Below are 55,783 nucleotides of genomic sequence, written 5' to 3'. Positions count from 1 at the left end.
GGCCTTGGCCCTGCGCATCGACCGCTCGTTCGGCCTCGCCCGACAGGTGGTGAGCGAACTCGACCGCGACGCCCTCGGGCGCGGCCGGCGCATCACCCGGCCCCTGGCGCTGGCCGTGCTCGCCCGCCTCGGCCTCGATGCCACCGACGACGAGGCCGACGATTAGAGGCTGCGGACCGGAAACTGTCATCGAACCGTCAAGAACCGCGCCTTCCCGCATGCTAGGAAGCCGCCCCTCAGCTTTCAGGAGACAGACACTTGGCGGACATGGAATCGGACGCGACCGCACCGGAGACCGGACCCGCCGAGGCCGAGACCACACGTGCGGTGGCCCGTCCCCGGGCCACACGGTCCGCGCCGAAACGCGTCGCTCAGGAAAAGCCCGCGATCGGTGCGGACGGGCCCGCGGCCCTTGCGGCGGAGGCCGGGCCGGACGTCGATCTGCCCCTGGTGGAGGCGCCCCTTCCCGAGCCGGCGCCCGACTTGCCCGCCGCCGCGGACGTCCGCGGTACCGTGCGCGAGGCCGGCCTCGCGCTGCGCCACTCGCCCGAGCGCTTCGTCAACCGCGAGCTGTCCTGGCTCCAGTTCAACCGAAGGGTTCTGGAGGAGGCCTCGAACCCCAACCACCCGCTGCTCGAACAGCTGCGCTTCCTCTCGATCTCGGCCAACAACCTCGACGAGTTCTTCATGGTGCGCGTCGCCGGCCTGCACGATCAGGTCCGCGCCGGCCTCGTCGCGCCCTCGCAGGACGGCCTGAGCCCGGCCGAGCAGCTCGCGCGCGTCGGTTCGGACGTGTCGCGCCTGGCGCTCGACCAGCAGCAGCGCTGGCGCGAGTTGCGCGGTGAACTCCTCGGCGTCGGCATCGAACTCGTCGAGCCCGCCGGCCTCACGCCGGAGCACAAGGCCTGGCTGGAGGAGTACTTCCTCAGCCACGTCTTCCCGGTGCTGACGCCGCTCGCCATCGATCCGGCCCATCCGTTCCCGTTCATCCCGAACCTCGGGTCGACCGTCGCCCTGATGCTCATGCGTCCGCGGGACGGGCGGGTGCTGCGCGCCCTCATCCGCCTGCCGGCCCTGGTCGACCGCTTCGTGCGCCTGCCCGATGCGGACGGGGACGCCACGGCGCGGTTCATCGCCATCGAGCAGGTCATCGTCCTGTTCACCGGGCGCCTGTTCCCGGGCTACTCCCTGCGCGGCCACGGGGCGTTCCGGGTGATCCGCGATTCCGATCTCGAGATCGAGGAGGAGGCCGAGGACCTCGTCCTGCATTTCGAGACGGCCCTGAAGCAGCGCCGCCGCGGCATTGTCATCCGCCTCGAGGTCGAGGCCGGCATGTCGGAGGATCTGCGCGCGTTCGTCGCCGACGAACTCGAGATCGGCCCCGATGCGGTCTTCATGGTCGAGGGCATGCTGGCGCTCAACGAACTGTCGCAGATCGTCGGGATCGACCGGCCGGAGCTCAAGTTCAAGGCCTACAATCCGCGCTTCCCCGAGCGCATCCGCGAGAGCGGCGGCGACGTGTTCGCGGCCATCCGGCAGAAGGACTTCACCGTCCACCACCCCTACGAGTCGTTCGACGCGGTGGTGCAGTTCCTGGCGCAAGCCGCCCGCGACCCCAACGTGGTCGCGATCAAGCAGACCCTCTACCGTACCTCCTCGAACTCGCCCATCGTGGCGGCGCTGGCGGAGGCCGCCGAACTCGGCAAGTCGGTCACCGCCCTCGTCGAGCTCAAGGCCCGCTTCGACGAGGAGGCGAACATCCGCTGGGCGCGCAACCTCGAGAAGGCCGGCGCGCAGGTGGTGTTCGGCTTCGTCGAGCTGAAAACCCACGCCAAGCTGTCGATGGTGGTCCGGCGCGAGGGCGACAAGCTCGTGAGCTACTGCCACGTCGGCACCGGCAACTATCACCCGATCACGGCGCGCATCTACACCGACCTGTCGTTCTTCACCGCCGATCCGGTGGTGGCCCGCGACGTGTCGCGCATCTTCAACTACATCACCGGCTACGCCGAGCCCGCGGGCCTCGAGCGCATGGCGGTCTCACCCCTGACCCTGAAGCCCCGCCTCCTCGAGAACATCGAGCAGGAGATCGCCCACGCCAAGGCCGGGCGCCCGGCGGCGATCTGGATCAAGTGCAACTCCCTGGTCGATCAGCAGATCATCGACGCCCTGTACGACGCCAGCGCGGCGGGCGTGCAGATCGATTGCGTGGTCCGCGGCATCTGCTGCCTCCGGCCGGGCATCCCCGGCCTGTCGGAGACCATCCGGGTGAAATCCATCGTCGGGCGCTTCCTGGAGCACGGGCGCATCTACTGCTTCGGCAACGGCGTCGGGCTGCCTCACCCCAAGGCGACGGTGTACATCTCCTCGGCCGATCTCATGAGCCGCAACCTCGATCGCCGGGTCGAGGCGCTCCTGCCCATCACCAATCCCACGGTGCATCAGCAGGTGCTCGATCAGATCATGCTGGCTAACCTCCTCGACAACCGCCAGAGCTGGCGTGTACTGGCGTCTGGCGCGAGTGAGCGGATCCAGCCGGCGGAGGGCGAGGAACCGTTCAACGCCCATAAATATTTCATGACGAATCCGAGCCTGTCCGGGCGCGGCAAATCGTCGAAGAAATCGAGCCCGCGCGCCCTGAGCCGCCGTGCCCAGCGCGCCTGAGCGCCTTGCCGAAGGAACATGCATGGGCCTCCACCATGCCGGCCCACCCCGCGGCGAGTCCGGGGCCGACGCGTCGCCGGCCTCGATGCACCGCGAGCCCGTGGCCATCATCGACATCGGCTCGAACTCCGTGCGGCTCGTCGCCTATGACGGGCTGACGCGGGCGCCGACGCCCCTCTACAACGAGAAGGTCCTGTGCGGGCTCGGCCGCAACGTGCTCACCACCGGTCGCCTCAACGAGGAGGCCGTCCGGCGTGCCCTGATCGCCCTCGCGCGGTTCCGGGTGCTGTGCGAGACCATGCGGGTCGCCCGGGTCTTCGTGCTCGCCACGGCCGCCGCCCGGGACGCGCAGAACGGCGCCGAGTTCCTCGCGGCCGCGCAGGCCGCCTGCGGCCACCCCATCGAGCTCCTGTCGGGGCGGCGCGAGGCCGAGCTGTCGGCGCTTGGCGTCGTATCGAGCTTCCACGCGCCGGACGGCGTGGTCGGCGATCTCGGCGGCGGTTCCCTCGAACTCGTGGACGTGCGCGGCGCCACCGTGGGCACGGGCGTGACCATGCCGCTCGGCGGACTGGCCCTTCAGGACCTCTCGGGCAATTCGCCCAAGAAGGCCATCAAGATCGTGCGCGAGCACCTGAAGAAGGCCGCCCCCCAACTCGAGACCCTGCGCGGACGCAGCTTCTACGCCGTCGGCGGCACCTGGCGGGCCCTGGCCCGCCTGCATCAGGCCGCGCGGGGCTACCCGCTCCACGTCATGCACGGCTACAGCGTCGAGCCCTCGGACGAACTCAACTTCCTCGAAGTGGTGGAGCGCACGGACGCGGCCCTGCTGCAGGACGTCGAGAGCGTCTCCGAGGCCCGCCGGCCACTGCTCGCCTACGGGGCGGTGGTGCTGGAGGAAATCCTCCGGGTCGGGCGCCCGCGCGAACTTGCGGTCTCGGCCGCGGGCGTGCGCGAGGGCCTGCTCTACGAGCAGCTCGACCGGGACGCGCGGCTGGCCGATCCGCTCCTGGTGGCGGCCGCCGAACTCAATGCCCTGCGGGCCCGCTCGCCGGGGCATGCCACGGATCTCATCGCCTGGACCGACCGCTTCATCGCCTCCCTCGACGCGCCCGAGACGGCGGACGAGCGCCGTCTGCGGCACGCCGCCTGCCTGCTCTCGGATATCGGCTGGCGGGCGCACCCGGACTATCGCGGCGAGCAGAGCGTCAACGTGATCACCCACGCGGCCTTCGTCGGCATCGACCATCCCGGTCGGGCCTATCTGGCGCTCGCCGTATACTTCCGCCACGAGGGCGTCGCGCCGGAAAAGGCGAGCCCGATGCTGCGCAACCTCGCCGGGGCCCGCCTGTTCGATCGGGCCCGCCTGCTCGGCGCCCTCCTGCGCCTCGCCTTCCCGCTGACGGCCGGAATGACGGGCAGCCTCGGCAATCTTCCCGTCGCCGTCGTGGAGGGGCGCGTCACCCTGACCATGCCGCCCGATTGCGAGACCCTGGCGGGTGACCGCATCCTCAACCGCGTCCGCGGCGTCGGCCGCGTCATCGGCCTCGACGGCCGCATCGTGATCGCCTGAGTCCGGATCGAGACCCCATGCAAGCCCTCCAGCTCTTCGGCGACCGCGACCTGCGCGTGAGCGAGATCGAGGCCCCGGCTCTCCCCGGCCCCGGCGAGGTCCGGATCCGCGTCCGGGCGGTCGGCCTCAATTTCATCGACGTGTGGGGCTTTCGCGGCATGGCCTTCGCCAAGCGCAAGCTGCCCCTCACCGTGGGCGCCGAAGCTTCGGGCGAGATCGCCTGCGTCGGCGAGGGCGTCGAGGGCCTGGCCGAGGGCGACCGCGTGGCCCTCTACGGCGCCCAGACCTGCGGCCAGTGCAAGGCCTGCCGGGAGGGCCGCGACAATCTCTGCGAGAACGTCGCCGGCGTGATGGGCTTCCACATCGATGGGTTCGCCCGCGAGTTCGTGACCATGCCGGCCCGTCTCGTGGTCCGGGTGCCGGACGGGGTCGGCTTTACCGATGCCGCCTGCGCGCCCATCGCCTTCGGCACCGTGCAGCACATGCTGTTCGACAACGCGAAGCTGGAGCCCGGCGAAAGCATCCTGGTCCATGCCGGCGGCTCCGGCATCGGCACGGCGGCGATCAAGATGGCCAAGGCCATCGGCTGCACGGTGTTCACCACGGTCGGCGACGACGCCAAGGGGGAGAAGGCCAAGGCGCTCGGCGCCGACCACGTCATCAACTACCGCGACGAACGCTTCGAGGGCGAGGTCCGCCGGCTGACGAAGCGCAAGGGCGTCGACGTGGTGTTCGAGCATGTCGGGCCCGACACCTGGAACGGCTCGCTCCTGTGCCTCAAGCGCGGCGGGCGCCTCGTCACCTGCGGGTCGACCTCGGGCGTCTCCACCACCATGAACCTGATGCAGCTGTTCCAGCAGCAATACCGCATCACCGGCTCGTTCGGCTGCTCCATGGCCAACATCCGCCAGTCGCTCGCCAAGATGGCCGAGGGCCTCACCCCCGTGGTGGATACGATCCTGCCGCTCGCCGATTTCGCCCAGGGGCTGGAGCGCCTCGAATCCCGCAAGGTGTTCGGCAAGATTCTCGTCACCCTGTGACGGAGCGTCTCGCCGGGACCGCCCGGCTGTTGGACGCAGACCGGGTGCACCCCCGCGAGAAAATGATCTAAGCGGGGAGGGTGAGCGTCGCCGTGAGCGCTCGTCCGCACGGAAATCGCCTTGCTCCGCCTCGCTCTGGTCCTGAAACGCCACCTGCCGCGCCTTGCCGGGCTGGCGATGATCCCCCTGATCCGGACCCTGTTCTGGCTGGCGCGCCGGCTCGGCACCGACCGGGCGAGCCGGATCGGCGGGCGCTTGGTCCGGACCGTCGGCCCGTTCCTGCCGGCCCATCGGACCGCCATGGCCAACCTCGCGGCCGCGTTCCCCGACCTCGATCCGGCCGCCCGGCGGGCGCTGGCGGCGGAGGCTTGGGACAATCTCGGCCGAACGGGCGCCGAATACGCCCACCTCCACACCCTGTTCGATGCCGACGACACCGATCCGTCGAGCCAGCGCATGCAGGTCTCGGGCGAGGGCCATTTCGCGGACCTGCGCGACGACGGGAAGCCGGGGCTGATCTTCTCGGCGCACCTCGCCAACTGGGAATTGCCGGCGATCTGCGCGGCCCGCTACGGCCTCGACGCCACGGCGATCTTCCGGCCGCCCAACGACGCGGCCTCCGCGCGGCTCGTGCAGGAGGTGCGCCGCCAGACCATGGGCGGCCTGGCGGCGGCCGGGCAGGGCGCCGTCTTCGCCATGCAGGGCGTGGTGGAGCGCGGCGGACACCTCGGCCAGCTCATCGACCAGCATTTCACCCGGGGCGTCGTGGTCGAGTTCTTCGGCCGCCCCGTCCTCGTCAACCCCCTGCTCGGCAAGCTCGCCCGACACTACGAATGCCCGGTCCACGGCGTGCGCGTGGTGCGGCAGGAGGGCGCGCGCTTCGCCCTCGAACTCACCCCACCCCTCGACCTGCCGCGCGACGCCAAGGGCGAGATCGACGTCCAGGGCGCCATGCAGGCCATGACCCGGGTGGTCGAGGACTGGATCCGCGAGAATCCCGGACAATGGCTCTGGATGCACCGGCGCTGGCGCCCGGCCATGCTGCCGAAGCCGAAGGCGCCGGCGACATCCGCCACCGAGGCGGCTGCGCCCGCCACCTGATCCGGGTTCGAAGGGCCAAGCCCTTCGCGGGTCCAGGGCAGCGCCCTGGGTTCTTCGTCGGGCTCCGCCCGACACCCGCCGATGGGCGGGCCCTTCGGAATCCCGGAACTGCGCTCAGTCGATCCACTCGCCGGCGCGCATCACCGGGATCGCCCGGCCCTCTGCCGTGAGGCCATCGACGTCGACCGCGGCCGAACCGATCATCCAGTCGATGTGGATCAGGCTGCGGTTGGCCCCGCGCGCCACCAGATCCGCCTCGCTGAAATCCGCGCCGCCGTTGAGGAAGCACTTGCTGTAGGCTTGGCCGAGCGCGATGTGGCTCGCGGCATTCTCGTCGTAGAGGGTGTTGTAGAACAGCAGCCCCGAGGCCGAGATCGCCGAGGAGGCCGGCACCAGGGCGACCTCGCCGAGTTGGCGCGCACCCGCGTCGGTCTCCAGGACCTTGGCGAGCACCGCGCCACCCGTGCGCGCCTCGGCCTCGACGATGCGGCCCGCCTCGAACCGCACCCGGATGCCGTCGATGAGGGTGCCCTGATAGGACAGGGGCTTGGTGCTCGTGACGAACCCGTCGACCCGATCCTTGTGGGGTGTGGTGAACACCTCCTCGGTGGGGATGTTGGCGTTGCAGGTGATGCCGCTGCGCGAGACCGAGGCGCCGCCGCACCATTCGTGGTCGTCGGCGAGCCCCACCGTGAGGTCCGTGCCCGGCCCCTGGAAGCGCAGGGCCGCGAAGCGATGGGTGTTGAGGGTGCCCATGCGGGCGTGGAGCGCGGCGTTGTGCGCCTCCCAGGCGCCGATGGGGTCCGGCCCGTCGACCCGCGAGGCTGCGAAGATCGCGTCCCACAGGCGGGCCACGGCTGCGTCCTCGGGGAGATCGGGGAACACCGTGCGGGCCCACGGCACGGTGGCGGCCGAGACGATGGTCCAGTTCGTGGCGAAGTTGGCGATGAGTTCGAGGGCCGGCACGTAGGCCTGCGAGCGGGCGCGGTTGGCGCGCGACACCCGCGCCGTGTCCTGGCCGGCGAGCAGCGCGGGGTCGTCACCCGCCACGGCGAGGCGCGCGGCGCCGTTTCGGTAGGCTTCCGCCATGCCGGAATAGAGCCATCCGGCGGCCGTGTCGAAGGCCTCCTCCGGGGCGTAGGCGAAGCGCGCCAGGGTGGCGGCGTCGTCGGAGTAGAACGTGGTGACCAAGGAGGCGCCGGCCTTGTACGCCTCGACCGTGATCGCCCGCACGAGGGCGACGGTCTCCAGGGGCGCCGTGATCACGAGTTCCTGGCCGGGCCGCAGCCCGAGGCCGACCTTGACGGCCACTTCCGCGAGGCGTTCCAGGCGTGTGGCATGGGCGGATGGAGCCGAGCCCGCTCCGCCGGCCTGACCGTGCGTATCCATCCCTTGATCTCCCTCGAACCTGCTGTGAGCGTTCGCTCAAGATCAGGTCCCGGGAGATCAGGTCAAGCGGCGCGCGACCAAGTGATCTCGCCGAGGTTCTCGCGGAAGGCAAAGCGCAGGAGGTGATCGGAGACCACGTTCTCGAGGCGGGTCAGGGCCGCGGGATCGGGCGTCGCCACCCGCATCAGGAGGGCGTCGGCCTCGGCCTCGAAGGTGCAGACCCGATCCTCGCCGAACGGCACGCGGCCGGCGTCATCGGTGGCCTCGACGGGGAACTTGTGGCTCCAGTGCCGACAGAGCTGCTTCAGGTAGCGGCTCGCCTCGGCCGTGGGGACTCTCGCCTGAGAGGTCGGCATCGTCGGATCTCCATCGCTGCCCCAGAGGGGCGGGGTCGCGCCACGGCGCAATCGAATCTTCGGGGCGGAATCTTCGGACCGATTGAAGGGGGTGACGGTTAAGGCGGGGTAACCTGCCGCACCGCACTGTCCGAAAAACCGCCGTCTCCTCACATCCTTGGGGCCATTGACGCCGATTCTATGGCGCGGCGCGAAACGCAGTCTGAACGGGATTGGTGCGTTGCACAATGACAATCCGGCAATGCGCGTTCGGGTTCCGGCAAAAGAGCGCGTGGACTCCCCGGCTCAAGGGAGGGCGGCCGGCCCGCCGCCCCCGGGCTCCGCGTGCGCGCCCGGTGGAGCCTGCTCCGGGACCACCTTGCCGGGGTTCAGGATTCCGTGCGGATCGAGGGCCGTCTTGAGGCGGCGCATGAGGTCGAGGGCGACGGGGTCGCCGTAGCGGGCGAGTTCGTCGCGCTTGATCAGACCGACGCCGTGTTCGGCGGCGATGGAACCGCCGAGGCTCTCCACCACGTCGTGGACGATGCGGTTGAAGCGCCCCCATTGGTCGAGGAACGCCGCCCGGTCCATGCCGATGGGCTGGCTCAGGTTGAAGTGGATGTTGCCGTCGCCGAAATGGCCGAAGGCGCAGACGCGCAGGCCCGGCATCGCCGCTTCGCAGGCCCGGGTCGCCCGATCGAGGAACGCGGGAAGCGCCGTCAGCGGTACCGAGACGTCGTGCTTGATCGAGCCGCCCTCGCGCCGCTGCACCTCCGACAGGTTCTCGCGCAGGGTCCACAGGGCCTGGTTCTGGGCCTCGCTGGCGCCCAGGGTCGCATCCTCCACGAGGCCGGCCTCGATGGCCTCGCCGAGCGCCATTTCGAGGACTTCCGTGGCCGGCGCGTCGGGCCGGGTCGAGGAGAATTCGATGAGCGCGTAGGTGCCGTGCCGGCCCGCCAGGGGGGGCGTCGCGCCCGGCGTATGGCGCAGGACGATCTCCAGCCCGAAGGGCGGGATCACCTCGAAGGCGGTGAGGTCGCGCCCCGCCCGGGTGCGCAGGTGGGCGAACAGGGCGAGCGCGGCGGCCGGATCGGCGAGGCCGACGAAACCGACGCCCCGGCTCACGGGCTTGGGAAACAGCTTCAGGACGGCGGCGGTGATGATGCCCAGCGTCCCCTCCGAGCCGACGAAGAGGTGCTTCAGGTCGTAGCCGGCGTTGTCCTTCCGCAAACCCTTGAGTCCGTTCCAGATCCGGCCGTCCGCCAGCACCACTTCGAGCCCGAGGACGAGGTCGCGGGCGTTGCCGTAGGCCAGCACCGCCGTGCCGCCGGCGTTGGTCGAGAGATTGCCGCCGATGCGGCACGAGCCCTCCGAGGCCAGCGACAGGGGGAACAGCATTCCGGCCGCCTCCGCCGCCGCCTGGACGTCCGCCAGGGTGACGCCGGCCTCGACGGTGATGGTGGCGTTGGTGGGATCGACGGCCCGCACCCGGGCGAGGCGGGCCAGCGACAGGACGATCCCGCCCTGGGGCACGCCCCCGCCGACGAGGCCGGTGTTGCCGCCCTGAGCCACCACGGGCACTCCGGCGGCGGCGCATCGTTCCACCACGAAGGCCGCCTCGGCCGCGTCGGCTGGGCGCGCCACCGCGAGGGCTCGGCCGCGGTGCAGCCCGCGCGTCTCGACGAGGTAGGGCTCGAGATCCTCGGACGCGGTGAGCACGTGCGCCGCGCCGAGACGGCCGGTCAGGGCGGCCAGCAAGTCGCGGCTCAGGACGTCCTGAATGGGCGAGTTTTGGGCGGGCGAGTTTTGGGCGGGCAAGTCGGGAGAAGGAGGCACGGGAGGATCTCGCGGGGCGATCGTCGAAGGCGCGCGTCGCCGGGATGGCGTGGCCGTGCGCTCCCCCTATGATAGGGGGCGCGCGGCCTCTGTGCAGGGCGGGGGGCCGCGCGTCCGATCCCCGGGAGACCTCAACGATGCTGTCCGTGATCCCCAACCCGCCGCGTATCGCGCTGCCCATCGTCGGCAGCGCGGACCTGTTTCCCGTCCGGCGCGTCTACTGCGTCGGGCGCAACTATGCGGCCCATGCCCGTGAGATGGGCAAGGACCCCGAGCGCGAGCCGCCGTTCTTCTTCATGAAGCCCGCCGACGCCCTGCAGATCGTGGCCGGCCCGCACGCGGTGGAGCACCCCTATCCGCCCCGCACGGAGAATTATCATTTCGAAGTCGAGATGGTGGTGGCCCTGTCCACCGGGGGCGCCGACATCGCCGTCGCATCCGCCCTCGACCACGTCTACGGCTACGCGGTCGGGCTCGACATGACCCGGCGCGATGTCCAGGACGAGGCCAAGCGCCTCGCGCGGCCATGGGACCTCGCCAAGGCGGCCGATGCCTCCGGGCCCATCGGCCCGCTCCATCCCGTCTCGGCCATCGGGCATCCGGACCACGGCGCCATCACCCTCGACGTCGACGGCACCGAGCGCCAGCGCGGTGACCTGTCGGAGATGCTGTGGTCCGTCTCGGAGCAGATCGCCTACCTGTCGGCCTACTTCACCCTGCAGCCGGGCGACCTCATCTTCACCGGGACGCCCTCCGGCGTCGGGGCGGTGACGCGGGGCCAGACCCTGCGCGCGGCCATCGACGGCCTCGGTGCGATCGAACTGCGCGTGGTGTGAGGATGCCCTCGACGCTGGGGCTTCTGGACCGGCCGCTGCTGCGCCGCCTGTTCCATCTGGGCGCCCTGGCCACGCGCGGGATGACGCTCGGGGTACGCGGCGCGGCCATCGACGGGCAGGGCCGCGTCTGCCTCGTACGCCACACCTATGTGGCCGGGTGGCACCTGCCAGGCGGCGGGGTCGAGGTGGGGGAGAATGCTGTCGCGGCGATGATCCGCGAGTTCCGCGAGGAGGCCGGGATCGTGGTCGATCCGGGGGAGACCCTTCGGCTGCACGGGTTCTACCACCACGCGACGGGAGCGGGCCGCGATCACGTCGCCCTCTACCTCGCCCCGGCCTTCACCGTGCCGGCCGCCAAGCGTCCCGATCGGGAGATCGCCGAAAGTGGGTTCTTCCGCCTCGATGCGCTCCCCGAGGCGACGACGTCCGCCACCCGCGCGCGCCTGCGCGAGATCCGCGAAGGCCTGCCGCCGGCGGCGCAGTGGTGAGGTGCGATCGCCCCGGGGCCCGCTGAATTCCACGAAACGCGCCGGCTACGGGAATCGGCCGGACGGCCCTTGCAACGCTCGGCGGAATGGTGTTTAGAGACGCCGTCCGGGGCCGCCGGCGGTTCTTTCCACCAGCGGCGCGGTTGTGAGCGGGTGTAGCTCAGGGGTAGAGCACAACCTTGCCAAGGTTGGGGTCGAGGGTTCGAATCCCTTCGCCCGCTCCAATTCGACCGAGACGACGCGACGCCGCGGCCCACCCAGGCCTGGTGGCTTCGTGAAGAAGACGATCCCGATCGCCAGCCCCGTGCCGGCATCGTGGCGTGAGCGGGTGTAGCTCAGGGGTAGAGCACAACCTTGCCAAGGTTGGGGTCGAGGGTTCGAATCCCTTCGCCCGCTCCAATTTAAATTTACCAAAGTTTCGGCGCAGTCAGGACGGTCCTTCGGGGCCGTTTTTGCGTTTCAGGGCCATGGCTGCGACTCGCCGGTCGCCCCGCCCCGCCCGAAGGGTCGATCCCGACGGCAACGGCGAAGCACCGCGAACAATTCTCGGAACCGCACGTTGGGACCGGCGATGACCTGTGATGGCGTGTCGGCGGGCAGGATGTGCCCGCTCGCGTGCAATCCGGTTCATCGCCTCCATCCCTCGGCCGCCGGGTCGAGCCGACATCCCACCGCGCACCACCCCGGCCGTTCCAATCCGAATCGCCGTCTTCAGATCCTCGGGAGTTCATCTTGGCCGTTACACCCACACGCACGCCCATCGCATCGTCAGCCGCCATCGAGCCGCGCAGCCCGCTCCCGCTGCATCAGGTCTCCTGGGGCGCGATCTTCGCCGGCGCGGTCATCGCCCTCGTGGCACAGATGATCCTCAACATGGTCGGCCTCGGCATCGGCCTCGCGACCCTGAACCCCACGGGCAACGACACGCCCACCGCCGCCAGCCTGTCGACGGGCGCCGGGATCTGGTGGGTCGCCTCGGGCATCGTTGCCTCGCTCATCGGCGGCTTCCTCGCCGGACGCCTGTCGGGCAAGCCCTCGGCCGGCACCAGCGGCTACCACGGCCTCGTGTCGTGGGCGGTGACCACCCTGGTCATCGTCTACCTGCTCACGTCGGCGGTCGGCGGCCTCATCGGCGGCGCGTTCGGCGGCCTCACCAGCGTCCTCGGCGGCGCGGGTTCGGCCATCGGCGGTGCCACCCAGACGGCGGCCCAGGCTGCGGCCCCCTCGCTCACCAAGCTGACCAACCCCCTCGACGGCATCGAGAACAAGGTCCGTCAGACCTCGGGTGGCCAGGATCCCGCCGCCCTGCGCGACACCGCCGCCCAGGCCGTGCGGGCCTACCTCTCGGGTGATGCGGCCCAGCAGGCCGAGGCCGAGGCCCGCGCCACCGATGCCCTCGCCAAGGCGCAGGGCATCTCGCCCGACGAGGCCAAGGCTCAGGTCCAGAACTACCGCAAGCAGTACGAGCAGGCCGCAGCGGACGCCAAGCAGAAGGCCGCCGCCGCCGCCGAGGCGACCCGCAGCGCTGCGACGCAGGGTGCGCTCTACGCGTCCCTGGCCCTGGTTCTCGGTGCCCTCGCGGCCTTCCTGGGTGGCCGCTTCGGCGCCGTCGATCCGGCCTTGGCGTACGGCACCCGTCGCGACTGATCCGAACCGCCCGCCGGCTCCCGGCCGGCGGGACAGTGCCGAACATGGAAAAGGCCCCCGGATCGCTCCGGGGGCCTTTTCGCGTTTCGGTCCGCTGGATGGGAGAGGCGACTATTCGGCGGTCGGCGCCGCGCCCTTTTCGGCGAGAGCCGTGATCGCGGCGACATCGCCGGCCTGGGCCTCGACCACGGCGGCGGCGGTGATGTTGACGATGCCGCGGGCCGTCACCGAGGGCGAGAGAATGTGGGCGGGCTTGGCCGGGCCGATGAGGAGCGGCCCGACCGGAAGGGCGTCGGCGAGCACCTTGGCGAACTGGAACGCGATGTTGGCCGCGTCGAGGTTGGGCAGAATCAGCACGTTGGCCGCACCCTTGAGGTACGAATCCGGCATCACCCGGTCGCGGATGAGTTCCGAGAGGGCGGTGTCGGCCTGCATCTCGCCGTCCACCTGCAGGGCGGGTTCCCGGGACCGGATCAGGCCGAGGGCCGAGCGCATCTTCAGGGACGAGCGCGAATCCGATTGTCCGAAATCCGAGTGGCTGAGCAGGGCGATCTTCGGGGTGAGGCCGAAGCGGCGCACGTGCTCGGCGCAGGCCACCGCCACGTCGGCGATCTCCTCGGCACTCGGATCCTGGCGCACATGGGTGTCGGCGAGGAAGTAGGCACCCTTCTTCGTGACGATGAGGCTCATGGCGGCGAAATCGAGGACGCCCGGCGCCATGCCGATGACGTCGCGGATCACCCGCAGCCGCGTCTCGAACCGGCCCTCCAGGCCGCAGATCAGCGCGTCGGCCTCGCCCCGGCGTACGGCGATGGCGCCGATCACCGTGTTGTTGGTGCGCACCAGGGTGCGGGCGGCGTCCGGCGTGATGCCGCGCCGGCCGGCGACTTCGAGATAGGTGGCGACGTAGTCGCGGTAGCGCGGATCGTCCTCGGGATCGATGAGGTCGAAATGCTCGCCCTGGCGCAACGTCAGGCCGAAGCGCTTGATCCGGGTCTCGATCACGCGCGGGCGCCCGACCAGGATGGGCCGCGCCACCCCGTCCTCGACGATGGCCTGGGCGGCGCGCAGGACGCGCTCGTCCTCGCCCTCGGCGTAGATGACGCGCTTGGGGTTCTCCTTCGCCTTCGTGAAGATCGGCTTCATGATGAAGCCCGAGCGGTGGACGAAGCGGTCGAGGCTGTCGGCGTAGGCCTGGAGATTCTCCAACGGCCGGCCGGCGACGCCGGATTCCATCGCCGCCTGCGCGACCGCGGGAGCGATGCGCAGGATCAGGCGCGGGTCGAACGGGCTCGGGATGAGCGAGTGCCGGCCGAAGGGGCGGGCCTCGCCGCCATAGGCGCGGGCGACCACGTCGGAGGGGGTCTCGCGGGCGAGCGCCGCGATGGCCTTCACGGCGGCCTTCTTCATCTCCTCGTTGATCGAGGTGGCGCCGACATCGAGGGCGCCGCGGAAGATGTAGGGGAAGCACAGGACGTTGTTGACCTGGTTCGGGAAGTCCGAACGCCCGGTGCAGATCATCGCGTCGGGGCGCTTCTCCTGCGCGAGATCGGGCATGATCTCCGGATAGGGGTTGGCCAGCGCCATGATCAGGGGCTTCTCGGCCATCTTCTCGAGGTATTCGGGCTTGAGCACCCCGCCGGCCGAGAGGCCGATGAACACGTCCGCCCCGGGGATCACTTCGGCCAGCGTCCGGGCCTCGGTCTCCTGCGCGTAGATGTCCTTCCACCGGTCCATCAACTCGGGGCGGCCCTTGTAGACCACGCCCTTGATGTCCGTGACGGTGATGTTCTGGACCTTCGCGCCGAGGGACACGAGGAGGTTGAGGCAGGCGAGGGCCGCCGCCCCCGCGCCCGAGGTGACGATGCGGACATCGCCGAGCTGCTTGCCGGACAGTTCGAGGGCGTTGAGGACGGCGGCCGCCACGATGATCGCGGTGCCGTGCTGGTCGTCGTGGAAGACCGGGATGTTCATCCGGGCGCGACAGCGCTCCTCGACCTCGAAGCACTCGGGGGCCTTGATGTCCTCGAGGTTGATGCCGCCGAAGGTCGGCTCCAGGGCGCAGACCACGTCGACGAGCTTGTCGACGTCGTTCTGGTCGACCTCGATGTCGAACACGTCGATGCCGGCGAACTTCTTGAACAGGACCGCCTTGCCTTCCATCACGGGCTTCGAGGCCAGCGGACCGATGTTGCCGAGGCCCAACACCGCCGTGCCGTTGGTGAGAACGGCGACGAGGTTCTGGCGGATGGTGAGGGTGGCGGCCTCCTGCGGATCGGCCGCGATGGCCTCGCAGGCGGCGGCGACGCCGGGGGAATAGGCGAGCGCCAGGTCGCGCTGGTTGCCGAGCGGCTTGGTGGCCTGGATCTCGAGCTTTCCGGGACGCGGCAGGCGGTGGTAGACGAGCGCTCCGGACTTGAGATCGTCGGACATGTTGTCGCCCATGAGCCTCACTCCCAGGAACCTGCGCCGTGCGCGTTGTGGAGCACCGTTCCGGTCGGGTCCGGGGTGCTTCGGTTGAGGACCCTGTTGCACCGCCTGCGGAGTGGGCGCAACCCGAACAACGAGACCCGGATTCACCTCGCCCGCCTCGCCGCGCGCTACGGTTTCTCCATCGGCGCCTACTCTTACGGGCGCCCGAAGGTCCGGTTTCCCGAATCGGGGCGGAGCCTGACGATCGGCCGGTTTTGTTCCATCGCCGACAAGGTCGAGATCCTGCTCGGCGGCGGCCACCGCCTCGACTGGGTCTCGACCTATCCGTTCGCCGCCCTGCCGGGTCTGTGGCCGGGCCTCGACGCGCCGGGCGATTACCATGTCTCGCGCGGCGACGTCGTGATCGGCTCCGACGTCTGGCTCGGCTCGGGCTGCCTCGTCCTGTCGGGCGTCACCATCGGCCACGGCGCCGTGGTGGCGGCCCACGCCGTGGTGAGCCGGGACGTGCCGCCCTACGCGGTGGTCGCCGGCAACCCGGCCCGGGTGGTGCGCCACCGCTTCGATCCCGCCACCGTCGCGGCGCTCCTCGAGTCCGCGTGGTGGGACCTGCCGCACGCGGCGGTGGCGGGCCTCGTGCCGCTGCTCCAGAGCGGGCGCACGGCCGACCTCATCGCGGCGGCCAAAGCCCTGAACGTTGCGGGCCGCGCCTGAATCCCTTACCCGCTTCTCCTCGAAACCGATCGACAAGGCCGCCCGACGATGTCCGACACGCCCCCCGACCGCCTCGCCGTGAACCCCAACAGCCCGTTCTACGATGAGAAGATCCTCGAGCGCGGCATCGGCATCCGCTTCAAGGGCGTCGAGAAGACCAACGTCGAGGAATACTGTGTCAGCGAGGGCTGGGTCCGCCTCTCGGCCGGCAAGACCCTCGACCGGGCCGGCAACCCGATGACGGTGAAGCTGAAGGGCGCGGTCGAGCCGTATTTTCGCGATGATGCGGTGGTCGAGGGCTGAGGGCGTTCAGGTCGGCGCCCGCTCCAGGGGAAACGGCGTCGGCTCCCAGTAGCGCTCGAGCTTCGCGGTGCGGATGTTTTCGGATTCCCAGCCGTGGAGGATCGCCGCCAGCGCCGGCCGGTCGTCGGCCAGGAGCGGCTCGGCGACGGGCAGGATCAGGCTGCGCATGTATTGGTACATCGGCTGATCCGGATGCTTGTTCTCCCGGAAATGCGGGAGGAGTTTGGCGAGCTGCGCGTGCGCGGCCGGCAGGTTGCCCAGGGCGATGTCGAGGATGAGCCGCTCGTGCGGGAAGCCCTTCAGGGCGATCGGGAACGTTTCGCGGTAATAGGTCGCCCACGACTCCAGGCCATCGAACGACCGCAGGTGCGGCAGGGCTTCGGCTTCGATTATGGGGATTGCGGCACTTATCGCGGCGGGGTCGGACCACTCCCAGTATGCGAACTGATCCTGATCGAACGGGTAAAGCTTGCCTGCGCAGTTTCCGATTGTCCCAGGCAGGCTATGCTCGGGAATGAACGTTGCGAGGATGGCCCACCCAATTTGGAATGAGCCTGAATCGGAGGTGCGATCAATGAAGACGCGCGACACCGTGTGGCGAATAGGCGTGAGCCAAAGGCTGCGCCCGCCGGTATAGGCGAAGTCGGGGTTACGCTTGGCAAGCGGACGGAAGATGGTTCTGGCTTGGCGTGCGGTCTTCATCGGAGTGGTCTCACCTTCGTCGCGGGTGACGTGTCCGTGGTGCTGAACTTCCTTCAGGTCGATGACCGTTCCAGTGGAAACGGCGTCGGCTCCCAATAGGGCTCGAGCTTCGTGCCCCGGATGTTGTCGGCCTCCCAACCGTGGAGGATCGTTGCGAGCGTTACGCGGTCTCCGACGCGGAGGGGCTCGGCGACGGCCAGGAACTTTCTGCGTCGGTTCTGGACCCAGATGTCGTTCGGAAACGAGTCCCCTCGCAACTCCGGTTCCAGGGTTTCGCAAATGGCGCGCGCTGCGTCGATGTCGCCGAGCGCGATGAGGCAGATCATGCGGTCTTCTGGCCATTGCTGTGCGAAGATGTGATCGCTGCCGTCATAAATAGTCCAGAACGCTTCAAGCGAATCGATCGCGCGGAGTCGTGGTAACCCCTCCGTCTCTATAGCGGAAACGAGATCCGCGATCATTTCGGGATCGGACCAGTACCAGTGCTGATGTGAAAGCGAAGGGCGATCCAATTGAATGGAATATCCAATGCTTGTCTGAGGTTGGACGTCTGGAATAAATGTGTTCAGCATCGTGAGTTGCGGCTTGCATAGATTCTTGTCGGATGTTCTATCAATCAGAATGCGGAGCGCGACGTGGCGAATAGGGGATATGTAGAGCCAATGGCTGCCGATTTCGGTAAGATCGGCGTGCCGATTGATCAATGGTTTAAAGACATTCTTGATTTGCTTGGCGCTCGTCATCTGGTCGGCCTCATTTCTGTGACGATGATCCGCTGCATGTCTGGAAAGTTCCTCGCAATCATTTCGGCGATGGTCGTGGCGCGAACTGCACTGATCTGACTCTCTCCGGTCTTGTGATCGTGGATGCAGACCGTGCGTGGGACGCTTCGTTCGAGTACGTCGAGACGAAGTGAAGACCGAATGCCATATGGCTGGGCTGCTGATTTGCCAGGAACGTATGAGACTTCCGCGACAAGGTTCGGATCTTTGAGATTGGTAATCTTGCGAGCAGCCACCGCATGGACCTTGTTGCCAAAATCTTGTGCGTCCTTGGAGCCGCCGCTTGCTCGCACTTCATCGACGGCCTCATCGAGAATCACCTGAACCTCGCCGCGACGCGGGCAGGCGGCCCTCAGTTCCTGCTCCTCGACCAAACCAACCCAAACCACTGGCTTGTCCGGGCCCTGCCGGCGCTCGTACAGGCTGGCTGGCGCCTCAAAGATCGCTGAACCGTCTCGGCTTTTTCGGACGGAGAGCGCAGCGAGCAATGCTGCACCGGCATTGTAGAGGGCTCTGGAACTTGCCCGGGCAAGGGTCGAAGCCCCCGTCTGCTGAACGAAGGCCTCTGGCTCCGCCCGGCCGTTGACCAGAGTGCTGCGGGCAAGGATCGTCCCGGTTTCGCCGTCGCGGATGGTCTGGGTCCGGCCCGCCATCTCGAAGATGGTGCGCGTGCCGTCGGAGGCGATGACGGTGTGCTGCTCGTCCCAGTCCTGATGAGGCTGGCTGCGGATGCGCAGGGACAGGACCCGCGATCCGTCCTCGGTGACGGTCTCCTCCGCACCCGACGAACTCTGTCCGGATGTGCCCTGGCCGCCGCCGTTCGACGCCCAGCGTCCGCCGCCGGGGCTTCCCGCGGGCTCTCGGAGTTGATCCGGATCGTACTTGCGGGACAGCGCCCGCTGCAGGCGCAAGAAGCCGAGGGTGACGGACAGGCCGGCGACCGTGGAACGCAGGCGGAGGAGCTTGGTGCGGTGATCGGGGGAAAGCGACATCGATGGGGCTCCGCAAGCGAATCCAACCATCGGTTGTGTATCAAGGCATCATCTAAATATTAATAAAAACCTATCTTAGGCGCGGTGTCATGATGTGGTCGGGATGCGAAGGCCCCCGATTCCCGCTCGGTCGACGGTCGGAAGCGCCTCGCGGCTCCGGCGGGCACCGGCGAAATTCCGCAGGGCTTCCGTCACGAGGGCGTCGACGCCGCGCTCCGTCTGCGGGGTGCGGATGACGAGGCTCGCAATGGCGTCGGGGTGGTTCTTGCGCTGCTTCGGCGTACGAGCGTGGTTGGAGATCCGCAGGGCGAAGGCACAGCCCTCGGGCTTGAGGTAGACGCTGTCCCCCCGGGTGTTGCGGGCCACGATGGCAAAGCCGTGGGCGATCACCCCGGCCACCGCCCGGGCGAGGGCCGCCTGCGGGGCGAGGAGACTCACGACACCACCGCCCGGGGCGCCCGTCCCGCCAGGGCCCGTGCCTTGAGCCGCAGGGCCGGCTTCTCGACGGTGACCCACGACGCGGCCGCCACGAGGCCGGTGAGCGCCATGGACGGGAGCAGCAGCAGCCACGGTGAGGCGCTGGGCACCAGGGCGTGCAGGCTCTGCTGGATCGGCCAGCCGTAGAGGTAGATCCCGTAAGAGAGGTCTGCCCGCGGTTCGAGGATCGGACGGGCCAGCGCCGGGCAGAGGGCCAGCCAGATCGCGCCGTAGGCCTCCGTGAGGAACAGGAGGCTCCGATACAGCGGCGTGCCCTGTAGGAGGGCGGTCGCCAGGGCGAGGAGCGCCAGGGGCCACGCCCGGTGGCCGAGCCGGTCGCGCCAGAGGTAGAGGGCGGAGCCCGAGGCGAACAGCAGCGGCAGGCGAAAGCGCGTCTCCGCGCCCTCGGACAGGCCGGGATGGAGGAACGCCGCCGCCGCCAGACCGAGGGCGAGGGCAGCCACGAGCGCAAGGGCTGGCCCGCGCCGCAGGAGGCCCGCGAGCCCGGCGGCCAGTAGCCCGAGGTAGCACAACACCTCGTATTTCAGGGTCCAGACCGTGCCCAGCGGCGAACGGTAGGGGTTGTCGGCAAACACCCCCGGCAGGCTCGCGTTGCTCTTGAACGTCGTCAGGGTGTCGCGGATGAAAAGCCACGGGCCGGGGGCCTGGAGGTATTCGGCCAGGGGCAGGCGGGTCAGGGCGGGGCCGAGGACCAGGGTCACGATGAGGGTCGCCACGACCACGCCCGGCAGGATGCGCAGGGCGCGGGCCAGCACGTAGTCGCCGGCGCCCCGCCGCTCCAGGCTCATGGCGACGAGAAACCCCGAGACGGCGAAGAAGCCGTTGACCGCATGCGCCCCGAGCGAGAAGCCCGTCATCCGCGCAAGGGGCTCGTCGAGGGGCTGTCCGCTCGTGACGCTGAAGGCGTGGGACACCACCACGGCGGTGGCCAGCGCGAGGCGCAGGACGGAGAAGCCATTGTGCGGCCGGGCCAGGGCCTGCCCGAAGGTTTTCGCGGTCACACGGACTCCTCGCGGTCCAGTCCTTCGTGATCGAGGGCGCTGCGGCCGCGCAGGGCGGCCAGCGCCCCGGCCGTCGAGCCGCCGTAGCGCTCCCATAGGGCGCGGTGCCCGACGAGGCGGGCGAGCGCCGCCTTGGGTGCGTTGACGGCGAGCATCCCCGGGCTCGGGTCGGGCAGGCCGTATTTGCGGGAGACGTAGGCACGGGACCACGCCTGATGCCAGCGGGTGCGGAACACCCGGCCGGGCTCCGGCGCCGAGGAGCGCCCGCGCCCGTGCAGGGCTTGCGCACCGTGGACGTGCACGAGGGCGCGGCCCGCATCGGCCACGCGCCGGCACAGGTCGTCGTCCTCGTAGAACAGGAACAGGTTCGGGTCGAAGCCGCCGAGATCGAGAAACAGGTCGCGCCGGATCATCAGGCAGGCGCCGGACAGGAACGGCGCGCAGGCATCGCCCTCGGGCGGGGCGCGCTTGCCCTTGCGATTGGTCAGGTACGGCGCGAGCAGCGAGCGCGGCTGGTAGAAGAACCGCCCGTCCGGCTCCACGAGGCGGGGGGCCAGGAGCCCCGCATCCGGGTAGGCGCGGGCGGCGGCCAGCAGGGCGTCGACGGCCCCGGACCCGAGGGTCACGTCTGGGTTGACGATCAGAACCCGTTCGGCCTGGACGGCGGCACGGACCCCGCGATTGTTGGCCCGGCCGTAGCCCTCGTTGCGGGCGTTGCGCACCACCTGCGCGCCCGCCGCTTCGGCGAGGGCCACGGACGCGTCCCGGCTGGCATTGTCCACCACAAGCGCCGGCACGTGCTCGGCGGCGAGTGCGGCGAGGCAGCCCGGCAGGGCGTGCGCGCTGTCATGGGTGACGACGATGGCGACGAGGCTCGGCACGGCAACGTCTCCTGTCCAGCGTCATCCGATGAACGGCGAGGCCGGACAATCCGCCCTGCCTGTCGATCGGATCTTTCGTTCCCCCCACGCGACCTCATCCTGAGGTGCCGCGAAGCGGCCTCGAAGGAGGCCTCCAGGGATGCGGTGATATCTGGAGTCCTCCTTCGAGGCCTCCGCTGCGCTCCGGCACCTCAGGATGAGGTGTGTGGGGGGGCCGTCCCCCACACATCCTTCAGGACAAAGCGCGGGGGAGGGCGCGCCTCAGGCGCTCTTCTCGGGCAGGTTGAGGCGGATGTGCAACTCGCGCAGCTGCTTCGGCGTCGCCTCGGCGGGGGCGCCCATCATCAGGTCCTCGGCGCGCTGGTTCATGGGGAACAGCACCACCTCGCGCAGGTTCTGCTCGCCGCAGAGCAGCATGACGATGCGGTCGATGCCCGGCGCGATGCCGCCGTGCGGCGGGGCGCCGAGCTTCAGCGCGTTGAGCATGCCGCCGAATTTTTCTTCGAGCACGTCCTGGCCGTAGCCGGCGAGACCGAAGGCCTTCTCCATCACCTCGGGGCGATGGTTGCGGATGGCCCCCGACGAGAGTTCGGTGCCGTTGCAGACGATGTCGTACTGGAACGCCTTGATGCCGAGGATCGTCTTCTCGTCCGAAGGGTCGAGGGCGAGGAACGCCTCGCGGTCGAAGTTCGGCATCGAGAACGGGTTGTGGGAGAAGTCGATCTTCTTGTCGTCCTCGTTCCACTCGTACATCGGGAAGTCGGTGATCCAGCAGAACGCGAACTGGTCCTTGTCGGACAGGTTCAGTTCGTCGGCGATCCGGATGCGGGCCTTGCCGGCGAGGGCGGCCGCCTTGGCCTCGGTGCCGGCGGAGAAGAACACCGCGTCGCCGGCCTTGGTGCCGGTGGTGCCGGCGATCAGGGCCTGGACCTCGGCCGGGATGAACTTCGCGATGGGACCCTTGCCCGTGAGCACGCCGTCGACATCCTCGAACACGATGTAGCCGAGGCCCGGCGCACCCTCGGCGCGGGCGAAGTCGTTGAGCTTGTCGAAGAACGAGCGCGGCTGCGTCGCGGCGCCCGTGGCCGGGATGGCGCGGACCACGCCGCCGGACGCGATCACGCCCTTGAACGCCTTGAACGCCACGTCCTCGCGGGCGAATGCCTCCGTCACGTCGGCGATGATCAGCGGGTTGCGCAGGTCTGGCTTGTCGACGCCGTATTTCAGCATCGACTCGGCGTAGGGGATGCGCGGGAAGGTCTCGGTGACGCGCTTGCCGTCGGCGAATTCGAGGAAGACGTCCCGCAGCACGGGCTCGACGGACTGGAACACGTCCTCCTGGGTGACGAAGCTCATCTCGATGTCGAGCTGATAGAATTCGCCCGGCGAGCGGTCGGCGCGGGCGTCCTCGTCGCGAAAGCACGGGGCGATCTGGAAGTAGCGATCGAAGCCGGCGATCATCGTCAGCTGCTTGAACTGCTGCGGCGCCTGCGGCAGCGCGTAGAATTTTCCGGGATGGACGCGGGACGGCACGAGGTAGTCGCGCGCACCTTCGGGGGACGAAGCGGTGAGGATCGGGGTCTGGAACTCGAAGAACCCGCCCTCGCGCATACGGCGGCGCAGCGAATCGATGATCGCGCCGCGCTTCATGATGTTGGCGTGCAGCTTGTCGCGGCGGAGATCGAGGAAGCGGTACTTCAGCCGCGTCTCCTCCGGGTAGTCCTGGTCGCCGAACACCGGCACCGGCAATTCGCCCGCGGGCCCGAGCACTTCGAGGTCGTCGATGTAGACCTCGATGGTGCCGGTGGGCAGGTCGGGGTTCTCGGTGCCGGCCGGGCGGGTCCGCACGCGGCCGTCGATGCGGATCACCCATTCGGAGCGGGCGAGGTTCGCGCCCTGGAATGCCTTCGAGTCCGAATCCACCACGCATTGGGTGCGGCCGTAATGATCGCGCAGGTCGATGAACAGCACGCCGCCATGGTCGCGGATGCGGTGGCACCAGCCCGAGAGGCGAACGGTCTGGCCGACGTCCGAGGGGCGGAGCGCCCCGCAGGTGTGGGTACGATAACGGTGCATGGCGGGCTCTATCGAATGAGCCCGGCACCATTCACGCGGGGGCGTTCAAGTCAAGGCGAGCGCGGCTTCGAGGGGAGCGTGGCATCGAGGCGGACGGGTCGCCGCGACGATGCCCCGTCGTTGCCCCCTGATGGGGGCCGGACGCAGCGGGGATGACGTCGGCAAAGCGCGTTGGGGCCTTTCGGAGAAGGCACACGATCCCCATATCAGGTCCATGAATTCAAACGCTTTTTTCGATATTCTGAATGTGGCGTCCGTCGTCGCTTCGGGGCGCGGAACCGGTGCCGGCCAAGCCACGCATCAGGCCGGCGCATGGCAGGTTCTGCCGCTCGATGGCCGCTTCGAGATCACCTACGAGGATTCCCGCGGAATCTGGAGCCGCCGCGTTCTCGACGCGCGGGAATTACGGCTCGGGCCGGGCCGGACCCTGCTTGGCGGCATCGACCGGGCGCGTGGCGGCTATCGCGGCTTCCGGGTCGACCGCATCCGGCGCCTCACGGAGGAGGGCGGGACGCGGATCGAGACGGGAATCCTCGACTGGCTCCTCGCCCGTGCCGAGGCGCAGCGGCGTCAGCGCGCCGATCTGGTGCGGCGCCTCGCCCGCCGGAACCGCTCCGGCCAGCGCGCCGCGTAACGGGATCGCGGGGGGCGGTAAGAGAATCTCGGCGGGGGCCTTCGGTTGAGCTGCGTCGGCTCGCCGGTATTAGGGGGATAGGCGAGCGCGGCGCGGGATACGATCTCGCCTGAGGCGTCAACCTCCGATATAGCCGAATTCCATGGACCTGATCTCGACCACGCACGCCCTCGCCGAGGCCTGCGACCGCTTTGCCGCGCATCCCTTCGTGACCGTCGACACGGAGTTCATGCGCGAGACCACCTACTACCCGAAGCTCTGCCTCATCCAGATGGCGGGGCCGGACGGTTCGGGGGTGCTCGTCGATCCGCTCTCGCCCGACCTCGACCTCGCGCCGTTCTTCGCGCTGATGGCCGACGAGGGCGTGGTCAAGGTGTTCCACTCGGCCCGGCAGGACCTCGAGATCATCTGGTTGCTCGGAGGCCTGCTGCCACAGCCGTTCTTCGACACGCAAGTGGCCGCCATGGTGTGTGGCTACGGCGATTCGGTCTCCTACGAACAGCTCGTCAACGATGTGGCCAAGGCCAAGATCGACAAGTCCTCGCGCTTCACCGACTGGTCGCGGCGCCCGCTTTCTGACGCGCAGTCGAGCTACGCCCTCTCGGACGTCACCCACCTCGTGAAGGTCTACGAGGTGCTCGCCGGGCAGCTCCTCTCCACGGACCGGGGCGAGTGGCTCGACGAGGAGATGAGCGTCCTCACCTCGCCGGAGACCTACAAGGCCGACCCGTCGCAGGCGTGGCGCCGCCTCGCGGGGCGCATGCGCAAGCCGCGCGAGATCGCCGTGCTCATCGAGGTCGCGGCCTGGCGCGAGCGCGAGGCGCAGAGCCGCAACGTACCGCGCGGGCGCATCCTCAAGGACGAGGCCGTGATCGACGTCGCGTCTTCGGCCCCCCGCAGCGTCGAGGCCCTCGGCCGCCTGCGCTCCATCCCCGCCGGGTTCGAGCGCTCGCGCACGGGTACGGACATCCTGGCGGCGGTGGAGCGGGGCTTCGCCCGCGATCTCACCGACATCGCCCTGCCCGAGCGCAGCCGCGGCCGCGGCGGCAACGGGGCCCTTGTCGAACTCCTCAAGGTTCTGCTGAAGGCCGTGTGCGAGACCGAAGGCGTCGCCCCGAAGATCATCGCCTCCGTGGACGATCTCGAAGCCATCGCCGACGACGACGCGGCCGACGTGCCGGTGCTGCACGGCTGGCGCCGGGCGCTGTTCGGCGAGAAGGCCCTCGCCCTCAAGGCCGGCCGCCTCGCCCTCTCGGCCGAGCGCGGGCGCGTGGTGGTGCGCGAACTGGATTGATCATCGGCGAGGAGCGCGCGGTGGAGCTGAAATGGCTGGAGGATTTCCTCAGCCTCGCCGAGACCCGCAGCTTCTCCCGCTCGGCCGAGGCGCGCCACGTCACCCAATCGGCCTTCAGCCGCCGGATCCAGGCCCTGGAACTCTGGCTCGGCGTCGGCCTCATCGACCGCAGCACCTACCCCACCACCCTGACGCCGGCGGGCCGGCGCTTCCGCGAGACCGCGGAGGAGACCGTGCGGATGCTCCAGGCGAGCCGCGTGGATCTGCGCGCCGGCACGGGATCGGGCGGTCCGGTGGTGAGTGTCGCCGCCCTGCACACCCTGTCGCTCGCCTTCTTCCCCGCCTGGTTCCGGGCCATCGAGGCGCGCACCGGTCCCATCGGGACACGGCTTCTGCCGGACGATTTTCACAACTGCCTCCAGGCCATCGCCGAGGGCGGCTACGACTTCCTGCTCACCTTCCACCACCCCAGCGTGCCGATCCTCCTCGATCCGGAGTTCTATCCCCACCGCGTGGTCGGGGCGGATGCGCTGGTGGCGGTGCATGGGCCGACCCTGCCGGTGCCGAGCGCGGATGCGCCGACGCCGCTGCTGGCCTATGCCGCCGACTCCTTTCTCGGCCGCGTGAGCCTGTTCGCGCAGGCGCAGGGGACGGCGCAGGGGGAGGTGCCGCCGGGGCGTGTCGCGCACACCAACGCCAACGCCATGGCGGAGGCGTTGAAGGCCATGGCGCTGGAGGGCCACGGCCTCGCCTGGGTGCCGCGCAGCCTCGTCACCCGCGAACTGGCCGAAGGCCGCCTGATCGCCACCGGGGCGGCGGTCCCCCTGGAGATCCGGCTCTACCGTGATCGTGCCCGAACCCGCGCCGCCGTCGAGGCGGTGTGGGCAGCGGCCGAGGCCGATGCGCGGACCGCTCAGGACGATCCGACATCTTAGCGCCGCGCATCGGGCCGCGTGCGGTGCGGCTCAGTTCGCCTTGGCGTCGATGGTCAGACGGTCGAGGACGGCGGCCGGGGTCGGGCTGGCGCTGAACTCCAGCATGCCGATGCCGGTTCCGTTCCGGGGGCGGACGCTCAGGGACAGGGTGCCGGGCTTGGCCACGAACTGGCCCATGGCCGCGCCGATGGCCTTGGCGCCGGCCGAATTGCCCAGGATCGCCGGCACGCCGTAGAGGCTCGCCGTGACGTATTCCTGCTTCAGTTCCTCGGGCTTGAGGCTGAGGACCTTGGACTGGGCCGCGATGAAGCGCTCGAACAGGCCGGTGTTCTCGATGGTCAGATCGAGGGCCTTGGCGGTGGCCGACAGCATGGCGAAGCCCGACACGCCGGCATCGGGGTCGAACACCTCGGGGCCGATGCCGCCGAGCATGCCGTTGACCCGCACCGTGCCCATGTCCTTGCCCGAGATCGAGATCTCGCCGAGCTTGAGTTCCTTGGCCGCAGCATCCCAGGCGGTGTCGGCCACCACGGTGAGATCGAGGTCGCGGTAGCCGTAGAGGCCGAGGGACCCGAGGCCGGGCACGCCCGCCACGGCGGAGGCCGGCAGGGTCAGGCCCGCGAGGTCGATGCGCCCGGCCGTGGGGACGCCGTCGCGGGGTGGCCCGAAATTGAACGTCGCCGCGCGCAGGCCCACATGCAACGGCTCGGTCCTCACCGCCGGATTCTTCGAAGCCTGATCCTGCACCACCGGATCCTGGGCCTTCGCACCCGGATCGCCGGACAGGTCGAGGCTGAGGTCGCTGAGGGCGAGGGTTCCGATCACCGGAGTCAGCCGGCGCAGGTCCTCGTCCGTGGCGTCGGGCGTCGCTGCGAGCTTGCGCAGGGCCGCGATGGTGGGGGCGATGGAGAAGCCGTTCAGCGACAGGCGCGCGGCCTTCGCATCGAGCCCGTTGCTCGCCAGGGTGATGCCCTCGAGGCTCGCATCCGAGCCGCCGACCTGGATGCGGTCGATGGCGAGGTTCAGCGGCGTCGGCCCCGTGGTGTGCTGGACGCTGAGGCCGGTGGCCTCGAAGCCGCCGAGCGTCACCGCTTCGGCGAGGTCCGCGGCGTTGGCCGACAGCTTGGCGCGGGTGGCGGGCGGCGCTTCGGCGAGACCGGGGGCGGTCAGCGCCGCCAAGGCCCCGGCCCATGTGCCCGGCACCGGCCGGGCGCTGAGGTCGCGACCCTGGATGCGGGCGAATTTCACCGCCATGCCCTTGGCGTCGACGAAGGCGATGTCCGCCACGGCGAACGTGCCGTAGATCCGCTGCAGGGCACCCTTGCCGTCACCCGGTTCGGCATAGAGCCGGGCCAGGGCCGCCAGATCGAGGTCGGTGGCCTGGAGCGGACCGTAGGACCCGGCACCCTTGCGCTCGCCCTCCACGGTGAGGACCGCCCCCGTGGAGGTGAGCTCGGCGATCCGTCCGGCGCGCACGTCCTTGGCGACGACGTTGCCGTAGGTCACCGTCTCCCGCACGCCCTTGGACCCACCCTCGATGCGCAGGTCCGGGATCACGAGGCTCGCCGCATCGAGGCGGGCGAGGCGCGACGCCACGGGCTCGGGGCCGGGGCGGAGCAGGGCGAGGAGTTCGTCCTTCGACAGGCGCGTGCCGCTGACCGTGACGCGCGCGGCCTTCAGCACTGCGTCGCCCAGCGGCAGAGTCACGTCCGTCAGGGTCACGTCCTGAACGGCGGAGGCGGCCTCCTGGGCCCAGGCGGGCCCGGGTCCCACCGGCAGGCCGGCGCCGAGGAGGACGAGGACGCAGGCCGAGGCGCCGGTCGCCCAGCGCAGGAGGGGGCGGCCTTTCGAGCAGGTCATGGGGTTTTCCGGATCGCTGGCAAACGGCGCTTCAGGGGAGGGCGCGCCGCGGGGGCGCCATGGACGACGCATCCGTGCCGCAGTTCGCGGGATGTGGCAATTGCCGGGGGCGTCCGGATCAACGGACGTGCGGGCGAAACCCTACAGGGAGAACGACGTGCCGCAACCGCAGGACGCGGTGGCCAGCGGGTTCTCGATCTTGAACGACTGGCCGATGAGGTCGTTGACGAAGTCGATGACCGAGCCACTCATGTATTCGAGCGACATGGGGTCGACGAGCACCGTGGCACCGTCGCGCTCGATGGCCACGTCGTCGGCGGCCCGTGCCCGCTCGATGTCGAAGGCGTAGGAGAAGCCCGAGCAGCCGCCGCCGTTCACGCTGATCCGCAGGGACGCGCCCGGGGGCTCGGCGCCCATGATCTCGTTGATGCGCTTCGCCGCGCGCGGGGTCAGGGTGATGTCGGCCATCGTGATGCTCGGGTCTCGTCGATTGCCAGATGCGCTCAGGCGCACAAGATAGGCTCGGCAAGCACGCGCTGCAACGCGGCGCGACGGGGGGATGACGTGCGGCACAACGGTGAGCGCTGGAGGGCGCCCTATGCGACGGACCCGGCCACGACGCGCGGGCGGCTGATTCCCGAAGCGTCCTCGCCGACGCGCAGCGACTTCCAGCGCGACCGCGACCGCATCATCCACTCCTCCGCCTTCCGGCGCCTCAAGCACAAGACCCAGGTCTTCGTGCACCACGAGGGCGACCACTATCGCACCCGCCTCACCCATACCCTGGAGGTGAGCCAGATCGCCCGCGCGCTCGCCCGGGCGCTCGGCCTCGACGAGGATCTCGCCGAGGCCCTCGCCCTCAGCCACGACCTCGGCCACACCTGCTTCGGCCACACCGGCGAGGATGCCCTGGACGCGCTGATGCGTGGGCACGGTGGCTTCGACCACAACGCCCAGGCCCTGCGCATCGTCACCCGGCTGGAGCGGCGCTACGCCGGCTTCGACGGACTCAACCTCGCCTGGGAGACCCTGGAGGGCCTGGTCAAGCACAACGGTCCCCTGCTGGAGGCGGACGGGACGCCGACCCCGCGCTGGGCGACGCGCGGCATTCCGGCGGCGATCCTCGAATACGATCGCCTGAACGATCTCGAACTCGCGCGCTTCGCCGGGCCCGAAGCGCAGGCGGCGGCGCTCGCCGACGACATCGCCTACGACAGCCACGACCTCGACGACGGCCTGCGCGCCGGCCTGTTCGATCTCGCCGACCTCGACGCCGTGCCGTTCCTCGCCGAGATCCTGGCGGAAATCGACGGGCTCTATCCGACCCTCGACCCATCGCGAAAGATTCACGAGCTGGCGCGGCGGGTGATCACCCGCTTCGTCGAGGACGTCATCGCCGAGAGCGGGCGCCGCATCGCCGCCCTGGCGCCCGGCGACGTCGCCGCCATCCGGGCGGCGTCCGCCCCCGTCGTCGCGTTCTCGCCCGCCATCGCGGCGGCGGATGCGGCGATCAAGACCTTCCTGTTCGCCCGCATGTACCGCCATCCCGGCGTGCTGGCCGTGCGCGCCAAGGCGGACATCATCGTCGCCGACCTGTTTTCGCGGTTCACCGCCGAGCCCCGCGCCATGCCGGAGGAATGGTCGGACGGGCTGGAGGGCGCGAGCGCGGGTCGCGTCGCCCGCCGGGTGGCCGACTACATCGCCGGCATGACCGACACCTACGCGGTGCTCGCCCACAAGCGCCTTTTCACGGCGACGCCCGACCTGCATTGGAGCCCGGAGAGCAAGGGCCTGCCGCTGGCCGAGCCGTGACACCCGTGCGCCCGGTTGGTATGCCCCCCACTTGAGGCGTGGGCCGTCGTGACGCGGCGGCCGTCGCGAGCGGAAACCGATCACCGATGAACATCTTCGCCACCTTCGAGGCGCGCGTGCGCGCGGCCGTGCAGGGCCTGATCCGGGCCGGACAGCTGCCCGAGGGGCTCGACCTGTCGCGCGTGGTGGTGGAGCCGCCCCGCGACGCGAGCCACGGGGATCTCGCCACCAACGCCGCCCTTGTGCTGGCCAAGGAGGCGAAGACTAACCCGAAGGCGCTGGGCGAGGCCCTGGCGGCGGAGCTGCGCAAGGACCCGGACGTGGTCGAGGCGAGCGTCGCCGGTCCCGGCTTCATCAACCTTCGGCTGGCGCCGGACCTGTTCCACGCCGTGGTGCGGGCGGCCTTGAGCGAGGGCGATGCCTACGGGCGTGGCGTCAGGCAGGCGGCACACGGCTCTGCGGGCAGGGTCAACATCGAGTACGTCTCGGCCAATCCCACCGGGCCGATGCATGTCGGCCATGGGCGCGGTGCGGTGTTCGGCGATGCGCTCGCCAACCTCCTCGTCGCCTCGGGCCGCGACGTGACGCGCGAATACTACATCAACGATGCGGGCGCGCAGGTCGACGTGCTCGCCCGCTCCGCCTTCCTCCGGTACCGCGAGGCCCTCGGCGAAGATGTCGGGCCGGTCCCCGAGGGCCTCTATCCAGGCGACTACCTCGTGCCCGTGGGCCGGGCGCTGGCCGAGACGCATGGGCGGGCCCTCCTGGACCAACCGGAAGCCGAATGGCTTCCCACCGTGCGGGCCTTTTCCATCGACGCGATGATGGATCTGATCCGGGGCGATCTGGCCCGGCTCGGCATCCACCACGACGTGTTCTTCTCCGAAGCCACCCTCGCGCAGGCGGTGCCGGTCCTCCTCGCGGAACTCCGTGAGAAGGGCCTCGTCTACGAGGGCCGCCTGCCGCCGCCCAAGGGCCAGCTGCCCGAGGATTGGGAGGACCGCGAGCAGACCCTGTTCCGCACGGTGGAGTTCGGTGACGACGTCGACCGGCCGCTCCTGAAGTCGGACGGCTCGTTCACCTACTTCGCCTCCGACATCGCCTACCACCGGACCAAGATCGAGCGCGGCGCCACCGACCTCATCGACGTGCTCGGGGCGGACCATGGCGGCTACGTCAAGCGCATGCAGGCGGCGGTGAAGGCCGTGAGCGGTGGCACGGCCACCCTCGACGTCAAGCTGTGCCAGCTCGTGCGGCTGTTGCGCGCGGGCGAGCCCGTGAAGATGTCGAAGCGCGCCGGCGAATTCATCACCCTGGCCGAGGTCGTCGACGAGGTCGGGCGCGACGCGATCCGTTTCATGATGCTCTACCGCAAGAACGACGCGACCCTCGATTTCGACCTCGCCAAGGTGGTCGAGCAATCCAAGGACAACCCAGTCTTCTACGTGCAGTACGCCCATGCGCGCTGCTTCTCGGTGTTCCGCCAGGCCCGGGAGGCGATGCCGACGGAGGACTTTTCGCGGGATGGCCTGCTTCGCGACGCCGACCTTGGGCTGCTCACCGATTCCGGCGAGGCCGAGATCATGCGGCTCATCGCCCAGTATCCGCGCGTGATCGAGGCGGCGGCCGGGGCACACGAGCCGCACCGCGTGGCCTTCTACCTCTACGAGCTCGCCAGTTCGCTGCATGGTTTCTGGAACAAGGGCAAAGACTTGCCGCAATTACGGTTTGTTAATCCAACCGACCGAAACTCAACCCGGGCCCGATTGGCCCTCGTGGAGGCATTGCGGGGCGTGATCGCCTCCGGCCTCGCGGTGTTGGGCGTCACTGCGCCGGACGAAATGCGGTGAGGTGACCGCGGCGTGAAGGGGAATGCTGCCATGACGACGAACGCTTCGCGAGCGACGGTCGATTTCGACGCCTTCGCGCGTGATCTGCAGCAGCCCCAAGGGCCCGCTTCGCATGGGCTTGCTTCGCAAGGGCCCGCTTCACAGGGAGCCGGCCCTCAAGGACAGCCCGTCCGCGCGCCGCAGGCCCATGCCAAATCCGATCCCCTGGCCGAGCTCGCCCGCATCGTCGGCCAGGACGATCCGTTCCGCGCCATCTTGGAGGCCCGCGACGGACGGTCCGACCCGGCCTCGGGCCGGCGCATCGAACCGAGCTTCGTCGATGCGCCCGTGGCGCCCGGCCGCCCGGCCCAACCGCAGGCCCCGGCCCATCAAACGCCCGCCGCGTCCTCGCCGACGGATGCCTTCGACCAGTATCTCGCGTCCGTGGAGCAGGATCCCTATCAGAGCCAAGGAGCCGATTCTGCGCCTCAGGCCGAGCAGGATGCGTTCGCCTCCGGCGAGCGCGCCACCCTGGGCCGGCCGCGTCAGCGCAGCCGCCTCGTCTCCGTCGGCGCCGGTCTCGGCGTGCTGGCAGTCTGCATCACCGGCGGCCTCGCCTGGCGCGGCCTGCATGCGGGCGGCGGCGCCAGCGGCGGCGTGCCCACCATCCTGGCCGACACGGCGCCCCTCAAGATCGCGCCGCAGAAGGCCGACGGCGTCGAGATCCCCGACCAGAACAAGCAGATCTACGACCGCACCGCCAAGGACGGGCAGATCCGCATCGTCAACCGCGAGGAACAGCCCCTCGACGTGGCGCAGGCGGCCCGCTCGGCCCAGCGTACGGGCGAAGGCGGCGCCACCCCCGGCAGTTCCAGCCCGCAGCAGACCGGAACCCTGACCGAATCCCTCGGGGAGCCGCGCCGGGTCCGGACCGTCTCGGTCAAGCCGGACACGCCGGTTCCGCCATCGCAGCCCGAGGCCGCCGAGGCTGCGCCGGCATCCGTGATCCCGACCATGACCCTGCCGGGCGCTCCCGCCGAGGGCAGCACCGCCGCCGGTTCCCTGCGGCCGCGCAGCGCCCGGGTCACCGCGCCCGTGTCGGTTCCGACCACGACGCCCGTGGCCGAGGCGCCCGCACCCGAGCCGGTCGTTCCGGCCCCCGCTCCCGTACCGCGCGTCAAGGCGCCCCAGCGCGTCGCGGCCGTGGCACCGGAGACCACAGCCGCCGTGAGCCCAACGGCTGCGGCCGTCGCCGAATCCCCCGCGCCCGCCGCCGGCTCCTTCTCGGTCCAGCTCGGCGTGCGCGCCAGCGCCGCCGAGGCCCAGGCCGCCTTCAGGCAGCTGCAGGGCAAGTTCACTCAACTCGCCGGCCAGCCGGCCCTGATCCGTCAGGCCGAGGTCAACGGGAAGTCCCTTTATCGCGTGCGCGTCGGGCCGCTGGGCAAGAACGAAGCGACGAGCCTGTGCACCCAGCTCCAGGGTGCCGGCGGCCAGTGCTTCGTCGCCAAGAACTGAGGCCTAGAACCACCGCCCGGAGAAGAACCGAGGTTCTCGCTCCCTGCGGAGCGGTGCCGGCCGAGGCTTTCGGCTTGCGTCCGCCCGCCGTTCCGTCCGATTCTCCCTCCCAGCGCTTCCCGTCGCGCCGCCGGCCCGGCCCAAGTGGGCCGGCGCGCGTCACCGAGTCCCGAGGACGCCGCGTTCATGACCACCCGTGCCCTGATCCTCGGTTGCGCCGGCAAGTCCCTCTCGGCGGAGGAGGCCGCGTTCTTTCGCGACGTGGCGCCCTGGGGCTTCATTCTGTTCAAGCGCAACATCGGCACGCCCGACGAGGTGCTGGCGCTGACCCGGGCCTTGCGCGACACCGTGGGCCGCGCCGACGCGCCGATCCTCATCGATCAGGAGGGCGGCCGGGTGCAGCGCATGGGGCCGCCGCACTGGCCGGCCTATCCGGCCGGCGGGCGTTTCGGGCGCCTCGACGGCTCGGCCGTCGCCATGGCCGAGCTCGGCGCCCGTCTCATGGCGCACGATCTGGCAAACGTCGGCATCAACGTCGACTGCGCCCCCGTCCTCGACGTGCCCGTGGCCGGTGCCCACGACGTCATCGGCGACCGGGCCTACGGCACCACCCCCGAGCGCGTCGCCGAGATCGGCCGGGCCGTGGCGCTGGGCTTGATGCAGGGCGGCGTGCTGCCGGTGATGAAGCACATCCCCGGCCATGGCCGCGCCGGATGCGACAGCCACAAGGGCCTGCCCGTGGTGGACGCCGACCTCGCGAGCCTCACGGCGCAGGATTTCGCACCGTTCCGTGCCCTGGCCGACCTGCCCATGGCCATGAGCGCCCACGTGGTCTTCACCGCCCTCGATCCCGACCATCCGGCGACGCAGTCGGCCCTCGTCATCGAGCGGGTGATTCGCGGGATCATCGGCTTCGACGGTCTCCTGATGACCGACGACCTGTCCATGCACGCGCTCCAGGGCGGGTTTCGCCCGCGCACCGAGGCCGCGTTCGCGGCGGGGATCGATGTCGGCCTGCATTGCAACGGCGATCTCACGGAGATGCGCGGGGTGGCCGAGGGCGCGCCGGCCCTGGCCGGAGCGTCCCTGCGCCGGGCGCACGACGCCCTCGCTCGCCTGCCCGCCGGAGCGCCGGCCTTCGACGTGCGCGAGGCGCGTGCCCGGTTCGAGGCCGCCTTGGCGATGGCTGCCTGAGCGGGCCGACCCCCGGAGCCGGCGCGGCATTCCGCCTCGCTCCCGCCCGGGAACGGGCCTCGTCGTTCGCTCACGCGAGCGCACTGGTTTCCAAGCGGTTCTTGTGCTGGGCGGGCGCGATCCTTAGGTTCGCCGGAACTGGATCACACGCGTGGGTGCCGTGCGGGCTTCGAGCCCCCCGGCGCGGGAGGTTGCCATGGGCAGCATGAGTATCTGGCACTGGATCATCGTCGCCGGCATCGTGATGCTGCTGTTCGGGCGCGGCAAGATCTCCGACCTGATGGGCGACGTCGCCAAGGGCATCAAGGCGTTCAAGAAGGGGATGGCCGAGGACGAGGCGCCCACGGCCGTGCCGCCGCCGAGCACGGGCGAGCCCGTGCGGACCTTGCCGCACCAGGGCGAGCCGGCGACCGCCAACACCGTCACGGCCGACCGCAAGGTCGTCTGAGCGCGCGGCGTTTCGCGTGACGGCGGGGCCCGGCTTCGGCCGGCCGGCGCCGGGGTCTGGCGGAACCCCGCGCGACCTGCGATAGGCACCCCGCCGTCACCGGCATCGCGCGAGCGCGGGACAGTCCACGAATGTTCGACATGAGTTGGGGCGAGGTGATGCTGATCGGCGGCGTCGCCCTCATCGTCATCGGTCCAAAGGACCTGCCCAAGGCCCTGCGCACGGTCGGGCAGATCACGACCAAGATGCGCCGGATGGCAGGCGAGTTCCAATCGCAGTTCAACGAAGCGGTGCGCGAGGCGGAGTTCGACGAAATCCGCCGTGAGGTCGACGGGGTCCGCAAGGCCGCCGGGACCATGGGGCCGGTGTTCAATCCGGTCCAGACCATCCGCGACGAGATCAAGGGCGCCGTGGACGGTCACACCAAGACAACGCCGTCGCCGACCCAGCCGCTCGCCAACGTCGCCGCCCAGCTCGCCGAGAGCGATCCGGCGCCCGCCCCCGAGCCGGCTTCGATCGACCCCGCTCCCTTCGCCGATCCCCTCGCTTCCCCGCCGCCGGCCGAGACGCCGGACCGTCCGGTCGTGGCCAGGAATTCCCCGGCCAACTCGCAGCCCGATCAAGCCCGATGACCAACGCCACGGATGACGCCGACATCGAGGCGTCGCGGGCCCCGCTCCTCGACCACCTCATCGAATTGCGATCGCGGCTCATCAAGTCGCTCGCCGCCTTCGTGGTGATGTTCTTCGCCTGCTTCTTCGTCTCGCGGCATATCTACAACATCCTCGTCTGGCCCTACGTCTCCATCGTGGGGGCCGAGAACGCCAAGCTCATCGCCACGCATTTCCTCGAGCAGGTGTTCACCAACATCAAGCTCAGCGTGTTCGGGGCCGGGTTCCTGGCGTTTCCGGTGATCGCGACGCAGATCTACGCCTTCGTGGCGCCGGGCCTCTACCGCAACGAGCGCCAGGCCTTCCTGCCCTACCTCGTGGCGACGCCGGTGTTCTTCATCCTCGGCGCCCTGGTGGTGTTCTTCCTGGCGATGCCGCTACTCATCCAGTTCTCGGTGTCGCTGCAGCAGATCGGGCAGCCGGGGGAGGCGACCATCGCCCTCCTGCCGAAGGTGGACGAGTATCTCTCGCTCATCATGACGCTGATCTTCGCCTTCGGGATCGCGTTCCAGCTACCGGTGATCCTGACCCTGCTCGGCCAGATCGGCATCATCGACACGGCGTTCCTCCGCGAAAAGCGCCGCTACGCCATCGTGCTCGTCTTCGTGGTCGCCGCCGTGCTGACGCCCCCGGACGTGATCTCCCAGCTCTCCCTCGCGATCCCGATGATCCTGCTCTACGAAGCCTCGATCTTCTCCGTGGGCCGCGTCGAGCGGAGGCGCGCGGCCAAGCGCAAGGCCGAGGGGCTGGAGCCGTAGGCACGGGGTGAGGGTGGATCGGCTCGGGAGCCGCCCGCCCTTGTCGCGCTGGCGTCGATGCTGCAAAGCCTCGTCGTCTATCCAGAAAGCCTGCGCCCGAGCGACCCCATGCACGACATCCGCGTCATCCGCGAGAATCCGGACGCTTTCGATGACGCACTGCGCCGTCGTGGGCTGGCGCCGCTCGCGGCCGAGCTGATCGCCCTCGACGACGCGCGCAAGGGCGCTACCTCGGCAGCGCAGGCCAATCAGGAGCGGCGCAACGCGCTCGCCAAGGAGATCGGTGGGGCCAAGAAGTCCAAGGACGAGGCCCGCGCCGCCGAACTCATGGAAGAGGTCGCCCGCCTCAAGGACGAGGCGCCCGTGCTGGAGACGGCCCAGGCCGGGGCCGGCAGGACCCTTGACGAGAAGCTCGCCGCGATCCCGAATCGCCCGAACCTCGACGTACCCGAGGGCGCCGACGAGCACGGCAACGTCGAGTACCGCCGGTTCGCGGCGACCCGCCCGCAGCTCGCCACGGGCAAGCAGCATTTCGAGATCGGCGAGGCCTCGGGGCTGATGGATTTCGAGGCGGCCTCGCGGATGTCGGGCGCGCGCTTCGTGGTGCTCAAGGGCCAGCTCGCCCGGCTGGAGCGGGCACTCGGTCAGTTCATGCTCGATCTGCACACGGGCGAGCACGGCTACACCGAGGTGGCGCCGCCGCTCATGGTGCGGGACGAAGCGATGTTCGGCACCGCCCAGTTGCCGAAGTTCCGGGACGACCAGTTCGCGGTCCGTGAGCATTGGCTCATCCCCACGGCCGAAGTCCCGCTGACCAACCTCGTGCGCGAGAGCATTCTGCGCGAGGAAGAACTCCCCTTACGCTTCACCGCCCTGACCCCGTGCTTCCGCGCCGAGGCCGGCTCGGCGGGCCGGGACACGCGCGGCATGCTGCGCCAGCACCAGTTCAACAAGGTCGAGCTCGTCTCGATCACCACGCCGGACCAGTCGGCCGCCGAGCACGAGCGCATGCTGGGGTCGGCGGAAGCGGTGCTGAAGAAGCTCGATCTGCCCTACCGGATCATGACGCTGTGCACCGGCGACATGGGGTTCGCCAGCCAGAAGACCTACGACATCGAGGTCTGGATGCCGGGCCAGGAGACCTTTCGCGAGATCTCGTCCTGCTCGGTCTGCGGCGACTTCCAGGCGCGGCGCATGAACGCGCGCTTCCGGGCGGGCAAGGCGGTGAATTACGTCCACACCCTCAACGGCTCGGGGGTGGCGGTGGGCCGCGCCCTCATCGCCGTGATGGAAAACTACCAGAACCCCGACGGCAGCGTCACGGTGCCCTCGGCACTGAAGGCCTACATGGGCGGGATCGACCGGATCGAGGGACACAAAGTCTGATGCGCATTCTCGTCACCAACGACGACGGCATCCACGCGCCGGGGCTCGAAACCCTTGAGGGGATCGCCCGGGCCATCTCCGACGACGTCTGGGTGGTGGCGCCCGAGACCGACCAGTCGGGCGTCTCGCACTCCCTGTCGCTCAACGATCCGTTGCGCCTGCGTCAGGTGTCGGAGAAGCGCTTCGCCGTGAAGGGCACGCCGTCCGATTGCGTGATCATGGGGGTGCGCCACATTCTCAAGGATCATGGGCCGGACCTCGTCCTGTCGGGGGTCAACCGCGGCCAGAACGTCGCCGAGGACGTGACCTATTCGGGCACCATCGCGGCGGCCATGGAGGGGACGATCCTCAACGTGAAGTCCATCGCGCTGAGCCAGGCCTACGGGGCCGGCGGCCGGGGCGCGATCAAGTGGCAATGCGCGGCCGAGCACGGCCCGGGGGTGGTGCGCAAGATCCTGGAGATCGGGATCGAGCCCGGCATCGTCGTCAATGTGAACTTTCCCGATTGCGAGCCGGGGGAGGTCCAGGGCACGTCGGTGACCGCGCAGGGGTTCCGCAATCAGGCGCTGCTCGCCATCGACGCGCGCCAGGACGGGCGCGGCAATCCGTATTTCTGGCTGGCCTTCGCCAAGGCGACGTTCCAGCCGGGGAACGGCACCGACCTCAAGGCGATCGCCGAGAAGCGCATCTCGGTGACCCCCCTGCGCCTCGACCTCACGGACGAGCCGAGCCTGACCCGATTCGCGCAGGGCTTTTCCGGCTGAGGCCGAGCGTCCCATGGCGACGGACGGCTCCATCGAGGCGGCGGCCTTCGTCATGGCCCTGCGGGGGCGGGGGGTGCGCGACACCGACACCCTGCGCGCCCTGGAGCGGGTGCCGCGCGAGCGCTTCGCTCCGGGCGCCCATCGCGACCTCGCCCGGCGCGACCTCGCCCTGCCGCTGCCCTGCGGGCAGACCATGACGGCGCCGAGCGCCATCGCGGCCATGCTGACGGCACTCGGCGCGCGCCCCGGCATGCGCCTCCTCGAAATCGGCACCGGCTCGGGCTACGTGACCACCCTGCTGCTGCGGCTCGGGGCAGCCCACGTCCACAGCGTCGAGCGCTACGCGCTTCTCGCCGAGGATGCCCGCGTCGCACTCCTGCCCGAGGACCGGGTGCGGGCCACCATCGCGGTGGGTGACGGGCTCGACGTTGGCAGCGTGCCCGAGGGGCGCTTCGACCGCATCCTCCTCAACGGCACCGTAGCCGCCCTGCCGCCCCACCTTTTCGGATTTCTGGCGCCGGGGGGACGTCTCGTCGGAGCACTCGGCTCGGTCGAAACGGCGCGTCTCGTCGTTCTCGCAATGGGGGCCGACGGCGTCGTTCAGGAGCGTATCGGCGGTGGGTTGCGGCTCGCACCGCTGACCCCGGGACGCGCCCGCGTCCTGTAATGGAGCAACGCGCAGGGTTCCCGATCGACGCGAACGTGGTGAATCGGAACGGTTGTTTAACCTGAATCCCGTTTGAATGACGTCATCAAGTTGCGTCAGGTCAGACAGGTGCGTCGATGCGGGTTCGCGGGACTGGTCGAGGGTTGAAGACGCTGTCGCGCTTCGCACTCATCGGAGTGATTGGAGGCGGCGCGGCCGCCTGTTCGTCGGATGCGTCGCGCCTCGGCGACCCCTTCGGCAATCCGTTCGCTTCCAATATGGCGAGCGAGCCGGTCGCCACGGGGAGCCTTCCGGACGGGGAGATCGCCCCGGCTCCGGTGGTGCGCACGAGCCGCATCCAGTCCCAGGCGCTCGGCGCCCCCGGGGTGGCGATGTCGCCCCGGCCCATGGCCGCGGTGCCGCCGGCCCCCCGGGCGCAGACGAGCCGCGTCGCCTCGACGGAGCCCGTCTCCGGCATGGTGTCCGGCATGAACCCGGATGCGGGCCGCGCCATGACGACCCGCACCGTTCCGGCGGCGCCCGCTCCCAAGGTCGTCGACCGCGCCGCCGAGCGCAAGGCCGCCGAAGCCGCCGCCCTGGCTGCCCGCAAGGAGGCCGAATCCGAGAAGCTCGCCGAGGCGCGCCGTCTCGTCGAGACCAGCAAGGCCGCCGAGAGGAAGGCCGCCGAGGCCAAGCTCACGGACGCCCGCAAGCTCGCCGAGGCGAAGAAGCTCGTCGAGACCCGCAAGGCCGAGGCCGCCAAGGCGGTGGCCGAGTCCAAGGCCGCCGATGCCAGGAAGGCGCATCCGCGTCCGGGCCAGGCCGTCGCCAAGGCCGACGACAAGGCCGTGCGGAAGATCGAGATCAAGGAGGCCAAGGCCGAGACGAAGCCCGATGCCGCCAAGGTGAAGGCCGACGCGGCCAAGGAGACGGCGAAGAAGGCCGCCGAGGCCGAGGCCAAGGTCGCCAAGCTCGAAGCCGCCAAGGCGGCCAAGCAGGTTGTCGAGGCCAAGGCCGCCGAAGCCGCCGCCAAGGAAGCTGCCAAGGAAGCCGCGAAGACGCCCGTGAAGGTCGCCGCCGTCGAGACGCCGAAGGCCGAGCCCGCCAGCACCGGCTCGGTCGCGTCCGACACCTCGTTCCGCTGGCCTGCTAAGGGCCGGGTGATCTCGGGCTACGGCTCGTCCGGCAACGAAGGCATCAACATCTCGGTGCCCGAGGGTACGGCGGTGAAGGCGGCCGAGGACGGCACGGTGGCCTATGCCGGCTCAGACGTGAAGGGCTACGGCAAGCTCGTCCTCGTGCGCCACACCAACGGCTACGTCTCGGCCTACGCCCATAACGGCGAACTCGATGTCCGCCCCGGCGAGAAGGTCAAGCGCGGCCAGACCATCGCCAAGTCTGGCGCATCCGGCAACGTGACCTCGCCTCAGCTCCACTTCGAGATCCGCAAGGGCGCGACCCCCGTCGATCCGATGCCGCATCTCGCCAGCAACTGAAGCGGCCCGCAGGGGCTGAAACGAAGAACGGCGGCTCCCCAGGGAGCCGCCGTTCTTCGTTTGGGGAAAGGCGACCTGCCTTCAGCGCAAGAAGTCGCCGAAGGATCGGGGACCGTCGGGGACCGGGATCTCCTTCGTCACCTTGAGGGTGGCGGCGTCGAGGATGCTGAGGGTGTTCGAGCCCCAGTTCGCCACCACCAGGCTCGTGCCGTCGCGGGTGGCGGCGATGCCCTCGGGGTGGTCGCCGACTTCGATGGCCGCGACGCTGGTGAGGGTCTGGAGATTGAACACGCTCACCGTGCCTGCATACTGGTCGGTGACGAAGCCGCGGTTGCCGGCAAGGGCCACCACGTAGGGCCGCTCGCCCGTGGTCACCCGGCCGATTTCGGTGCCGGCCGCGACATCGATCACAGAGACGTCGTTCGAGGTGACGTTGGCGGTGTAGGCGCGGGCGCCCGCCGCATCGAGGGTGAGACCGAACGGGTGCCGGCCGACGGGAATCGTGCGGGTCAGGGCCAGGGTGGCGGCATCGACGACGGAGACCGTATCGCCCTCGCGGTTGGCCACCAGGACCGTGGCGCCGTCCGGCGTCACGGCGATGCCGGAGGGCGAGGCGCCGACCTGGAACTCGGTCTCGAGGCGGGAGCCATCGGCAGGGATCACGAAGACCCGGCTGCCGTACCAATCGGCCACGTAGACGACACCGGACTTCGGGTTCACGGCGATCCCGAGCGGGCCACCCGGCAGGGCGAGGGTGGTGGTGACGGTGCGGGTCGCGAGGTCCACCACCGCGAGGCCCGGGCCCTCGGGGCGGGTGACGTAGGCGGTCTTGCGGTCCGGCGAGAGCGCGATGCCGGCGGGCGCGCCGTCCATGGCGATCTGGCCCACCACCGCACCGGCCTCGAGGTCGACCACGGCCAGGACATTGGCGCCCTGCGCCGTGACGAGGGCTTCTTCGGCGCGTGCCTGCGCCGTGACGAGCATCAGGGCGAGGAGGAGAGGGCCGGCATGACGCCGGCCCTTCCGTGCTGCGCGATGCGAGCGGATGTCGCTCAAGAACCGCTCTTCTCGACCTTGGCCTTGAGGGCGTCGAGACCGGTGCGGTAGAGGCCGCGCACGGCCTTCTGGGACGCTTCGTCGTTCAGCTCGGGCGGCGGATCGTTGTTCATGTAGCCGCGGTAGAACGCGCCGTCCCACGACACTTTGGTCTTGCCGCCGGCATCTTCGACCTTGATGGTGGACGAGTAGTCGTTCACCGGTAGGGTCTTCACGTCGACCTTGGTGATCCGGTACGAGTAGCTCATCTTATCGGCCGAGTACTTGTACAGCTCCTCGTCCACCGTGGCGCCGCCCTTCAGGGTCAGGGTCCGGGTGGCCTTGATCTCGTTGCCGCCCTTGCCCTCGGTCTTCTCGACCGGAGGCAGCCAGCTCATGTCCTGGAAGTTCGAGATCACGGCCCAGACCTTATCCGGCGTGGCGTTGATCTCGACGGTCTCCTCGACCTTCTTGCGGGTGGGGCCGTGCGCCTGGGCGCCGAACGAGACGAGGGCGAAGGCCGCCGCCGTCGTGAGTGCCAAAAACTTCATCGGGGTCTCGTCTCCTCGGGAACACACACTCTTAAGGTGCTGCGGGGGGCTTATCGAGGATGCGGTCGTCGCGCCCGAGGGCGGCGGCGACCTTGTCCTCGATCCAGTCCCAGGCCTCGCGCTCGGCGGGCCCGGCGGTCTTGGCGATCGCGATGGCGTGGTAGCGCATCTCGGTCAAAATCTTGTCGGGGTCCAGCATCTGGAGGCGCGTCGAGAGGATCGCCGCCTCCAGCACGGCGGCCTGCGCCCGGTTGTAGCCGAAGAACGGGATATGGGCGGCGGAATGGACCATGCGTCCCCGATAGCGCGGACGGGTCTCGTCCGGTTCCACCCCCACCACCTCGAATTCGGCGTGGCCGAAGCTGTCGGCGAGGCGCCGGCCGGGAATGCGGTCGCAGGGCAGGGTGGCCCAATCGCGCCGGCCGGTGACGGCGCCGGCGATGACCCGGATGTCGCTGGGGCTCGATGCGGCGAAGACCGGATTGGATTCGAGGTTGAGGATGGTGGGCGACGGCCGGAACGGGGCCAACACCCACTCCGCCCCGTCCTGGATCAGACCGAAGGGCACGAGGTGCAGGTCGCCGGCGGGCGAGGTCGTGGTGACGACGGTCTCGAGGATCAGCGGCACGGCGTTACGCTTTCCCGGCCGGTACGAGCTTGCCGCAGACGATGCGGGCGCCGGCCTCCGACGGCACCTCCGACACCGCATCGGCGGCGGACGTCTCCCCTGGGCCCAAGGTCTCGGGCCGGCCCGCATCGGCCTCGGGCGATGTGGTATCGCGGCTCGCGCCGTCCGGGCCGGAATGCTTGGTGTGCCCGGCCTTCTTGAAGGCGGTGGTGTCCTCGATTTCGGCGTCGGCGGCCGCACCCCAGACCAGGGCCTCGTCCTGTACGTAGCGCTTGCCGAGACGCCAGGCGGTCTCGGCCTTGGTGAGTTCGCCGCCGAGGTAGAAGGCGTGGGCGCCGTCCTGCGCCACGTCGAGATCGGGGAAGAACGCCATGGCGTCGGTGCCGATGGCATGGGTGTCGCGGTTGAACACGTGGATGCCGTCCTCCGCGACCGCGATGCGGTAGTTCGGGTCCTTCACCTCGGCCGCCTGGGCCGCGATCTCGTCCGGGGTCTGCACATAGGGGCGCTTGTCGTGGAGCGCCAGGAGGGAGCGGCCGTAACCTTTCGGCAGGGCCGAATCCGCCTTGGCCGCGTACATCACCCGGCGCGCCGCATCGTGCTCCTCCACCGTGCGGCGGGTGTGGTTCGAGACCTGGACGATGAGCACGTTGCGGACGCTGAGTTCCGAGCACATGCCCACCAGCAGCGCCGTGACCCCGAGGCTGTCGGCCTCGGTGAGCTCGGTGAGATTGCCGGTGCCCATCATCATCTCGATGCCGGGCCAGCGTCGCCGGGTCTCGTGATAGCGCGTGATGGATTCGACGAAGCCGAAATGGATCGGCTCCAGGATCGGGTCGGCCATGTAGGGACGCCCGGACTTCTCCATGCGCTCGATGGCCCGGTCGAGGGAGGCGAGATCGTCGGGCCGCACGGGCACGAGGACCGGCACCGCGTCGGTCTCGAAGGCGAGATCGAGGGTGTCCTCGTTGAGGCTCAGGAGGAAATCGGCGCCCGCCTTGGCGCCGCGGGTGAGTTCGTCGAGGGAGAAGGAATCGACGCTGACCTTGAGGCCGGCGCCCTTCAGGAGGCGCACGCAGTCCTCGAGGTGCGGGAAATCGGTGTCGGGCAGGCCGCCGAGGTCGATGACGTCCGCGCCACGGCGGGCGAGGTCGAGGCCTTTCGCGAGGATCTGATCGGGATTCATCTTGGAGGCGTCGACGATCTCGGAGAAGATCCGCAGGTCGTGGCGCGACAGATCCACCGTGCGTCCGGCGAGGCCGAGATAGGCCGGCAGGTCGACGATCTCGTCGGGGCCGCGCTCCACCGGCAGGCCGAAATGTTGGGCTAGGGCCTCCGGGTTCGCCCGGCAACGGCCCGGCAGGACGATGCGGGTGGCGCCCTCGGGAATCGTCACCCGGCGTCGGATGATTTCTTCGGTCATCAGGGCCGCGACCTTCACCCCGGCATCGGCGATGCTCCAGGCGAAGCGATCGGCCGGGAGCGTGGCGGCGACCTTCTCGAGGCGCGCCTTGGCCATGCGGCCGGTAATGAAGACGAGGTGTTCGGGGGTGCTCATGCGGCGGCCCTGGTCTCGGCTGGGCCACGCAGGACGACGGCACCGGTGTAGCGCGCCGCGAAGGCCGGGAACGCGGCGTCGACGAGGCCGAGACGGGCGAGATCCTCGAACGATGCTCCCATGGGCACGAGGGCGGATTTCACCAGGACGCAGCGCGGCGCGTTCCATTGCGTGGCGAGCCACACGGCGAGGCTGTCGGAGGTGACGTCCCAGGTCTCCGGGATGTCGGGATGCCCGGCCTTGAGGGTGATGGGGTCCCAGACCGGCACACCGCCGCGGGCGAGGATCGCCGATGCCGCATCCCACGTCGTGGCGATGGCCAAGCGCGGCTCGAACGCCGAAAAGATCTCGGCCATGCGGCCCATGGCGTCGAGGGCGAGGCGGTGGGCCAGCGCATCGCCGAAGCCGAGCGCCGCCTGAGAGGTCCGCACGGCCTCGGCGAACGGGCCGCCGCCGGGGACCACCACGCAGGGGCCGTCCCGGCCCTCCGCGAGGCCGGCGAGGACAGCGCGCAGGCGGCCGGCGTCGGACAGGAGGCTGCCGCCGACCTTCACGACCATGACTTCGGAACTCATGCGGCGTCTCGGCGGGCGCAAGCGCGCAAAATCCGCACGGCCTCCGCCACCCGGGCCGGATCGAGGCCTTTCGTGCGATCGCTGTCGTGGCACAGGCCGCCGCGGAAGCCGAGGTAGTGCGGGCCGACGGGAGCCAGGCTCTTGATGTCGGCGAGCGCGAGGGAGCCGGCGAGGCCCGAGACGAGGTCGTGCCGACGGCAGGCGCGGGTGAAGGCCGTCAGGACCGGAATCGGCAGGAGGTCGGGCAGGCGGCGCCCGTCCTTGGTCGCCGTGTCGATCATGGCACCGACGAATCCGGCCGCCGCCACACGCGCCACGAGAGCGGGCGCGGGTTCATGCTCGGCGAACAGCACGGCGATGAGCCGGCCGGGCGCGGCCGCGGCGGCCTCGGCCAGTGCCGTGTCGGGAAAGCCCCCTTGCACGGCGACTTTCACGTAGTTCACCCCCGTGGCGGCCATGGCGGCGACGCAAGGGGCGAGGGCGGTCGCGTCCGTCGGCTCGCCCGCCACGGCGCTGGTGACGGCACGTCCAGCGATGCGATCGACGAGGGCGCGCACCGTCGTGACGGGGAGGGCACCGAGGGCCCCCCGGTCCGGGTCCTTGGCATCGACCAGATCCGCGCCCGCGGCGGCGGCGGCCAGGGCCTCGTCGGCGTCGCGTACGCTCACGAGGAGACGCGGAACGGCGTCGTCGGGATACGCACCGCGTTCGAAGGGGGAGGGCATCAACAACGGTGGTTTCGACTCGCTCGGACTCATGGGATCGGCAACGTTCGGGATCGGCAACGTTCGGGATCGACAACGTTCAGCTGGCTTTCCGCGCAACCCTGCGCGGATGCGACGTTGGCCCTAGCAAAAAACCGGACGCATCACGAGCGGTTCGGTAGGGGTTCGGCGAGCAGGCGGTTCTTCACCACCCAGCGCATGGCATGCGCCCAGGTGTCGTCGGTGTCGGCCCGGATCACCACCCGGCCGCCGCGCACGATCTTGCCGGTGGCGGCCTCCGCGATGGTCACCGTGAGGTTGAAGATCTGATTCGAGCCCTTCTCGACGTAGCCGCTGATGGCGAGGTCCGCCCCAAGGGTCTTGGCGATGCTGGCGGCGCAGCCGTCGCACTTGTAGAGCGGTGCTTGCTTGGCGATCTCGGCGGCCTGCGGCGCGACGTCGATGGGCTCGACCGCTTCACCGAGGGCCTTGCGCAGCTCCTCCGTGACGAGGCCGAGGCGCCGGGTCTCGTCCGGCCGCGCCTTACGGCCCCCGACCACGCCGGGATCGAACAGTTCGATGCCGAAGATCGCCGCTTTCTCGGGGGCGGCTTGTGCGGGCGCTCCCACGGCCAGGGCCAGCAGGAGACCGAGGCTCGCGCAAACGTGTCCGGCACGGGGGAGGGGGATCGGTCGCGTCATGACTTCGCTCGTCTCGCGTCGGGCGCAGCCCGGGCCTGTCGGCAGGATGATACCCGAACCACCGGCTGGCAACGCCGGGGGAGGCAGGGTGATCCCTGCATCCCGGCGGTATCCTGCCGCGTGCACCGTGCGCCCGGAACGGCTCGGGCTGCAGGCGGGGTTTATGGTTTCCTTATCAAACGCCGATTGAGCGTGGCGGAACAATGTTGTTAGCGTGATCGCCTCATGCAGGCTTCGACGCGCTCCCCCCTCGCCCCATTCGCTCTCCTCCTCGGGTTGTGCGGCTCGTGGTGTCTCCCCGCCGTCGCGCAGGAGCTCGCACGCTCGGAGGCGGCGGCGGCTCCGACGCCCGCCGCGACGGAAACCCGGATCGGGCTGATCTACCGGCCCGAGCTCGCCCCCTCCTCCTACGATGCCGAGGCCGCGCCCGAGGACGAGGGCGTGGCCGGCGCCCGCATGGCGATCAAGGACAACAACACGACCGGCCGCTTCACCAAGCAGACGTACGCCCTCGATGAGATCGCCCTCGACGCCACGAAGAGCCCCGTCGATGCCGCCCGCGAACTGACGGGGCGGGGCATCAAGTTCCTCGTCCTGGCACTTCCCGCCGACGCGGTCCTGGCCGTCGCCGATGCGGTGAAGGGGGAGGGCGTCACGGTCTTCAACGTCGCGGCCCCCGACGACCGCCTGCGCGGAGTCGATTGCCGGAGGAACGTGTTCCACGTCTTGCCCAGCCGGGCGATGCAGACGGACGCGCTGGCGCAGTTCTTCACCCTGATGCGCTGGCGCAAGATGTTCCTCATCACCGGCCCGCAGGACGGGGACCGGCTCTACGCCGAGGCGTTCAAGAACTCGGCCCGCAAGTTCAACCTCAAGATCACGGCCGAGAAGCCCTGGACCTTCGGGCCGCTCGCCAAGGCGCGGGGCGACACGCCGACCCGCTCCGAGGCGATGGTGTTCACCCGCGGCGTCGATTACGACCTCGCCATCGTGGCCGACGAGGCCAACGACTGGGGCGACTACGTCCCGTTCCGCACCGTCGATCCGCGCCCCGTGGCCGGCACGCAGGGGCTCATCGCCACCACCTGGCATCCGACCCTGGAGACCTGGGGTGCGGCGCAGGCGCAGAACCGGTTCCGGCGCCAGGCCGGGCGCCTCATGCGGCCCCTCGATTACCAGGCCTGGGCGGCCGTGCGCTCCATCGGCGAGGCGGCGACGCAGAAGAAGACCGCCGACCCCGCCGTGCTCGCACCCTACTTCGCCGACCCCGCCTTCAGCCTGCCGGCCTACAAGGGCGTATCGCTCACCTACCGGCCGTGGGACCACCAGTTGCGCCAGCCGGTGATCGTGGTTCAGCCTAAAGCCATGGTCTCGGTGGCGCCCGAGCAGGGCTTCACCCACCAGCGCACGCCGCTCGATACCCTCGGGATCGATCTCCCCGAGACCACCTGCAAATTTCTCTGACGGGGGTCCCTGATCGACCGGGGCCTGCGGCAATGGGTGACCGTCCCGCTTGCGGTCCGGCGCTCCCCGTGAGACGGGGCTGCACTATAGTAACGCTGCATGCCCAACCGCGCGCGAGACAGCGGTGGGCGCGAGGAGGACACAGGATGAGCCGCGGCTTCAAGGCGAACGCGTCGGGATCGGTCTTGGCATGGGCGCTCCTCGCCGCCACGACTCTCGCCGGGACCGGTTCGGCCAGCGCCTACACCGTCTACGTGACCAACGAGAAGGGCAACTCGGTCAGCGTCATCGACAGCGAGACCCTGGCGGTGACGGGCACCTGGAAGGTCGGCCGCCGCCCCCGCGGCGTCACCACCAGCAAGGACGGCAAGGAACTCTTCGTCTGCGCCAGCGACGACGACCGCATCGACGTCCTCGACACCGCCACCGGCAAGGTGGTGCGCTCGCTCCGCTCGGGGCCCGATCCGGAGCAGTTCATCCTGGGGCCGACGGGGAACCTGCTCTACGTCGCCAACGAGGACGACAGCCAGGTGACGGTGATCGACGTCGAGAAGAACAAGGTCATGGCCGAGGTGCCCGTGGGCGTCGAGCCGGAGGGGATGGGCCTGTCGCCCGATGGAAAAATCCTGGTCAACACCTCCGAGACCACCAACATGGCCCACTTCATCGACACCACCACGTTCCAGGTGATCGACAACGTGCTGGTGGATGCCCGCCCCCGCTTCGCCGAGTTCACCGCAGACGGGAAGTTCCTCTGGGTCTCGGCCGAGGTCGGCGGCACGGTGAGCATCATCGATGTCGCCGCGCGCCGCGTGGTCAAGAAGATCACCTTCAAGATCCCGAGCGTGAACGACGAGGCGATCCAGCCCGTGGGCATCCGCATCACCAAGGACGGCTCGAAGGCCTTCGTGGCGCTGGGCCCCGCCAACCGCATCGCGGTCATCGACGCCAAGACCCACACGGTGGAGAAGTACCTCCCCGTCGGCCAGCGCGTCTGGCAGCTCGCCTTCACCCCCGACCAGAAGCTGCTGTTCTCCACCAACGGCTCGTCGAACGACATCTCGGTGGTGGATGTGGCCGCCGAGAAGGTGGTGAAGAGCATTCCGGTGGGATTGCTGCCGTGGGGCGTCGCGGTCTCACCGAACTGATCTTTTTGGGTGCGTTCGCCCTTTCCGGCGTGGGGAGGCGAACGCCATGGGGCGGCAAACGGGAGGATCCGCGGACGTGATGAAGCGAACGATGCGTGCGGCGGCCCTCGGGCTCGCGGCCTGGATGATGGCCGGACCTGCCTCCGCCGTCGATCTCACCAAGAAGCGGTCGAACCTGCCCGATCTCGTCCTCGGCAACGAGGAGGGCAATGACTACGTCGTCGAGAACCGGGAGATCGAACTCGAATCCGGCAAGGCCTACCGCCTGCGCATCGTCGCCAAGGGCCGGCAAGAGTACAAGTTCTACGCCACCGAGTTCTTCCGCAACATCTGGTTCAACCAGATCGTCATCCAGCACCTCGAGATCCACGGCAGCGGTCCGCCGGACCACCTCGAATTCGACGATCCGGGCGAGATCGCCATCGAGTTCGTGACGATCAAGCCGGGCGAATACCCCTGGTCAGTCCATGGACTGGAGTCCAAGGGCATGACCGGCAAGTTCATCGTGAAGTAGGGGATGTTCATGCGCTTGCCCCTCCTCGCCCTCGCTGCCGCCGTCCTGGCGAGCCCGGCGCTCGCCGACGACAGGACCGCCTGCACGGACGGCATCGGCATGATCCGGATGGAGCTCGGCAAGAACCCGGCCGAACCCCTCCAGGGCAAGCTCAAGAAGGCGCTCCGAGTCGCCGAGCGCGAGCTGGGCGAGGGCGAGTTCGACGAGTGCCTCGACGCCGTCGGCGACGCCCGCCGGGCCCTGAAGCCTTGAGCGCCGACCTCGTGACGGAGAGCACCGCCCTCGAGGTCGCGAACGTGAGCCATCGTTTCGGCTCCCGCGCGGCCCTGTCCGACGTGTCCCTCAGCGTCGTTCGCGGCCGGTTCACCGCCCTCCTCGGCCCCAACGGAGCCGGCAAGACGACATTGTTCTCGGTGATCACGCGGCTCTACGCCAACCAGGACGGACGGGTCTCGATCCTCGGCCATGCCCTCGACCGGGAGCCGAGCCGGGCGCTCGCCCGCCTCGGTGTGGTGTTCCAGGCCCGCACCCTGGATACCGACCTCACGGTGGCGCAGAACCTCCTCTACCATGCGAGTCTCCACGGCATGACCCGCAGGGCGGCCAAGGAACGGATCCAGACGCTGCTCACCCGCGTCGGGCTCCTTGATCGGCGCGACGACAAGGTCCGGACCCTGTCGGGCGGCCAGTCCCGGCGCATCGAGATCGCCCGCTCCCTCATCCACGGTCCGCGCCTGCTTCTGCTCGACGAGCCCACCGTCGGCCTCGACCTCGAATCGCGGGCCGACATCGTCGCCATCGTGCGGGCGCTGGTGCGCGAGGAAGGCCTGTCGGTCCTGTGGGCGACCCACATTTTCGAGGAGATCGAAGCAGGCGACGCCGCCATCGTCCTGCACAAAGGCCGCGTGGTCGCACGCGGCACCGCCGGCTCCATCGCCCAAGGAACCGAGTCCTTGGAAGCCGCCTTCCGCCGCCTCGTCGCCGAACCCGCCAAGCAGGCCGCATGAGCAAGACCCTCGCACCGGCCCCCGTCGACAAACCCGTGACTCATCTCGGACGCCTCGACGCCGTCGGCTACCTCATCTGCCTTGGCGGTATCGTTCGGCGCGAGCTGCTGCGGTTCTTCAATCAGAAGGAGCGGTTCTTCTCCGCCTTGGTGCGGCCCCTGGTGTGGCTGTTCATCTTCGCGGCGGGGTTCCGCAACACGCTGGGCGTCTCCATCGAGCCGCCCTACCAGACCTACGTGCTCTACGAGGTCTACGTGGTGCCGGGTCTCGCCGTGATGATCCAGCTGTTCAACGGCATGCAATCGTCCCTGTCGATGGTTTACGACCGCGAGGTCGGCTCGATGAAGGTGCTGCTTACCAGCCCCTATCCGCGCTGGCTGCTGTTGCTCGCCAAGCTGATCGCCGGCGTCACCGTCTCGGTGGTGCAGGCTTACGCGTTTCTGGCCATCGCCTGGTTCTGGGAACTCGACATTCCGACCATCGGCTACGTCGCGGCCCTGCCCGCCTTCATTGCGGCGGGGCTCATGCTCGGCTCCATCGGCTTGCTGCTGTCGTCGATGGTCAAGCAGCTCGAGAATTTCGCCAGCGTGATGAACTTCGTGATCTTCCCGATGTTCTTCGCCTCCTCGGCCCTCTACCCGCTCTGGCGCATCCGCGAATCCTCCGAGAGCCTCTACCTCATCTGCATGGCGAACCCCTTCACCCATGCGGTGCAGCTCGTGCGCTTCGCCCTCTACGGGCAGTTCGCACCCGTCGCCTGCGCGGTCGTCCTCGGGACGACCCTCGCCTTCTTCACCCTCGCCGTCGTCGCCTACGATCCCGGCCGTGGCATCATGGCCCGGCGCGGTGGCCCGGCCGGAGACCCCGCATGATCCGCTCCATGATCCGTTCTTGCACCCTCTCGCTCCTCGCCCTCGGTCTGCTGGCCGGACCGGCCCTCGCCCAGCCCAAGGGCGATCCCGATTGGCCCTGCGTCCAGCGCAAGGTCTCCACCCTCAGCCCCGGCACGGTTTGGACCGGGCCGGATCTCGCCGAGGCCGGCGCCTGGGGCGACGATTTCGAGGCGGCGCAACTCGCGCAGAAGATCGCCTCGCGCCGGACGCCGCTCAACGAGGTCGATCCGCTCCTCGACGCCTTCGGCGAGACCGCCGGAGCGGAGAAGGGCAAGCGTCTGACCCGGGTCTTCGCCGGGGTGTTCGAGGTCCTCAACGGCGAGCGCAACAAGGTCATCGCCGGTATTGGCCGCTACGCCCAGGGACAGCGCCGCATGGCCGAACGCATTCGCGACGAGGCCGACAAGATCAGCGCGACGAAGGACGGTCCGAGCGCGCAGGACGCGCGCGACATGCCCAAGGAAGCGTCCGAATTGGAGACCAAGTTCGCCTGGGACCGGCGCATCTTCCAGGAGCGCAGCCAGTCCCTGACCTATGTCTGCGAGGTTCCGACCCTCCTGGAGCAGCGCCTGGGCGAGATCGCCCGCAAGATCCAGGCACGCCTCTGATCTCCCAGGCACGCCTCTGATCTCCCAGGCGCGCCTCTGATCTCCAGGACCGGTCCGCCCCCTGCTCGCCGTGCCGGCGAGGCGCGGGGACCGGTCTTCTCGCTCGGCATTCGGCGCGGCTCCCTTGGAGCCGCGCCGTTCGCGTTTCGGCCTGCGCGATGGCCCGCTTCGATGCGGGCACCCGCTGGCCGGGCTCCAGGTTCCGAATCAGGGAAAAGTCCCAGTGGGTATTGCCAGATTCTCCCGGGTCAATTAGGCAATGCGGCGAGACGGCGTAGCTCGCCGCGGGGGGCTCCGGTACCCCGAGACCAGATCCGCCCTCGACCTCGGAGAACGGTTTCGTTCTGCGTCCTGATTTTAGGAGACTTCTTATGATGACGTCGCGTTTGTCCGCTGCCGCCCTTCTGTTCGCCGCCCTCGGCCTCGGTGTCGCCGCCCCCGCCTTCGCCGCCCCGGCCAGCGTCGCGGCGTTCGATCCCGACAAGGATGGCACCATCGATCTCAAGGAGGCTCAGGCCGCTGCTGCGAAGCAGTTCGACATGCTCGACCCGGACAAGGACGGCACCCTCGACGCCAAGGAGCTGAACGGCCGCCTCACCGCCGCCGAGCTGAAGGCCGCCGATCCGGACAGCGACGGCACCCTCGACAAGAAGGAATACCTCGCCGTGGTGGCTGCGCGCTTTAAGGCCGCAGACCCGGATGCCGAGGGCACCATCGATGCCAAGGAACTCGCTTCGCCCGCCGGCGCTTCTCTTGCGACGCTGTTGCAGTAAGCCGTTCCTCAGGGGCGGCCGTCCCTCAAGGAAATAATTGATGCAGATTCGCTACGTTCTGCCGGCCGCCCTCCTGATGCTCGGTTCTGCCGGGCCTGTCCTCGCCTCCTCCTGTACCGATCAGATCGCCACCATCGAGCGGCGTCTCGACAGCACCGGTGCGGAGAAGGTGACCGGCAAGGAGCCGGCCGGTGGTCCGACGACATCCAACTCGGACAAGGCCCTCGACAAGCCCCCGGCCGGCAAGCCCACCGATCCCTCGACCAAGGCGAGCGCCGGTGGCGTCGCCGAGGCGCGCGACCTGATCAAGAAAGCGCGTACTCAGGACAAGGCCGGCGATACCAAGGGATGTGAGGATACCATGACCCAGGTGAAGGAGAAGGCCGGCGCCCTGCCGTAGCCCTTCCGTCTCCGGCTCGTGTCAGAGAGGGTCGTTCCCGGTCGGGAGCGGCCCTCTTCGCATATCAGGCGAGGGCCATGACGACCTCGGCCATGAGGGGCCTTCGCATCACCTCGGGCTGCGTGCAGGCTTCCGCGAGGGCGACGAGGTCCGGCAAGGGGGCGGAGCAGCGGGCCAGCAGCTCGCCGAGCAGAATTCCCCAAGCCCGCACCTCGATCCGCCGAAGGGACGCGCCGGCATCGCCGGGCGGCAGACGGCAGGCGGCGCCGAAATCGCTCAGGACGGCTTCGCCCATCGTCCCGTCCCACAGAACGTTGTGAGCGTAGAGATCGCCGTGCAGGAGGCCGCCCGCGTGCAGATGGCACGCCGCCGTCGCGATGCTCCGGGCGATGGCACGGACCACCTCCTTGTCGAAGCTCAGGCCAGGCTCGTAGACGTCGCGGCTACAGCTTTCCAGGCTCGGCGGCCCGGACAGCACCCGCCAATCACCGGGCAGGCGCGGCATGATGAGTCCTTGCGCTCCTTCCGGATGATCGACGAGGCGGCCGAGGCCCCCGGTGAGGTTCGGGTGCGGCCCCGCTGCGAGGCATGCCTCCATCTCGCGGTCCGGCAACCCGTCGCTGGTCATGGCGCCCTTGAACATCTTCAGGGCGACGGGCGTGTTCGGGGTGGCAGGCTTGTTCGAGGTGGCAGGCTTGTTCGAGGTGGAAGGCTTGTTCGAGGTGACAGACTTGCCGGCTTCGATTCCGTCGCGTTTCCACAGGGCCGCGAAGACCTGCCCCGATGCGCCCTCGCCGAGACGTTCGCCGACCGCGAGGTCGGACCACGGGATTCTTCTGTCATCCGCCGGTAGGGGACCGCCTTCCAACGGGTTGCCGGCCCAGGTCGGCCAAGCCAGGGACGGCAGCGCTGCGAGCCAAGCCGGCAGGGCATCCAGCGCGTTGGCGGAGAGCCTGAGCAATTCGAGGTGTGCGGCGTCCGCGAGACTTTCGGGCAGGGCGGTGAGTCGGTTTCCCGACAGCATCAGCTTCTGCAACCCTCGCCGTTGCCCGATGGCGTCGGGCAGGCGGGCGATCCGGTTGTCCGTCAGGGTCAGCCAACGCAGGAGCGGCGGCAGGGCCTCGCCGGGAACCTCCCTCAGGCCGCAGCCGCGAAAGCCGATCTGGCTGAGGGCCGGGCAGTCACCGAGCGCGGGCGGCAGCCGGTCGAAGGGATTGCCGGAGCAGAACAGCACTCGAAGCTTGGTCAATCGCCCCAGATCGTCGGGCAAGCGGTTCAAGGAGCCGGCGCCGAGGTCGAGAATTTCCAGGCTGTCGGCGAGACCGAAGAGATCGCGCGGAAACTCCGTGAGGCCGCCTGACAGGCGTAGTTCACGGATGCCGCCGAGATCGCCGCGTCCCAGCGCATCGAGCTGTCGAGCCGTCCCTGCGTTCGTTGTCATGCCGTCGCTCCCGCCCCGATCGTTCGCCCCCGAAAGGGCGTCTTCGATCCGGGCGTGCGGATCAATATGCGTTCTGGGTCCGGAACAGCGACAGGGGCGTCGCGAGCATGATCTTGATGTCGAACAGAACCGACCAGTTTTCGATATAGTGCAGGTCGTGTTCGACCCGGCGCTGGATCTTGTCGCTGGTGTCGGTCTCGCCACGCCAGCCGTTGACCTGCGCCCAGCCGGTGATCCCCGGCTTGACCTTGTGGCGGGGCTCGCCACGCCAGCCGTTGACCTGCGCCCAGCCGGTGATCCCCGGCTTGACCTTGTGGCGGGCGAAATAACCGTCCACCACCTGATCGTAGAGCGTGTTGGCGGCCTTGGCCTGAAGGGCATGGGGGCGTGGTCCGACGAGGGACAACTCGCCCTTGATCACGTTGAACAGCTGCGGCAACTCGTCCAGGGACGTCCGGCGGATGAAGCGGCCCACCGGCGTCACCCGCGGGTCGTTGCGCGTCACCAGCTTGGCGGCTCCCGCATCGCTCTGGGTCACGTACATCGAGCGGAACTTGTAGACCTCGATGAGTTCGTTGTTGAAGCCGTAGCGCTTCTGCCGGAACAGGACCGGACCGGGCGAGGTGAGGGCGACGGCCAAGGCCACGCCGAGCATCACCGGGCTGAGCGCCNTCGTTGTTGAAGCCGTAGCGCTTCTGCCGGAACAGGACCGGACCGGGCGAGGTGAGGGCGACGGCCAAGGCCACGCCGAGCATCACCGGGCTGAGCGCCACCAGCATGGCGAGACCGACGAGGCGGTCGAACACGCTCTTGGCGATGATGTCCCAGTCGGCCATCGGCTTGTCGAACACGTCGAGCACCGGCACCGTGCCGAGGTAGGAGTAGGCGCGCGGGCGCAGGCGCAGYTTCGAGGCCTGGGCCGAGAGGCGGATGTCGATGGGCAGGACCCAGAGCTTGGCCAGCATCTGGAGGATGCGGTCCTCGGCGGTGATGGGGATGGTGAAGATGACGAGGTCGAGGCGGGTGGTGCGGGCATAGGCGACGAGGTCGTCGACGGTGCCGAGCTTGGGGTMCCCCGCCACGACGGTGTCGGAGCGCCGGTCGCCGCGGTCGTCGAACACGCCGACGATGCGGATGCCGGACTCGGCCTGGGCGTCGAGGGCGCGGATCAGGTCCTCGGCCACGGGCCCGCCRCCCACGATGGCCGTGCGCCGGTCGAACCRCCCTCGACCATTTCCTCGAGGAGTATTCCTGGC

56 protein-coding genes and 2 tRNA genes (1 of these 58 cut by a window edge) are annotated in these 55,783 nt (G+C 69.5%); 35 read left to right on the top strand and 23 right to left on the bottom strand.

Going from position 1 to position 55,783, the window contains the following annotated elements:
* The 5 genes from ASF52_RS04445 to ASF52_RS04425 all read left to right on the top strand — a co-directional run.
* Window positions 1–166, top strand: the final stretch of a protein-coding gene (locus tag ASF52_RS04445; RefSeq protein WP_056168412.1) for a hypothetical protein. Its footprint begins 548 nt before the window's first position; 166 of the gene's 714 nt are visible here — the last part of the coding sequence; the start codon falls outside the window, past its left edge; it ends in the stop codon at window positions 164–166.
* A gap of 101 nt (window positions 167–267) precedes the next feature.
* Window positions 268–2,664, top strand: coding sequence for an RNA degradosome polyphosphate kinase (locus ASF52_RS04440; protein ID WP_244473691.1), 2,397 nt, complete (start codon window positions 268–270; stop codon window positions 2,662–2,664).
* Between the two features lie 85 nt (window positions 2,665–2,749).
* A complete protein-coding gene (gene ppx, locus ASF52_RS04435) occupies window positions 2,750–4,234 on the top strand; it encodes an exopolyphosphatase (RefSeq protein WP_056168402.1) in 1,485 nt (494 codons plus the stop codon).
* 17 nt (window positions 4,235–4,251) lie between these two features.
* Window positions 4,252–5,274, top strand: a complete 1,023-nt coding sequence (locus tag ASF52_RS04430) for a zinc-binding dehydrogenase (protein WP_056168272.1) — start codon at window positions 4,252–4,254, stop codon at window positions 5,272–5,274.
* Between the two features lie 120 nt (window positions 5,275–5,394).
* Window positions 5,395–6,375 (top strand): lipid A biosynthesis lauroyl acyltransferase, encoded by a 981-nt coding sequence (locus ASF52_RS04425; RefSeq protein WP_056168269.1) that lies wholly within the window; start codon window positions 5,395–5,397, stop codon window positions 6,373–6,375.
* Window positions 6,376–6,489: 114 nt separating this feature from the next.
* On the opposite strand, the gene ASF52_RS04420 is transcribed toward ASF52_RS04425, so the two are convergent.
* From ASF52_RS04420 to ASF52_RS04410, 3 genes are all read right to left on the bottom strand, one after another.
* Window positions 6,490–7,764, bottom strand: coding sequence for an aminopeptidase (locus ASF52_RS04420; protein ID WP_056168262.1), 1,275 nt, complete (start codon window positions 7,762–7,764; stop codon window positions 6,490–6,492).
* Between the two features lie 62 nt (window positions 7,765–7,826).
* Window positions 7,827–8,120, bottom strand: coding sequence for a DUF2218 domain-containing protein (locus ASF52_RS04415; protein WP_056168259.1), 294 nt, complete (start codon window positions 8,118–8,120; stop codon window positions 7,827–7,829).
* A gap of 285 nt (window positions 8,121–8,405) precedes the next feature.
* Window positions 8,406–9,857 (bottom strand): FAD-binding oxidoreductase, encoded by a 1,452-nt coding sequence (locus ASF52_RS04410; protein ID WP_443136650.1) that lies wholly within the window; start codon window positions 9,855–9,857, stop codon window positions 8,406–8,408.
* 215 nt (window positions 9,858–10,072) lie between these two features.
* Here ASF52_RS04410 and ASF52_RS04405 point away from each other — a divergent pair, with 215 nt between their 5' ends.
* The 5 genes from ASF52_RS04405 to ASF52_RS04385 all read left to right on the top strand — a co-directional run bounded on the left by ASF52_RS04405 (window position 10,073) and on the right by ASF52_RS04385 (window position 12,906).
* Window positions 10,073–10,771, top strand: a complete 699-nt coding sequence (locus tag ASF52_RS04405; protein ID WP_056168256.1) for a fumarylacetoacetate hydrolase family protein — start codon at window positions 10,073–10,075, stop codon at window positions 10,769–10,771.
* A gap of 2 nt (window positions 10,772–10,773) precedes the next feature.
* Window positions 10,774–11,259 carry an NUDIX domain-containing protein gene (locus tag ASF52_RS04400; RefSeq protein WP_056168254.1) on the top strand — a complete coding sequence of 162 codons (486 nt, stop codon included), beginning with the start codon at window positions 10,774–10,776 and terminating at the stop codon, window positions 11,257–11,259.
* 149 nt (window positions 11,260–11,408) lie between these two features.
* Window positions 11,409–11,483: transfer RNA gene (locus ASF52_RS04395), tRNA-Gly, on the top strand.
* Between the two features lie 100 nt (window positions 11,484–11,583).
* A tRNA-Gly gene (locus ASF52_RS04390) sits at window positions 11,584–11,658 on the top strand.
* Window positions 11,659–11,988: 330 nt separating this feature from the next.
* The gene (locus ASF52_RS04385) at window positions 11,989–12,906 is read left to right on the top strand and encodes a PhnA-like protein (RefSeq protein ID WP_156467478.1); all 918 of its coding nucleotides are present in this window, start codon (window positions 11,989–11,991) and stop codon (window positions 12,904–12,906) included.
* Between the two features lie 111 nt (window positions 12,907–13,017).
* Here the strand turns inward: ASF52_RS04385 and ASF52_RS04380 are convergent, their stop codons facing one another.
* Entirely contained in the window at window positions 13,018–15,351 is a 2,334-nt protein-coding gene (locus ASF52_RS04380; RefSeq protein WP_056168249.1) for an NADP-dependent malic enzyme, read from the bottom strand.
* An 84-nt stretch (window positions 15,352–15,435) separates the two neighbouring features.
* Between ASF52_RS04380 and ASF52_RS04375 the strand changes: the two genes are divergently transcribed.
* Both ASF52_RS04375 and ASF52_RS04370 read left to right on the top strand, forming a co-directional pair.
* Window positions 15,436–16,050, top strand: coding sequence for a CatB-related O-acetyltransferase (locus tag ASF52_RS04375; RefSeq protein ID WP_056168245.1), 615 nt, complete (start codon window positions 15,436–15,438; stop codon window positions 16,048–16,050).
* Window positions 16,051–16,098: 48 nt separating this feature from the next.
* Window positions 16,099–16,353 (top strand): DUF3297 family protein, encoded by a 255-nt coding sequence (locus ASF52_RS04370; protein WP_056168242.1) that lies wholly within the window; start codon window positions 16,099–16,101, stop codon window positions 16,351–16,353.
* A 6-nt stretch (window positions 16,354–16,359) separates the two neighbouring features.
* Here the strand turns inward: ASF52_RS04370 and ASF52_RS04365 are convergent, their stop codons facing one another.
* The 7 genes from ASF52_RS04365 to aspS all read right to left on the bottom strand — a co-directional run bounded on the left by ASF52_RS04365 (window position 16,360) and on the right by aspS (window position 23,285).
* Complete coding sequence (locus tag ASF52_RS04365; protein WP_056168238.1) at window positions 16,360–17,055, bottom strand: hypothetical protein; 696 nt, start codon at window positions 17,053–17,055, stop codon at window positions 16,360–16,362.
* Between the two features lie 53 nt (window positions 17,056–17,108).
* Entirely contained in the window at window positions 17,109–17,798 is a 690-nt protein-coding gene (locus ASF52_RS22415; protein WP_156629963.1) for a hypothetical protein, read from the bottom strand.
* Window positions 17,795–18,829, bottom strand: coding sequence for a hypothetical protein (locus ASF52_RS04355; RefSeq protein ID WP_056168232.1), 1,035 nt, complete (start codon window positions 18,827–18,829; stop codon window positions 17,795–17,797). Before ASF52_RS04355 ends, ASF52_RS22415 begins: the two co-directional genes overlap by 4 nt.
* An 87-nt stretch (window positions 18,830–18,916) precedes the next feature.
* Window positions 18,917–19,267, bottom strand: coding sequence for a hypothetical protein (locus ASF52_RS04350; protein WP_056168229.1), 351 nt, complete (start codon window positions 19,265–19,267; stop codon window positions 18,917–18,919).
* Window positions 19,264–20,328: an acyltransferase family protein gene (locus ASF52_RS04345; protein ID WP_056168226.1), complete on the bottom strand. Its 1,065-nt coding sequence runs from the start codon at window positions 20,326–20,328 to the stop codon at window positions 19,264–19,266. The genes ASF52_RS04350 and ASF52_RS04345 overlap by 4 nt, the downstream gene beginning before the upstream one ends.
* Complete coding sequence (locus ASF52_RS04340) at window positions 20,325–21,209, bottom strand: glycosyltransferase family 2 protein (protein WP_056168223.1); 885 nt, start codon at window positions 21,207–21,209, stop codon at window positions 20,325–20,327. Before ASF52_RS04340 ends, ASF52_RS04345 begins: the two co-directional genes overlap by 4 nt.
* A gap of 261 nt (window positions 21,210–21,470) precedes the next feature.
* The gene (gene aspS / locus ASF52_RS04335; RefSeq protein ID WP_056168219.1) at window positions 21,471–23,285 is read right to left on the bottom strand and encodes an aspartate--tRNA ligase; all 1,815 of its coding nucleotides are present in this window, start codon (window positions 23,283–23,285) and stop codon (window positions 21,471–21,473) included.
* A 214-nt stretch (window positions 23,286–23,499) separates the two neighbouring features.
* Here aspS and ASF52_RS04330 point away from each other — a divergent pair, with 214 nt between their 5' ends.
* The 3 genes from ASF52_RS04330 to ASF52_RS04320 all read left to right on the top strand — a co-directional run bounded on the left by ASF52_RS04330 (window position 23,500) and on the right by ASF52_RS04320 (window position 26,148).
* A complete protein-coding gene (locus ASF52_RS04330; protein WP_244473689.1) occupies window positions 23,500–23,919 on the top strand; it encodes a hypothetical protein in 420 nt (139 codons plus the stop codon).
* 142 nt (window positions 23,920–24,061) lie between these two features.
* Window positions 24,062–25,213, top strand: coding sequence for a ribonuclease D (gene rnd, locus ASF52_RS04325; protein ID WP_056168216.1), 1,152 nt, complete (start codon window positions 24,062–24,064; stop codon window positions 25,211–25,213).
* A 20-nt stretch (window positions 25,214–25,233) separates the two neighbouring features.
* Window positions 25,234–26,148, top strand: coding sequence for a LysR family transcriptional regulator (locus tag ASF52_RS04320; protein ID WP_056168388.1), 915 nt, complete (start codon window positions 25,234–25,236; stop codon window positions 26,146–26,148).
* Between the two features lie 30 nt (window positions 26,149–26,178).
* Here ASF52_RS04320 and ASF52_RS04315 read toward each other — a convergent pair whose 3' ends face one another.
* A complete protein-coding gene (locus ASF52_RS04315) occupies window positions 26,179–28,008 on the bottom strand; it encodes a hypothetical protein (protein WP_056168213.1) in 1,830 nt (609 codons plus the stop codon).
* A 141-nt stretch (window positions 28,009–28,149) separates the two neighbouring features.
* Window positions 28,150–28,476 carry a HesB/IscA family protein gene (locus ASF52_RS04310; protein ID WP_056168210.1) on the bottom strand — a complete coding sequence of 109 codons (327 nt, stop codon included), beginning with the start codon at window positions 28,474–28,476 and terminating at the stop codon, window positions 28,150–28,152.
* Window positions 28,477–28,572: 96 nt separating this feature from the next.
* On the opposite strand from ASF52_RS04310, the gene ASF52_RS04305 reads away from it, so the two are divergent.
* From ASF52_RS04305 to ASF52_RS04255, 11 genes are all read left to right on the top strand, one after another.
* Entirely contained in the window at window positions 28,573–29,820 is a 1,248-nt protein-coding gene (locus ASF52_RS04305; protein ID WP_056168207.1) for a deoxyguanosinetriphosphate triphosphohydrolase, read from the top strand.
* Window positions 29,821–29,906: 86 nt separating this feature from the next.
* Window positions 29,907–31,670: an arginine--tRNA ligase gene (gene argS / locus ASF52_RS04300; protein WP_056168204.1), complete on the top strand. Its 1,764-nt coding sequence runs from the start codon at window positions 29,907–29,909 to the stop codon at window positions 31,668–31,670.
* A 30-nt stretch (window positions 31,671–31,700) separates the two neighbouring features.
* Window positions 31,701–33,164, top strand: a complete 1,464-nt coding sequence (locus tag ASF52_RS04295) for an SPOR domain-containing protein (protein ID WP_056168201.1) — start codon at window positions 31,701–31,703, stop codon at window positions 33,162–33,164.
* 186 nt (window positions 33,165–33,350) lie between these two features.
* A complete protein-coding gene (gene nagZ / locus ASF52_RS04290; protein ID WP_056168200.1) occupies window positions 33,351–34,358 on the top strand; it encodes a beta-N-acetylhexosaminidase in 1,008 nt (335 codons plus the stop codon).
* Between the two features lie 196 nt (window positions 34,359–34,554).
* Window positions 34,555–34,806, top strand: coding sequence for a twin-arginine translocase TatA/TatE family subunit (locus tag ASF52_RS04285; RefSeq protein ID WP_056168191.1), 252 nt, complete (start codon window positions 34,555–34,557; stop codon window positions 34,804–34,806).
* A gap of 131 nt (window positions 34,807–34,937) precedes the next feature.
* The gene (gene tatB, locus ASF52_RS04280) at window positions 34,938–35,438 is read left to right on the top strand and encodes a Sec-independent protein translocase protein TatB (protein ID WP_056168187.1); all 501 of its coding nucleotides are present in this window, start codon (window positions 34,938–34,940) and stop codon (window positions 35,436–35,438) included.
* Window positions 35,435–36,235, top strand: coding sequence for a twin-arginine translocase subunit TatC (gene tatC, locus ASF52_RS04275; RefSeq protein ID WP_056168184.1), 801 nt, complete (start codon window positions 35,435–35,437; stop codon window positions 36,233–36,235). The genes tatB and tatC overlap by 4 nt, the downstream gene beginning before the upstream one ends.
* A 108-nt stretch (window positions 36,236–36,343) precedes the next feature.
* A complete protein-coding gene (serS, locus tag ASF52_RS04270) occupies window positions 36,344–37,621 on the top strand; it encodes a serine--tRNA ligase (protein ID WP_056168384.1) in 1,278 nt (425 codons plus the stop codon).
* Window positions 37,621–38,385 (top strand): 5'/3'-nucleotidase SurE, encoded by a 765-nt coding sequence (gene surE / locus ASF52_RS04265; RefSeq protein WP_056168181.1) that lies wholly within the window; start codon window positions 37,621–37,623, stop codon window positions 38,383–38,385. The genes serS and surE overlap by 1 nt, the downstream gene beginning before the upstream one ends.
* Before the next feature lie 13 nt (window positions 38,386–38,398).
* Window positions 38,399–39,052, top strand: coding sequence for a protein-L-isoaspartate O-methyltransferase family protein (locus ASF52_RS04260; protein ID WP_056168177.1), 654 nt, complete (start codon window positions 38,399–38,401; stop codon window positions 39,050–39,052).
* A 116-nt stretch (window positions 39,053–39,168) separates the two neighbouring features.
* Window positions 39,169–40,527: a M23 family metallopeptidase gene (locus ASF52_RS04255; RefSeq protein WP_056168173.1), complete on the top strand. Its 1,359-nt coding sequence runs from the start codon at window positions 39,169–39,171 to the stop codon at window positions 40,525–40,527.
* 81 nt (window positions 40,528–40,608) lie between these two features.
* On the opposite strand, the gene ASF52_RS04250 is transcribed toward ASF52_RS04255, so the two are convergent.
* The 7 genes from ASF52_RS04250 to ASF52_RS04220 all read right to left on the bottom strand — a co-directional run bounded on the left by ASF52_RS04250 (window position 40,609) and on the right by ASF52_RS04220 (window position 46,279).
* A complete protein-coding gene (locus tag ASF52_RS04250; protein WP_056168382.1) occupies window positions 40,609–41,511 on the bottom strand; it encodes a beta-propeller fold lactonase family protein in 903 nt (300 codons plus the stop codon).
* Between the two features lie 68 nt (window positions 41,512–41,579).
* On the bottom strand, window positions 41,580–42,113 hold the full coding sequence (locus ASF52_RS04245; protein WP_056168170.1) for an SRPBCC family protein: 534 nt from the start codon (window positions 42,111–42,113) through the stop codon (window positions 41,580–41,582).
* Between the two features lie 31 nt (window positions 42,114–42,144).
* On the bottom strand, window positions 42,145–42,741 hold the full coding sequence (locus tag ASF52_RS04240) for a DUF447 domain-containing protein (protein ID WP_056168166.1): 597 nt from the start codon (window positions 42,739–42,741) through the stop codon (window positions 42,145–42,147).
* 4 nt (window positions 42,742–42,745) lie between these two features.
* On the bottom strand, window positions 42,746–44,299 hold the full coding sequence (locus tag ASF52_RS04235; RefSeq protein ID WP_056168163.1) for a DUF6513 domain-containing protein: 1,554 nt from the start codon (window positions 44,297–44,299) through the stop codon (window positions 42,746–42,748).
* Complete coding sequence (locus ASF52_RS04230; RefSeq protein ID WP_056168160.1) at window positions 44,296–44,874, bottom strand: amino acid kinase family protein; 579 nt, start codon at window positions 44,872–44,874, stop codon at window positions 44,296–44,298. Before ASF52_RS04230 ends, ASF52_RS04235 begins: the two co-directional genes overlap by 4 nt.
* Window positions 44,871–45,599: a (5-formylfuran-3-yl)methyl phosphate synthase gene (locus ASF52_RS04225; RefSeq protein ID WP_056168157.1), complete on the bottom strand. Its 729-nt coding sequence runs from the start codon at window positions 45,597–45,599 to the stop codon at window positions 44,871–44,873. The genes ASF52_RS04230 and ASF52_RS04225 overlap by 4 nt, the downstream gene beginning before the upstream one ends.
* A gap of 143 nt (window positions 45,600–45,742) precedes the next feature.
* Window positions 45,743–46,279, bottom strand: coding sequence for a DUF3280 domain-containing protein (locus ASF52_RS04220; protein ID WP_056168155.1), 537 nt, complete (start codon window positions 46,277–46,279; stop codon window positions 45,743–45,745).
* A 225-nt stretch (window positions 46,280–46,504) separates the two neighbouring features.
* On the opposite strand from ASF52_RS04220, the gene ASF52_RS04215 reads away from it, so the two are divergent.
* From ASF52_RS04215 to ASF52_RS04175, 9 genes are all read left to right on the top strand, one after another.
* Window positions 46,505–47,743: an ABC transporter substrate-binding protein gene (locus ASF52_RS04215; RefSeq protein ID WP_082515186.1), complete on the top strand. Its 1,239-nt coding sequence runs from the start codon at window positions 46,505–46,507 to the stop codon at window positions 47,741–47,743.
* A 146-nt stretch (window positions 47,744–47,889) separates the two neighbouring features.
* Window positions 47,890–48,891 carry a YVTN family beta-propeller repeat protein gene (locus tag ASF52_RS04210; RefSeq protein ID WP_056168152.1) on the top strand — a complete coding sequence of 334 codons (1,002 nt, stop codon included), beginning with the start codon at window positions 47,890–47,892 and terminating at the stop codon, window positions 48,889–48,891.
* Window positions 48,892–48,970: 79 nt separating this feature from the next.
* Window positions 48,971–49,405, top strand: a complete 435-nt coding sequence (locus ASF52_RS04205; RefSeq protein ID WP_056168148.1) for a hypothetical protein — start codon at window positions 48,971–48,973, stop codon at window positions 49,403–49,405.
* A gap of 9 nt (window positions 49,406–49,414) precedes the next feature.
* Entirely contained in the window at window positions 49,415–49,657 is a 243-nt protein-coding gene (locus ASF52_RS04200) for a hypothetical protein (RefSeq protein WP_156368885.1), read from the top strand.
* Entirely contained in the window at window positions 49,654–50,412 is a 759-nt protein-coding gene (locus tag ASF52_RS04195; protein ID WP_056168143.1) for an ABC transporter ATP-binding protein, read from the top strand. Before ASF52_RS04200 ends, ASF52_RS04195 begins: the two co-directional genes overlap by 4 nt.
* Window positions 50,409–51,284, top strand: a complete 876-nt coding sequence (locus tag ASF52_RS04190; RefSeq protein WP_056168140.1) for an ABC transporter permease — start codon at window positions 50,409–50,411, stop codon at window positions 51,282–51,284. Before ASF52_RS04195 ends, ASF52_RS04190 begins: the two co-directional genes overlap by 4 nt.
* Before the next feature lie 8 nt (window positions 51,285–51,292).
* A complete protein-coding gene (locus tag ASF52_RS04185) occupies window positions 51,293–51,913 on the top strand; it encodes a hypothetical protein (protein WP_056168376.1) in 621 nt (206 codons plus the stop codon).
* 374 nt (window positions 51,914–52,287) lie between these two features.
* Window positions 52,288–52,686, top strand: coding sequence for a calcium-binding protein (locus ASF52_RS04180; RefSeq protein WP_056168372.1), 399 nt, complete (start codon window positions 52,288–52,290; stop codon window positions 52,684–52,686).
* A gap of 40 nt (window positions 52,687–52,726) precedes the next feature.
* Window positions 52,727–53,086 carry a hypothetical protein gene (locus tag ASF52_RS04175; RefSeq protein ID WP_056168137.1) on the top strand — a complete coding sequence of 120 codons (360 nt, stop codon included), beginning with the start codon at window positions 52,727–52,729 and terminating at the stop codon, window positions 53,084–53,086.
* 64 nt (window positions 53,087–53,150) lie between these two features.
* On the opposite strand, the gene ASF52_RS04170 is transcribed toward ASF52_RS04175, so the two are convergent.
* The 3 genes from ASF52_RS04170 to ASF52_RS23115 all read right to left on the bottom strand — a co-directional run.
* Entirely contained in the window at window positions 53,151–54,527 is a 1,377-nt protein-coding gene (locus ASF52_RS04170) for a leucine-rich repeat-containing protein kinase family protein (protein ID WP_056168134.1), read from the bottom strand.
* 61 nt (window positions 54,528–54,588) lie between these two features.
* Window positions 54,589–55,182, bottom strand: a complete 594-nt coding sequence (locus tag ASF52_RS23120; protein WP_443136651.1) for a sugar transferase — start codon at window positions 55,180–55,182, stop codon at window positions 54,589–54,591.
* A gap of 17 nt (window positions 55,183–55,199) precedes the next feature.
* A partial coding sequence (locus ASF52_RS23115; RefSeq protein WP_443136649.1) for a sugar transferase occupies window positions 55,200–55,783 on the bottom strand: 584 nt, incomplete at both ends.

This window comes from Methylobacterium sp. Leaf112, assembly GCF_001423295.1.
Lineage (GTDB): Bacteria > Pseudomonadota > Alphaproteobacteria > Rhizobiales > Beijerinckiaceae > Methylobacterium.
This window is presented reverse-complemented; position numbering and strand designations above follow the sequence as displayed.

Excerpts from the sequence above, each read along its gene's own strand:
- ASF52_RS04355 (WP_056168232.1), bottom strand. The coding sequence starts at position 18,829 with ATGTCGCTTTCCCCCGATCACCGCACCAAGCTCCTCCGCCTGCGTTCC.
- argS (WP_056168204.1), top strand. The coding sequence starts at position 29,907 with ATGAACATCTTCGCCACCTTCGAGGCGCGCGTGCGCGCGGCCGTGCAG.
- serS (WP_056168384.1), top strand. The coding sequence starts at position 36,344 with ATGCACGACATCCGCGTCATCCGCGAGAATCCGGACGCTTTCGATGAC.
- ASF52_RS04255 (WP_056168173.1), top strand. The coding sequence starts at position 39,169 with ATGCGGGTTCGCGGGACTGGTCGAGGGTTGAAGACGCTGTCGCGCTTC.
- ASF52_RS22415 (WP_156629963.1), bottom strand. The coding sequence starts at position 17,798 with ATGACGAGCGCCAAGCAAATCAAGAATGTCTTTAAACCATTGATCAAT.
- ASF52_RS04245 (WP_056168170.1), bottom strand. The coding sequence starts at position 42,113 with ATGAAGTTTTTGGCACTCACGACGGCGGCGGCCTTCGCCCTCGTCTCG.
- ASF52_RS04175 (WP_056168137.1), top strand. The coding sequence starts at position 52,727 with ATGCAGATTCGCTACGTTCTGCCGGCCGCCCTCCTGATGCTCGGTTCT.
- ASF52_RS04200 (WP_156368885.1), top strand. The coding sequence starts at position 49,415 with ATGCGCTTGCCCCTCCTCGCCCTCGCTGCCGCCGTCCTGGCGAGCCCG.
- ASF52_RS04295 (WP_056168201.1), top strand. The coding sequence starts at position 31,701 with ATGACGACGAACGCTTCGCGAGCGACGGTCGATTTCGACGCCTTCGCG.
- ASF52_RS04315 (WP_056168213.1), bottom strand. The coding sequence starts at position 28,008 with ATGACCTGCTCGAAAGGCCGCCCCCTCCTGCGCTGGGCGACCGGCGCC.
- rnd (WP_056168216.1), top strand. The coding sequence starts at position 24,062 with ATGGACCTGATCTCGACCACGCACGCCCTCGCCGAGGCCTGCGACCGC.
- ASF52_RS04210 (WP_056168152.1), top strand. The coding sequence starts at position 47,890 with ATGAGCCGCGGCTTCAAGGCGAACGCGTCGGGATCGGTCTTGGCATGG.
- ASF52_RS23120 (WP_443136651.1), bottom strand. The coding sequence starts at position 55,182 with ATGCTCGGCGTGGCCTTGGCCGTCGCCCTCACCTCGCCCGGTCCGGTC.
- ppx (WP_056168402.1), top strand. The coding sequence starts at position 2,750 with ATGCACCGCGAGCCCGTGGCCATCATCGACATCGGCTCGAACTCCGTG.
- ASF52_RS04185 (WP_056168376.1), top strand. The coding sequence starts at position 51,293 with ATGATCCGTTCTTGCACCCTCTCGCTCCTCGCCCTCGGTCTGCTGGCC.
- tatB (WP_056168187.1), top strand. The coding sequence starts at position 34,938 with ATGTTCGACATGAGTTGGGGCGAGGTGATGCTGATCGGCGGCGTCGCC.
- ASF52_RS04250 (WP_056168382.1), bottom strand. The coding sequence starts at position 41,511 with ATGCTCGTCACGGCGCAGGCACGCGCCGAAGAAGCCCTCGTCACGGCG.
- ASF52_RS04420 (WP_056168262.1), bottom strand. The coding sequence starts at position 7,764 with ATGGATACGCACGGTCAGGCCGGCGGAGCGGGCTCGGCTCCATCCGCC.
- ASF52_RS04220 (WP_056168155.1), bottom strand. The coding sequence starts at position 46,279 with ATGACGCGACCGATCCCCCTCCCCCGTGCCGGACACGTTTGCGCGAGC.
- ASF52_RS04235 (WP_056168163.1), bottom strand. The coding sequence starts at position 44,299 with ATGAGCACCCCCGAACACCTCGTCTTCATTACCGGCCGCATGGCCAAG.
- nagZ (WP_056168200.1), top strand. The coding sequence starts at position 33,351 with ATGACCACCCGTGCCCTGATCCTCGGTTGCGCCGGCAAGTCCCTCTCG.
- ASF52_RS04380 (WP_056168249.1), bottom strand. The coding sequence starts at position 15,351 with ATGGGCGACAACATGTCCGACGATCTCAAGTCCGGAGCGCTCGTCTAC.
- aspS (WP_056168219.1), bottom strand. The coding sequence starts at position 23,285 with ATGCACCGTTATCGTACCCACACCTGCGGGGCGCTCCGCCCCTCGGAC.
- tatC (WP_056168184.1), top strand. The coding sequence starts at position 35,435 with ATGACCAACGCCACGGATGACGCCGACATCGAGGCGTCGCGGGCCCCG.
- ASF52_RS04190 (WP_056168140.1), top strand. The coding sequence starts at position 50,409 with ATGAGCAAGACCCTCGCACCGGCCCCCGTCGACAAACCCGTGACTCAT.
- ASF52_RS04180 (WP_056168372.1), top strand. The coding sequence starts at position 52,288 with ATGACGTCGCGTTTGTCCGCTGCCGCCCTTCTGTTCGCCGCCCTCGGC.
- ASF52_RS04170 (WP_056168134.1), bottom strand. The coding sequence starts at position 54,527 with ATGACAACGAACGCAGGGACGGCTCGACAGCTCGATGCGCTGGGACGC.
- ASF52_RS04365 (WP_056168238.1), bottom strand. The coding sequence starts at position 17,055 with ATGAAGACCGCACGCCAAGCCAGAACCATCTTCCGTCCGCTTGCCAAG.
- ASF52_RS04405 (WP_056168256.1), top strand. The coding sequence starts at position 10,073 with ATGCTGTCCGTGATCCCCAACCCGCCGCGTATCGCGCTGCCCATCGTC.
- ASF52_RS04400 (WP_056168254.1), top strand. The coding sequence starts at position 10,774 with ATGCCCTCGACGCTGGGGCTTCTGGACCGGCCGCTGCTGCGCCGCCTG.
- ASF52_RS04230 (WP_056168160.1), bottom strand. The coding sequence starts at position 44,874 with ATGAGTTCCGAAGTCATGGTCGTGAAGGTCGGCGGCAGCCTCCTGTCC.
- ASF52_RS04440 (WP_244473691.1), top strand. The coding sequence starts at position 268 with ATGGAATCGGACGCGACCGCACCGGAGACCGGACCCGCCGAGGCCGAG.
- ASF52_RS04430 (WP_056168272.1), top strand. The coding sequence starts at position 4,252 with ATGCAAGCCCTCCAGCTCTTCGGCGACCGCGACCTGCGCGTGAGCGAG.
- surE (WP_056168181.1), top strand. The coding sequence starts at position 37,621 with ATGCGCATTCTCGTCACCAACGACGACGGCATCCACGCGCCGGGGCTC.
- ASF52_RS04225 (WP_056168157.1), bottom strand. The coding sequence starts at position 45,599 with ATGCCCTCCCCCTTCGAACGCGGTGCGTATCCCGACGACGCCGTTCCG.
- ASF52_RS04205 (WP_056168148.1), top strand. The coding sequence starts at position 48,971 with ATGAAGCGAACGATGCGTGCGGCGGCCCTCGGGCTCGCGGCCTGGATG.
- ASF52_RS04285 (WP_056168191.1), top strand. The coding sequence starts at position 34,555 with ATGGGCAGCATGAGTATCTGGCACTGGATCATCGTCGCCGGCATCGTG.
- ASF52_RS04310 (WP_056168210.1), bottom strand. The coding sequence starts at position 28,476 with ATGGCCGACATCACCCTGACCCCGCGCGCGGCGAAGCGCATCAACGAG.
- ASF52_RS04370 (WP_056168242.1), top strand. The coding sequence starts at position 16,099 with ATGTCCGACACGCCCCCCGACCGCCTCGCCGTGAACCCCAACAGCCCG.
- ASF52_RS04215 (WP_082515186.1), top strand. The coding sequence starts at position 46,505 with ATGCAGGCTTCGACGCGCTCCCCCCTCGCCCCATTCGCTCTCCTCCTC.
- ASF52_RS04260 (WP_056168177.1), top strand. The coding sequence starts at position 38,399 with ATGGCGACGGACGGCTCCATCGAGGCGGCGGCCTTCGTCATGGCCCTG.
- ASF52_RS04415 (WP_056168259.1), bottom strand. The coding sequence starts at position 8,120 with ATGCCGACCTCTCAGGCGAGAGTCCCCACGGCCGAGGCGAGCCGCTAC.
- ASF52_RS04330 (WP_244473689.1), top strand. The coding sequence starts at position 23,500 with ATGAATTCAAACGCTTTTTTCGATATTCTGAATGTGGCGTCCGTCGTC.